Below are 57,671 nucleotides of genomic sequence, written 5' to 3'. Positions count from 1 at the left end.
GCCTTCGACCAGCGCAATTCCGGCCAGCGGGCGCGCGGGATCGGCGCTTGCGGCGTCCAGCAGGCGCACATAATCGCGGGCCATCCGCTCTGCCGTTTCGGGCTGGAACAGCGCCGTCGCATATTCCAGAACGCCGGTGATCTGCTCGCCCCGGAACAGGTCCAGCGACAGATCGAAGCGGGCATTCCCGCCCGGCAGCGGCAGGGGAGAGGCCACCAGCCCGTCGAAGGCAATCCGGTCGGGCTGTTTCTCATGCAGGTTGAACATCGACTGGAACAGCGGCGCATGGGCCATGCTTCGCCCGGTCGCGGCAAGGTCCACCACCTGCTCGAACGGTAGCTCCTGATGCACCATCGCGCCGGTCACCGCCCCGCGCAACCGGGTCAGCAGGCTGTCGAACGTATCATCCGGTTGAACCGGACAGCGCAGGGCCAGCGTGTTCACGAAATAGCCGACCAGCCCCTGCAACTCGGCCCGGTCCCGGTTCGAGACCGTGGTGCCGATGCAGATATCCGCGCTGCCGGTATAGCGCGCGTGCAGCAGGTGAAACCCGGCCAGCAGCACCATGAACGGAGTGACCCCACGGTCGCGGGCCAGTGCCTCGATCCGCGCCGTTACGGTGTCGGGCAGGGTGAAGCGATGGCGCGCGCCCTGATGGCTTTGACGTGCGGGGCGGGGATGATCGGTCGGCAGGTCCAGCAGCGGCGGCAACCCGGACAGCGTTTCGCGCCAGTAATCCGCCTGCCGCTCAAGCTCGGGCGCGCGACGGCGTTGGGCCAGTGCGTGATCGGAATATTGCAGCGACAGAGGCGGGATCGTGGCGGCGCGGCCATCATAGAAGGCCGCCAGTTCCGCGATCATGATCTGTAACGAGCGGTAATCGGCGATGATGTGATGGGCGGCGAAGGCCAGAACATGCCGCTCCGCGCCAAGGCGGATCAGCGCGCAGCGGACCAAGGGGCCGGTGGCAAGATCGAAGGGCTCGGCGGTGAAAGCGGCCAGCACCTCGTCTAGCGTCCCCGGTGCGGCAGTCAGATCGTGATGCGTCAGCGGCAGGGGCGTCGCCGGATCGATCTTCTGGACCGGCTGGCCATCCTGATCGGTGAAGCGTGTGCGCAGGCTGCCATGCCGCGCCCTGATCCGGTCCAGCGCGTCGGTCAGACGTGCCTGATCCAGCACGCCCTCCAGCGTCAGGGCGGCGGTGATCGTATAGACCGACTGGCCCGGCTGCATCTGGTCGATGAACCACAGCCGCTGCTGCGCCGCGCTCAGCGGTGCATGGATCACCTCGCCCGCCTGCGCCGCCGATTTCAGCCGCTGCGCCAGAAGCGCCCGTTTCTGCGCCGGATCAAGGGATTTAAGATCGATCTGGTTCACCGGACGGGTTCCTCATTGCTCATCTGGGCCAGCAGGGCCTCGACTTCCTCATCCGACAGTCCTGCGGTCAGGTCGTCGGAGTCATCGGGCGCGGGCGCGGCGCCCGCCACCAGTTCCGCCTGCAGTCGCGGGGTCAGCGCGTTGAACAGCGCGCCAAGCGGCAGATCGACGCCGAACGCGTCCTTCAGCCGGATCACCAGCTTCATCGCCAGCAGCGAATGACCGCCACGGGCGAAGAAATCATCCTCGGCCCCGATGCCATCTTGCCCCAGCAGATCCTGCCACAGCGCGATGATCCGGGCCTCGGTCTCGTTAGCGGGGGGGACCGGTCCGGTGGTGCTGCCGGTCACGTCCATGGCCGACAGCGCGCGACGGTCGATCTTGCCGTTGGGCATCCGCGGCAGCACATCGGTGATGTTCCAAAGCTGCGGCACCATATGCGCGGGCAGAAGCGCCGCCAGATGCGTGCGCAAGGCCGGTGCAGTGACATGGCGACCCGGAGGCGGTGCCAGATGGGCGACAAGCTGGCGGTCGGTCTGGCCCGGCTCGCCGGTTGCCATCACCACAGCCTCGGCCACGTCTGGATGGGCTTCCAGAACCGCCTCGATCTCGCCGATCTCGATCCGCTGGCCGCGCAGTTTCACCTGTCCGTCGATGCGGCCAAGGATGTCGATGCGGCCATCGGCCCGCCACCGCGCCCGGTCGCCGCTGCGATAGAGACGGCCCGGCCCGAACGGATCGGCGATGAATTTCTGCGCCGTCAGTTCCGGGCGGTTCAGATAGCCGCGCGCAAGCCCGGCCCCGCCAAGGCAGATTTCACCCGCCGCGCCGCGCGGCAACAGATTGCCGTGACGGTCGAGGATATGCAGCCGGGTGCCGGGGAAGGGGCGACCGATGGGCATCGGGCGTTCAGGCTCGTCCTGCACCGGATTGCCGGCGTCGTAGATCGAATCCTCGGTCGGACCGTAGAGGTTGTTGATCTTGCCCAGCAGCGGAAATTCCAGCAGCCGGTCCAGCAGCGCGGGCGGGAAGAATTCGCCCGCAAGGTTCACCGCGCGGATGCTGGCAGGCAAGTCGTGATGCTTGACCAGTTCGCGCAGCAGGCTGGGGACGGTGTTCAGCATGGTCACGCCCGCCTCGGGTGGCAGGTCGGGCAGGTCCAGCAGAGTTTGCGTCAGCACGATGCGCCCGCCATTGGCCAGCGTGGCGAAAATCTCGAACAGCGACAGATCGAAGGAGACAGAGGTGGCGAACATCACCCCGGCCAGTTCCTCGGCGCTGAAGGCGTCCCGCGCCCAGGCGACACGCGACAGGATATTGCGATGCTCCAGCACCACGCCCTTTGGCTGGCCGGTCGAGCCGGAGGTGTAGATGATCACCGCAAGCCCCTCGGCCCGTCCACGCGGTTCCGGACGTGGAGCCGGGGGCAGGGCGGTCACGTCGATCAGTTCGGCGGCGGCGAAGGGCGGCATCCGGCCATCGGTCAGCACCAGACCGGCACCTGCATCCTCGGCAACAAAGGCCAGCCGTGCCTGGGGATAGGCCGGGTCCAGCGGCACATAGGCGCAACCGGCCTTCAGCACGCCCAGCACTGCCGCGACCAACGCGGGTGAGCGGCCCATAGAGATTCCAACCCGCGTCTCGGGCGGCAATTCGCGGGCGATCAGCGCCGCCGCGACCGCATTGGCGGCCGCGTCCAGTTCGGCATAGCTGAGCGTCTGCTGGTTTTGCCACAGCGCCGGGGCGTGCGGGGTCAGGTCCACCTGCGCCTCGAATGCCGCGTGCAGCGTCGGCGCGTGGGATGGCAGGTCAGGGCCTTGGGCCAGCGCCAGCAAATCGCGCGTCTCGGCCTCGGTCAGCATCGGCAGATCGGCGAAGGGCGTCTCGGGCGCGTCCAGCATCGCGGCAAGCAGGCGCTGAAAATGCGCGGCCATGCGGGCGATGGTGTCGGGCTCGTAAAGATCGGCGCGGTATTCGACGCGCCCCGCCAGCCGGTCAGCGAAATCTTCCAGATTGAACCGAAGTTCGTATTTCGCGGCGCGTTCCTCATATGGGAAACGCTCGATCCGCAGGCCATGGATGGCGTCCGGCAGGGTTTCGGCCTGTTGCAAATCCAGCTTGGCGCGAAACAGCGGCACCATTTCATCCGCGCGCCGTTCCGGGTTCAGCGCCTCGACCACCTGATCCAGTGGCACATCCTGATGGGCAAAGGCATCGCGCAGGACCGTTTCGGTCCGGGCCAGCGCTTCGGCGAAAGAGGGATTGCCGGACAGATCGGTGCGCAGCACCAGCGTGTTGACCAGCGGGCCGATCATCCCCTGCGTCTCGGGCCGCGCCCGGTTCGAGACATCGCTGCCCAGCACCACATCATCCGTATCGCCATAGCGCGACATCAGCGCCGCAAAGGCGGCCAGCATCAGCGTGTAAAGGCTGACGCCGCGCCGGCTTGCCATCGCGCGCGCCTTTGCGGTCAGTTGGGCGTCCAGCGCGAAGGGCAAAAAGCCACCCGGCGCGACCTTGCCCGGCTGTGGGCGGTGATCGCGGGGCAAATCCAGCGCGGGGGCATCGCAAAGCCGCTCGCGCCAGTAGTCCAGTTGCCGCTGCATCTCATCGGACTGACCCTGCTGCCAGAGGGCGAAATCGGCCATTTGCAGCGGGACCGGGGGCAGTGGGTCCGACTGACCCCGGCTGCAGGCATCGTAAAGGATCGCCAATTCGCGAACCATGATCTGCAATGCCCAGCGGTCGGCGGCGATATGGTGCAGGCCGATGGCAAGGACGTGATCCTCGGCGGCAAGGCGGATGAGGCCCGCGCGAACCGGAACGCCGCTCAGATCATGGGGGCGGGCGGTGATGTCGGCGATGCGGGCATAGGCTGCGGTTTCGGGATCGGTTTCCGTGGTCAGGTCGATCAGCGGCAGGGACGGGGCCTTGGCCAGTTCCTGCAGCGGCGCACCGTCCGTGCCGATCCGGTAGCGGCTGCGCAGGGCGTGATGACGGTCGGTCAGCGTCTCGAACGCCCGCTGCATGGCGGTAACGTTCAGCGGACCGCGCAGGCGCAGCACGTTCATCATGTTATAGGCGGCGCTGTCGGGGTTCAGTTGCTGGACGAACCACAGCCGCCGTTGCGCAAAGGACAGCGGCGCGGGGCCGTCATCCGGGCGACGCGGAATCCCGGTTTCGGCCTTGCGAGAGGCCATCCGCCGCAGCAACAGGGCGCGCTGTTCCGGCGACAGGCGGGCAAGCTGATCGGTGACGGCGGTCATGGCGATACCTCCTCGGCCAATGCGGCGCGCAGTTCGTCCTCGCTCAGCCCCTCGACCTCGGCCATCAGGGCGGCAAGATCGCCGTCGCCTGCCAGCTTCGTCTCGATCAGCCGGGTGATGCTGGCGGTCGAGGGATTGTCGAGCAGCAATTCCCGCATCTCGATCTGCACCGGGAACGCTTCGCGCAGCCGGGCAATGGCGCGGATCGCCAGCAGCGAATGGCCGCCAAGCTCGAAGAAGCCATCATTCGCGCCGATCCGGTCGAGGCCCAGAAGATCCTGCAATATCCGCGCCACCTCGGTCTGGATCGGGCCATCGGGGGTCACGAAGGGGGTGTCGAGCGCCGGACGTTTGCGGCCCGTTGCCGCTTCTTCCTGCTCTTTCGGCGTGGGGTTCAGCCATTCGGCGCGGCGCTGATCCAGATCGCCGCGGCTGACGATGCTGTGGCCGGTTGCCTTGGCGGCAAGGATGCGGCGGGTGGCGTCCCAGACCTGATCGGGGGTCAGCGCGAAGGCTTCCAAAACGCTGTTGCCGCGCTGCGTCGGGCCGCTGGTCAGCGCGTCCCAGCCGACCGCATACCAGTCGGGCTGTGTGCCGCGATCCTGCGCCACTGCCATCAGATCGGCATGGTGATGCGCGCCCGCATAGGCCGCAAGGCCAAGCCCGCCGATGACCGATGACAGCGACGACTGCACCATGACAAAGCCGGTTTTGCGCGTGGCGACAGCCGCAGCCAGCGCCTTCAGCGGCTGGATGCAGGTGCGATCGACTGCCGTTTCCTGCGCTTCACCCAAAAGGGCCAGCGGAGCGGTCATCTCGGCATCGCTGAACGGGGTCGAGAGGAAAATCCCGTCGATCCGGCCCCATTTCGCCGCGACCTGATCCAGAGCGCGACCGAGCTCGGCAGGATCGGTGCAATCGGCGGTCAGCCGCAGCGCGTTGTCGCCAGCCAGATGAACCGGCTCGGCCTGCCGGTCCTCGATCAGCGCCAGCCGCACCGCGTCCGCCCCGCCAAGGCGTTCCGCCCAGACCTGCCCGATCCCGCGCGCGACATGGCCCGCGACCACATAGACGCCATTGCGGCGCAGGGCGGTGTCGCCTGCGGGCACCTCTTGCGCCTCATGCGACAGCCGCCAGTGACGGCCGCTGCGATTGGCGGCAAAGGGCGCGTTTTCGGCCAGCAATGCCTGCCGCAGCCATGCCGCCTCATCCGCCGTGCCAGCGGGGTCGGCGTCGAGGATACGGCAGCCAAGCCACGGATATTCCTGCCCCGCGACCTCGATCAGCCCCATCAGATCACCGCTGTCCGGAGTCAGTGTTTCCGCGCCGGTGACATCCGCCGCCCCGCGCGTGATCAGCGTCAGCCGCAAGGGACGAGGTGCCTGCGCCAGCGCCGCGATCAGCGCCTTCAGCGCCGCCCGCGACGGCCAGAGGAAGGCGATGTCAGTGGGCATCATCCCGCGTCCGGTCAGCGTGGCGATCAGATCGGCCACGCCCGCACCGTCATCCGGCAGCGAGAAGCTGCGATAGCCCGGTTCGGCGAAATCCGTGCCGCGCTCGATCCGCCAGACATCATCGCCACCACGCTCCAGCGCCTGCGCCAAGCCGCGCCCGGCCTTGCCATCGTCGAAGATCAGCCAGTTCCGACGCGACTTCGCTGTCGGGACGGGCAGGGCGGCGCGCTTCCATGTCCGCAGCCAGACGCGGGCGTCACCGGCGCGCGCCGACTGTTGCGGGACTGCGTCCGGCTCGATCCAGTAGCGCTGTCGCTGGAAGGCATAGCCCGGCAGCGAGACGGTCCGACCGCCCGATGGCAGCAGCTTTTGCCAGTCGGGCGAAAGCCCCGCCGACCATGCAGCGCCGGTCGCCGCAAGCAGCGCCTGCATCCCGTCCGCGCCCGCCTCGACCCCCGGCACGGCATGGGTTGCGCCCTGTTCCATGACCAGCCGGGTCAGCGCCGCGCCCGGTCCAAGTTCCAGAAACACCGGCGCATCAAGTTTCAGCGCCTCGGCGGCATTCTCGGCAAAGCGGACGCTGCGGCGAAGGTGATCGGCCCAATAGGCGGGGTCGGTCGCCTCGGCATCGGTCAGCCATGTGCCGGTGAGGTTCGACAGCAGCGGAATTTGCGGCGGGTTCAGGCGGATGGCCGCGACGGCTTTCGCAAATTCAGCGGCGGCGTCATCCATCGACGCGGAATGGAAGGCGTGCGAGGTTTTCAGCCGACGATGGGCGATGCCTTCCTGCGACAGCCGCGCCTCCAGTGCCTCGATGTTGGCGAAATCGCACGAGACGGCGCTGAGGCCCGGCCCGTTCAGGGCGGCGATTTCCGCCCCCTCGGGCAGAAGGGGGGCGAGGTCTTGCCCCGGATGGATCACCGACAGCATCGCGCCGGGACGTGCCTGCTGCATCAGCCGCCCGCGCGCCGTGACCAGCGCCAACCCGTCCGCGAAGTTGAAAACGCCCGAAATGCAGGCGGCGGTCAGTTCGCCCAGCGAATGCCCCAGCATGGCCCGAGGGGTGATGCCCATCTGCTGCCAAAGCTGCGCCAGCGCGTATTCCATGACGAACAGCGCCGGTTGCGCATTCTGCGTCTGGTGAATGTCGTCGCCCGCTTCGAGGACGCGCAGCGCCTCGGGGCCCGCATTATTCAGGATCGCGGCGAAGGCGGGAACCGTGTCGTAAAGCGCGCGGGCCATGCCGGGATATTGGCTGCCCTGACCGGGGAACAGGAAAACCGGCTGCGCGCCGTTTGCCTCGACGGGTTCGGGCAGGGCGCGAAGATGTGCGCCGGCCTCGGCCAACGAAGCGGCGGCGATGGCGTGGCGAAAACGGAACGGCTCACGGCCATTCGCAAGGGTAAAGGCGGTATCGGCAAGCGTCACCTGACCGCTGTCGAGACGCTCGGCCAAGGCAGCGGCGGCCTGAGCCAACGCCTCGGGCGTCTTGGCCGAGAGGGTCAGCAGTTGCGGGGCATCGTTGCGGGTGACGGGCGCAATAGGGGCCTCTTCCAGCACGACATGGGCATTGGTGCCGCCGATCCCGAACGAGGACACGCCAGCCCGGCGTGGACCGTCACCGGGCCAGTCGCGAAGGGTGGTGTTGACCGCGAAGGGGCTGGACGCGAAATCGATCCGGGGGTTCGGGGCGGTGAAATGCAGGCTGGGCGCAAGTTTCCGATGGCGCAGCATCAGCGTGGCCTTGATCAGGCCCGCCACGCCCGCCGCCGTATCGAGATGGCCGATATTGGTCTTGACCGAGCCGATGGCGCAATAGCCCACCCGGTCGGTTCCCTGCCGGAAGGCGCGGGTCAGCGCGGTCAGTTCGACCGGGTCGCCAAGATGGGTGCCGGTGCCGTGCGCCTCGATATAGCTGATCTGGTCCGGTCCGACCTGCGCCGCAGCCTGCGCCGCCGCGATCACCTGCGCCTGTGCGTCCACATCGGGCGCGGTGAAGCTGGCCTTGCCGCCGCCGTCATTATTGATCGCGCTGCCCCGGATCACCGCGTCGATGCGGTCGCCATCGGCCAGAGCATCCTCCAGCCGTTTCAGCACCACGATGCCGACGCCATTGGCGGCAATGGTTCCGTCCGCCTGCGCGTCGAAGGCCCGGCAATGGCCGGTCGGCGACAGGATGCTGCCCGCCATCGCGCGGTATCCGTCCTGCCGCGACAGCGCCACGCCCCCGGCCAGCGCCATATCGCATTCCCCGGCGATCAGCGCCTGCGCCGCCATATGGACCGCGACCAGCGAGGATGAGCAGGCGGTCTGCACGGTCACTGCCGGGCCATGAAGGTTCAGCTTGTAAGCTGTTCTTGTGGCAAGGAAATCCTTGTCGTTGGCGGTGAAGATTTCATAGGGTGTAACGCTGCCCCGAAGCCGCTGATTGGCGTAGAGGTTCAGCAGATAGCCGTTCATCCCCGCCGAGGCATAGACCCCGATCGCGGCCTTGCCGCCTGACCGCGCATGGCCCGCATCTTCCAACGCGTGCCACGCACATTCAAGGAAGATCCGCTGTTGCGGGTCAAGCAGTTCGGCCTCGCCCGGAGAATAGCCGAAGAAGCCTGCATCGAATGTGTCAGAGCCGTCCAGCGGCGCACCGACCGCCACAAAATCGGGCGCATCCAGCAGCGCGTCGGGCACGCCCTTGGCGTGCAGGGCGTCGCGGTCAAGCGGCGTGATGCTTTCGACGCCGCCGCTGATGTTCTGCCAGAAATGCGCAATATCCGGCGCGCCGGGAAAGCGGCCCGCCATGCCGATGATGGCGATTTCGAGGCCGGTGGTTTCGGCGCCGGTGGAAACGGATGTTTCTGCCATTCTGTCCTCAGGCATGTTCTTTGGGTCCGGTCATATGGGTCAGCGCACGGCGCTGACGCAGGCGGGCCGCGCCGGTCTGGCGGGCATCGCTGCGAGTTTCGGTCTCTGGCACATGGCCGGTGGTCAGCCGCACCAGATGGGCGCTTTGCGCGCCCAGCGTGGCGTGGCGGAAAAGGTCAGCGATCTCGACATTCAGGGCCAGATCGCGGCGAATGCGGTCCTGTAGCTGGATGACCAGCAGCGAATGACCGCCAAGATCGAAGAAGTTGTCGTTTGCCGTCGGTGGATGGCTTTCCAGCAATTCCTGCCAAATCCGGGCCAGCGCCGGCAGCGCTTCGCCCGTAACAGGGATCGCCGTCGGGGCGGTGGTTGCGATGGCGCGCGAATGGATGGTCAGGTCCGCAAGCCGCGTTTCGGGATTGGTGGCAAAGGTGGTCAGCACGCCTGCCACGTCTTGCAGCACCAGACGGGCCGCATCCTCGGTTACCGTCGCCGCATCATAAAGAAGGCGCAGGTCCAGCCCGTTCCGCTGCATCGCGTAAAGTGTCAGCGGCAGGCCGGTCTGTTCCAGCACCTCGATCGCTTCGATGGTCAGGCCCGGTAACTGGCCCAGAAGGGCGGGTTCGGTCGGGTAGTTCTCGAACACCACGGCGCTTTGCATCAGGGCCGCGCCGCGCTGGCCGGATGCGGCAAGAACCTCGGCCAGCGGCAGATGTTCATTCGCGGCCTGTGCGGTCTGGCGGTCCTGCATATCGCGCAGCCAGTCAGCGAGTGGACGCTGGCTTTCCATCCGCGCGCGGACGGGGAGCGTGGTGAGGAACATGCCCACCCGCGTCTCTGACCCCGGAAGCGAGGCGGGGCGACCGGCGCGGGCGAGGCCGAAGACCACATCGTCGGTGCCCATACTGCGGGACAGAAGGGCGGCCCATGCGCCTTGGACGACGGTCGCCAAGGTGACGCGGTTCTGGCGCGCGGTCTCGGTCAGGGCGCGCGTTTCGGCTTCCGGCAGGGTGCGCGACAGGTCGCTACGACGGGTCGTCGGCGCAGCGGTCGGCGCTGGCAAGGCCAGATCGCGCGGCGCGGGAAGTCCGGCCAGTTCATCGCGCCAGAAAGTCCGGGCCGCGTCGCGGTCCTGTGCGCCGACCCATGCGATCAGGTCGCGGAAGGGGGCCGCTGCGGGCAGCGTCTGACCTGCCAGAAGCGCGACCCATTCACGCAACAGCACCGGGATCGACCAGCCATCCAGCGCGATATGGTGGAAGGTGATGACCAGATGGTGCCGCAAATTGCCCAGCCGGAAGCGGTTCACCCGCAACAGGGGGGCGCGGGAAAGGTCGAAACCTGCGGCACGGTCCTTGGCAAGCCAGCCGGTCAGGTGCTCCTGCTGCGCTTCGGGCGGCAGCTCCGAAAGATCGGTGAGCGTGACGGCAAGCGCTGCCTTATGGCCGACCACCTGCAGCGGTTGTTTTTGCCCTTTCCAGACAAAGGCCGTCCGCAGCGCGTCATGGCGTGCGACCAGAGCCTGCCAGACCGATTGCTCCTGCGTCTCGTCCAACTGGCCGGTCAGGTCGATGCGGATCTGGATCACGTCATCGCCGGGCCTGCCGCCGCCAAGCGCGTGAAACAATAGCCCGCCCTGACCGGGGGCCAGCGGATAGATGTCCTGTATCCGCGCGTTCATGTCGGCTCGCCCAGTTTCGGGACCACGCCGTTCGGGTCGATGGTCGCCAGCCGGTTTTCGCCAAAGCGGCGCAGCGAGATCAGCGCCTCGCGGTTGTCATAACGCAGGCTTGGCGCGCCATCGCCGACGAAGCGCGAGCAGACATGGACATGCCCCTCGGCCATGTCGCGATAGGCGCGGGCGAAGCCCTCATGCGCCTCGGCCAGAGCCTCGGGCAGATCAGCGAAACGCGGGCGCAGGTTGCGCCAGACGTTCACCAGCACCCCGTGTTCCCATGACATCAGCCCGCTGAACCCGTCCGAGCGGACATTCGGCGGCGTCATCGAGACGCGGACATCGGTTTCGTATTCCTCGCGCGTGAAGCTGCCCGCCAGTTGCATCGCCGTGGCCGAGGCGCGCATGAGTTCCGCCGCCGTCTCAAGCTCGCCACGCGCTGCGTCAATGCGGTTCGCGTCCAAGAGGAAGGCGAAACGCTTCAGGCAGAGGATCAAACCCTGGGTGTAAAGGAAGAAGGCCCAGTGAAATTCCTGCCAGATCTCGCGGGGGGCGGGCGGGGTCGGGGTCATTGCTGCACGGCCCCGGTCCGTGGATCGAGATTGCAGAGCCGTTCCAGAAGTCTGGCATAGCTTGCGAAACCCTGCACCTGACGGGCGACCTTGGCCGGGGGCAGGCTGCCGCGTTCGGCAAGGCTGAGGACGGCAGTTGCGGTCTGCAAAAGCCCGCGCAGAAGCGTCAGCGCCGGGCTGTCGGTCGCGACGCGGCGGACGTTGAAATAGCGGTCGAAATCTTCGACCTCGGCGGTCTTTGCCGGGATGTCGGTTTGCCCGACACCGGCAACGCCGCCGCTGCCCGCATGGCCCAGCGAGGCCAGCAGCGCCTGACACCGCGCGCCGCGCCGTTCGGGCAGATCCAGCGCATCAAGGAACCCGTCGAGGGTGCGGGCGATCAGCGCGGCCTCGGCCGGATTGGTGACCAGATCGGCGGGAAGCTCGGCTGGCAGCATCAGATCCAGCATCGCCGGGCGGATCGAGGCGGTGCTGCGGCGATCCTCGTCACGCTCATCCGGGCGCGGCAGCGATAATCCGTCGGGATAGGTCATGCCGGTGCCCCTGTGGCTGTTTGGGTGGGGCGCATCTCGGTCCAGATGACGGCGATATGGGCAAGGCAGGCCTCGCGGCTGCCGCGATAGCCCTCGGCACGCCAGCCCCATGGCAGCGGGCGAAAGCCCGGCCAGATGGCGTGGCGGCCATCCTCGCTGATCGTCACGATATAGTCGCTGATGTCGTCGCTCATACGCATCCCTCGTCAGACCCGCCGGATCAGGCCAGCCGCGCCCAGACGGTCAAGCGCGGTGCTGAAGGCGGTGAAGATGAAATCAAGCTCTTCCTTGCCATGGGCGGTGGACAGGAACCCGCCGCGGTCGCCCGGTCGCAGATGCAGCCCGCCCGCCAGCAGGATCAGCGACAGCAACGGTCCCGCCACCGGGTCCATGCGGCTGGCGCTGCCGTCGATGGCGAAGAAAGAGCCGAAAGAGGTGAAGCGAACCGCCAGACCCTGACCCGCCAGCGCAAGGTTCAGGCGTTCGACCAGCGTGCCGGTGCTGGCGTTCAGGCGTTGCTGCAATTCCGGCCCGGCCTCTTGCAGCATCTTTGCTGCGGCCAAAGCTGCCGTCAGCGACAGCGGATGCCGGGCATGGGTGCCCGCAAACATCGTCGTCGGCACATCCGGCCCCGAGCCATCGCCGAACTGCCATTGCCCGCCATCGACCCGGTCCATGAACCGCGCCGAGCCCGCGATGAGCGACAGCGGCAGACCGCCGCCCGCGATCTTGCCATAGGTCGCCAGATCGGCGCGGACGCCGAAATGCTCTTGCGCGCCGCCCTGCGCCACGCGGAAGCCCGAGATCATCTCGTCGAAGATCAGCGCGGTGCCGGTCGCCTCGGTCACGCGGCGCAATTCGTGCAGGAAGTCGCGCGGTTGCAGTTCCGGGTTGCGGCTCTGGACCGGCTCGACCAGCACGGCGGCAAGGCTGCGGCCCTTACGGCGCAGGATGTCCAGCGCGCGGGGATTGGCATAGTCCAGAACCATGATATCGCCGCCGATCCCAGCCGGAATACCGGCAAAGCCCGGCTGCGCGCCGGTGATCATCAGCCGTTCCAGCAGCGGTCGCAGCGCTTTCAGCGGGCCTTGCCCGGCCCGCGCCAATGCGCCCCGCCGGATATATTCCAGCCGCTTCGCCTTGAAGAGCGCGGTATCGGCATGGCCGTGATAAGAGTTCGTGAACACCGCAATCCGCCGCCGCCCGGTCGTCGCGCGAGCCAGCCGGATCGCCGTCATCACCGCCTCGGTTCCGGTGGTCGAGAAGGTCACCCGTTCATGCCCGGTCAGGGCGGCGAAACGTTGTGCCGTCTCGGCGGCGATTTCCGATTGCGGGCCGATCTGGATGCCCTGCGCCAGCCGCGCCTCCAGCGCCTGACGGATCGGGGCGGGGTTGTGGCCGAAAAGATTGCAGCCCAGCCCCATCAGGATATCGACATAGCGATTGCCGTCGATATCGGTCAGATACGCCCCTTCCGAGCGGTCGGCGACGATCGGATAATAGGCTTCCTTCAGCGCCGGGCTGAACGGCATCGACAGCGGCGTCTTGTCGGCCAGCACAGGTCGTGCCTGTTCCGCCAGCGCCTTCGATCCAGCGGTGCGGGCGGCGAAGGCCGCGACGGTTTCGGAGACGATATCGGGCAGGTCGGTCGGGGTCAGCGCGTTCATTCCGCAGCCTCCATTGCACTTGCCGCAGGGCGTTTGCGGGCGATGAAACAGGCGGCATTGTCGGCATCGACCGCGCCCTTGCCGCTGAATGTCTCCATCCGGACGTCGAAGCCCGCCGCCTCCAGACGTTCGCGGACACCGGCAAGGTCATGGCCGTGGATCGGATAATCCTCGCCGCGATGATCCCAGTCGGGATGACGGCGGGCGAAATCGGCCAGCAGCGCCATCCTCCGCCAGCGCATCAGCGGGCGTGACAGCAGCTTCCGCCACAGTGCCGGGCCGGTCGAGGAAGCGCCGTCGGGTCGGCGATACATATCCACCCGGAACGCGCCGGTCGCGCTTGCCGGATCATAGCGGGGGGTGATCATCCATGCGTAATCGGCGGCGATCTCTCCGGCGGCGGGTTGGCCCAGCCAGTGCCGGGTCATCTGCGCCGGATGGTTGATGTCGAAGACGAAGATGCCGCCATCCTCAAGCGCCGCATGGACCGAGCGGAAAACCCGCTCCAGATCGTCGAGGCCGGGGATGTGGTTCAGCGAGGCGCTGGCACAGACCGCGCCTGCGACCGGCCGGTCCAGCGTGAAATCGCGGGCATCGCCTTGCTTCAGCACCGCCTGCGGCACGTTCAGCGCGGCATGGCGCAGCATGTCGGCGGACAGGTCAATACCGGTGACGGCAAAGCCATGCGCGGCCATCGGCGCGATCATCTGCCCGGTGCCGCAGCAAAGGTCCAGCACATGCGCGCTGGGCGGCAGTTCCGACAGCAAAGCGCGTTCCAGAAACGCCATCTTGCGGTCGCGATAGGCGGGACCAAGGGTGCGGTCATAGAGCCATGCCCATGCATCATAGGCAGCCTCGGTATCGGGTCGGGAATCGGTCATGGCCGGGTCTCCTTCGGGGGCAGGGCTGCGGCCAATGCGCGGACGTAAAGGCGCAACAGCGCCTCGGTCAGCGGCGGCTCGGGCAGGTTTTCAAGGGCGGTGCGGGTGGCTGTGCAGGAATAGGGCCAGCGGTTGCCGGTAAAGCCCTGCGCGCCACCGAGGGCCGCCAGCGGGTAAAGCGGATGATCGGGCGCGCCCTGCGCGATGCGCACCATCAGCGCCTGCCAGTCTTGGGCGGGCAGGCGGCGGGGGGCGTGGCCTTCGGCCTCCATCGCGGCGAAGAGGGCGTCGGACGTGACCGGGGTGGAATGGGTCAGATGGAAGATCCGCCCCTCATGCGCGGGATCGGCGGCAAGCTGGCAGATCGCGCGGGCGACGTAATCGACGGGGATCATGTTGATCAGCGCCGTGCCTTCGGGCGCCGCGCCTTCGGTCAGGTAGCCCTGCACCTGACGGCTGAGAATGTCGGCCTCGTTGAAGGCGCCCGTCCGGCTGTCGCCCGAGACAGAGCCCAGCCGATGGATCGTCACCGGCAAGCCGCGTGCCGCCGCCTGCACCACAAGTTGCTCGGCCACCCATTTGGTCTGGTTGTAGCCGCCTGCCGGGGCGGGAACGTCACGGGCCGTCACATCCTCGGCGATTACCGCGTCACCGGGCATCAGCGCGCTGAGGGTCGAGATGTGGTGGAAGGGGCAACGCGCCTCGGCTGCAAGTGCCAGCAGTTCGACTGTGCCTGCGACATTGGTGGCGGCAAGGCCACGATAGGGGGTGGCATGATGGACCCGCGCGCCGCAATGCAGGATCGAGGTCGTCTGTGCCACGATCCGCTGCCGGTTCGAGGGGGTCAGGCCAAGGCCCGGCGCGGCCAGATCGGATTTGATCGGGGTGACGCGGGCAAGGTTGTCGGTGGGCAGGCCGTAGCGTTCGAATACCTGCCGGATCGGCAGCACGCCGTCCTGCCGGACCAGCAGCATCACCTTTTGCGCGGGATCGGACAGCAATTCGGCCAGAAGATGTGCGCCGACAAAGCCGGTCGCGCCGGACAACAGCACCTGATCGCCCAGACCCTTGCGGAACGGCCCTGCCGGTCGGATCGCCGGGTCAAGCGTCAGATCGGCACGCCAATCGTCGTTTGCGTGGGCCGGGCCACCCTCGATCAGTTGCGCCATGGCGGCGATGGTCGAGGCGTCGAAGAGGTCCAGCACCTTCAGCGTCGCGCCCAGCCGGTCGGCAATTGCCGCGACCAGCCGGGTCGCCATCAGCGAATTGCCACCGAGATCGAAGAAATCATCTTCTGCCGACGGATCGGCGATGCCCAGAAGATCGGCGAAGATCGCGGCCAGCGCGGTCTCGGTCGGGCCTTCGGGCGCGCGGCCCTTGCCGTGGCCGGGCGTCGGGTCGGGTAAGGCGCGCAGATCCAGCTTGCCGTTGACGGTCAGCGGCAGCGCGTTAAGCCAGACCAGATCGTCGGGGATCATATGGCGCGGCAACGTGGTCAGCAGATGTGCCCGCAGGTCCGCATCGCTGACCGGCGCGCGGGCGACCAGCCATGCCACCAGCCGCTGCCCCATCCCGGCAATGCTGCGGGGGGCGACCACGGCGGCCTCGATCGACGGGTGACGGCGGCAGGTGCGGGCGATCTCTTCCGGCTCGATACGGAAGCCGCGGATCTTCACCTGATCGTCCATCCGGCCCAGCAGGCGGATGCGGCCATCGGCCAGCCTGACCGCCCGGTCGCCGGTGCGGTAAAGCCGCGCGCCGGGCGGGCCATAGGGATCGGGCAGGAAGGCCGCAGCCGTCAGATCGGGCCGGGCGCGATAGCCGCGCGCAAGCCCAAGGCCGCCGATATAAAGCTCTCCCGCGCAGCCGGGGGGAAGCAATTCCATCGCCTCGTCAAGCACATGCAGGCGCTTGTTCGCTGGCGGCATCAGCGTCGGCTCTACCGGGTGACCATTGCCGCAAGGCACCATCGAGGCATTCACCGTGCATTCGGTCGGCCCATAGGCGTTGATGAACAGCCGTCCCGTGGACCAGCGGCCGACCAGTTCCGGCGCGGGAGCCTCGCCCCCGACCAGCACCATGCGCAGGTCGGGGAAATCGGCATCGGGCAGGCAGGCCAAAGCCGAGGGGGTGATGGTCAGATGCGTCACCCGCCGGTCGCGCATGATCCGCGCCAGCGACGGGCCGGGCAGGACATCGGCGGCGGGTGCGGTGACCAGCCGCCCGCCCGAGCCAAGCGCCATCACCAGATCGGGGATCGAAGCGTCGAAGGAGAAGCTGAAGAACCCCATGACCCTGCCCCCCGGACGCGGGCCACAGGTCTGCAGCTTGTCCAGCGTCAGATTGACCAGCCCGGCATGGGGGATCTCGACTCCTTTTGGCCGCCCGGTCGAACCGGAGGTGTAAATGAGATAGGCAAGATCGTCAGGGTCGGCGCCGGGGATCGGGTTGGTCTCGGGACCGTCCGGCCAGCTTTCGTCAAGATTCCAGCGGGCGATGCCTTCGGGCAGGCCGATATGGCTGTGCGACAGCACCAGTTCCGCGCCGGAATCGGCAAGCATATAGGCCAGCCGGTCGGCGGGATAAGCGGGGTCCAGCGGCAGATAGGCCGCGCCGGATTTCAGCACGGCAAGCCATGCCGCCACCATGTCGATACCGCGATCCAGCGCGATCCCGATGATCCGATCCGGCCCCGCACCCGCTGCCCGCAGCGCATGGGCAAGACGGTTCGCGCGGGCATTCAGCGCGGCATAAGTTTCTTCGGTGATCCGCTCACCATCAATGAACTCGACCGCGATGGCGTCCGGGGTCGCCTTGGCATGCGCCTCGAACAGCGCCGGGAAGCGTTGGGCGGGGTCGATTTCCCGCGCGCTGTCGTTCCAGTCGTTGAGCAGGCGCTGACGTTCATCGGCTCCGAGCATCGGCAACAGCGCGACCGGCTGATCGGGGTCCGCGGCGATGGCGACAAGCAGGTTCAGATAGTGGCCAGCCAGCGCCGCCACCGTTTCGGGACGGAACAACGCGGTCGCAAATTCCAGATGGCCCGAAACACCGCCCGGACCCTCGACCAGATCAAGGCTCAGATCGTGGCGGGCGGTGCCGCCCTGACGCGGCAGGCGGCGCAGGCTGACGCCGGGCAGGTCCAGCACCTCGCGCGGGGCGCGGTCGAGCTGGAATTTCAACTGGAACAACGGGCTGGCCGAAGGATCGCGGCGGGTCTGGAACGCCGCGACCAGTTCTTCGAACGGCACATCCTGATGGTCCAGCGCCGCGACGACATTCCCCCGGACCTCGTCCAGCAGCGCGCCAAACCCGGCGGCGGGATCGATGCGGCTGCGGATCGGCAGCGGGTTGACGAAAAGGCCGACCAGCGGCTCGGTCTCGGCACGGTTGCGATTGGCCGAGGGGATGCCGATCAGCACATCCCGCTGGCCGGTATGGCGATGGACCAGCAGATTGAATGCCGCCAGCAGCACCGCGAACAGCGAGGCGCCATGAGACGCGCCAAGCTGCCGCAACCGGGTCGTCAGATCGGCAGGGATCGTCAGCGGGTGCAGCGCGCCGCGATGGTCCTGAACTGGCGGCCGCGGGAAATCGCCGGAGAGGCGAGTGACCGGCAGATCCTCGCCCAGCTGCTCGCGCCAGAACCGCATCTGCGCAAGGTGCCGGGCCGAGCCTTCCTCGCCGTTCAGCCAATCGGCATAGTCTCCATACTGGATCGGCAGGTCGGGCAGGGTGCTGCGCAGGCCGGTCACCGCCTCGCGATAGAAGGCTGCAAATTCGGCCATCAGGATCTCGACCGAACTGCCATCGGCGGCGATGTGATGCAGCGTGAACAGCAACAGTCGGCGGTCATCGCCGCAGTCAAGGACCGAAACCCGCAGCGGCGGCTGATCGGCCAGATCGAAGGGTCGCGCGGCTTCATCGGCGATAAGGGCCGCGATGTCTGTATCGGCCAGACCCCGCGCATCGATATGGTGAACAGGCGGCGCGGACGGCGCGGCAGTCTGTTGCCAGACCGTGCCCTCTCGCTGGACAATCCGCAGGCGCAGGACCACGTGCCGGTCCATGATTCGGGTCAGCGCGGTGGTCATCGCGGCGACATCCAGCGCGCCGGTGGCCTCGATGGCGAAGGGAATGTGATGGCCGGCGGCAGGATCGATGGTCTCGACCAGCCACAGGCGGGCCTGCGCGGGCGACAGCGCCGCAAGCGTCAGCCCACGCGCCGGGATCGCGTCCGAGACGGAGGCAAGATGCGCGATGATCGCCGGTTTCAGATCGCGAATCTGCTGGCCCAGCGGGCCTTGCAATAACGCTACCGGGCCGGTGCATCTGAGCTTGTCGCCGATCAGCGAGACCCGGATGTCCTTGCTTGCAATATCCCGAAGAAACAAGGCGATGTCAGAGGTTTCTTCGACCTTCGTGACAAGATCTAAAACGCCCGTTTCGCCCGCATCGGGCGTTGCTTGGATGCTACCCATACCCTTGCTCCGACACTCGCTGCGAAAGAACGAATCCGTGGCCTGTGACTGGGTAGACAAGCTGCCTGGGGGCCGGTGTGAATAGTTGACTAAAATAGATTGGTTATATATGCAACAGCCGTTTTCAGGGCTCCAGCACCCCGCCAGAACCTCGGCAAGACGTCTTTGAAATCCGTCGCGCAGCGCGCGAAACGGCATCCCGGACGAGGTATGGTTAATGGAGTTTCTGACATCCCCGCTCGTTGCCGAGCGCCATTCTGCGCCGGTTTCCGCACGTCCGCAGGGCTTTCAGAGCATCGTCGATGATCTGGCCCGTCTGGCGGTGGATATGGCCGGGGTCGAGGCCTTCCGATTCTATCCTGATGCGGCGCTGAAGCAGGCCTATTCCCGCCCGTATGTCTGGACATGGGGCGAATTGCATCGTCGTGCGGCGGGGGTCGCAAAGGAACTCGCGGCATCCGGTGCGGTCCGTCGTGGTGACAGGGTGCTGTTGACCTATCCGACCGGGCTGGACTTCATCGCCGCGCTGATGGGCTGTCTTTGGCTTGGTCTGGTGCCGGTCCCCGTCTCGCCTCCACGCCCGCGCGAGAAATTCAGCCGTTGGGGTCATGTCGCCCAAGATGCAGGTGTTTCCGCGATTCTTGCGGCAGAGACCCATCGTGACGCGCTGACCGGGCTGGCGGATGAGCTTGGGCTTGGGCAATGCCTGACCCCTGCCGCTGCCGATCCCTGCTGCGATTGCCCTGACGGCGCCGATCTGCCGCCGCCGGTGCTTCCGGGGCCAGAGGATTTGGCCTTCCTGCAATATACCTCTGGTTCGACCAGCGCGCCGAAGGGGGTGATGATCACCCATGGCATGCTGTCGGCCAATCTGAAGCAGATCCGAGAGGCGTTCGATCTACGCATCTCGGACAGGATCGCGGGATGGCTGCCGCATTATCACGATATGGGTCTGATCGGCGGTATCCTGACCCCGATCCATCTGGGCATGTCGAATACGATGATCAGCCCCGGCGCCTTCCTGCGCGACCCGATGCGTTATCTGGAACTGGCCGCCGAGGTTAACGCGACCATCATCGGCGGGCCGAATTTTTCGTTCGATCATTGCGTCCGCTATGCTTCGCCCGAGGCACTGGCGCGGATCGATCTGTCGCGCCTGCGGCTGGCCTTCACCGGGGCCGAGACGATCCGCGCCCGCAGCCTGCGCGAATTCCACCGGGTTTTCGCGCCCTGCGGGTTTAAGTGGAACCACTGGGTCGGCTGCTATGGCATGGCCGAGGCGACGCTGTGCGTCAGCGTGGCCAAGCCGGGAGAAGGCACTCAGATCCTTGGAGTCGATCCGGCGTTAATGGCGCAAGGCATTCTTGCCGAGGGTGAGGGCGCCGAACTGGCCGAAAGCGGTGCGCCGGTTGACGGGATTGAGATCGCGATTGTTGATGCAGAGACCGGACAGCGGCTTGCCTCGGATCGTATCGGCGAGATCTGGATGCGCGGTCCGGCCATCGCGCAGGGCTATTGGCGTCAACCCGAGGCCAGTGCCGAGATCTTCGGTCAGGTGCTGGACGACACCGGCGGCTGGATGCGCAGCGGCGATCTGGGCGTCCTGCGCGACGGGCGGCTGTTCGTTACCGGGCGGCTGAAGGAACTGATCATCATCCGCGGTCAGAACCACTATCCGCAGGCGCTGGAAGCGACGGTCGCTGCGGCCCATCCCGACATTATGCCCGGCAAGGTGGCGGCCTTCCCGCTGGCGGGTGGGGACGACGGTTTCGGCATCGCCTGTGAACTGACCCGTCAGGCCAGCCGCGCGCCTGACGCAGAGGCGATCTTCGCCGCAATTTCAGACGCATTGTCGCGCGACCACGGCCTTGCGCCGGACAGCATCGCCCTGTTGCGACCCGTCGTTCTGCCGGTGACGCCCAGCGGCAAGATCCAGCGCTTTGCCTGCCGTGAGGGGCTGCCGGTTCTGGCGCAATATACGTCAGGATCGCAGTCGGATGTCGTGACCGCGCCAGCCACGCCGCCGGGCGAACTGGCGCGCAGTCTTCTTGCCGCACCGCCGCCGCTGCGGCGGGCGAAACTGTTGGAACATCTGCGGGCATCGCTTGTGAAAGTCTCGAAAAATTCATCGCAAATCTCAGACGATAAAGGATTTTTCGACATGGGACTTGATTCCATCGGAGGCGTCTCTCTGATCGCGGAGATGGAGCATGCGCTTGGGCTGACCCTCGACCCCACACTGATCTACGAGCACACCACCCCGGCGGCTTTGGCCGACTATTTGCTGGACCGCATCACTGACCGGAGCATTGCATGAGCCGTTTCCAACCATCCGATGCGGATCGCCGCATTGCCATCGTCGGTCTGGCCGCGCGCCTTCCAGGCGCTGCGGATGCCGAGGCGTTCTGGCAGCTTCTGGATGCGGGCGAATCCGGTCTGCGTCGTGTCGATGCAGAGGAACTGCGCGCCGCCGGTGTCAGCGAGGCTTTGGCCGGGGATGCGCGCTACGTGCCCTTCTGGGGCGGCCCGCCCGAAGCTGACGGGTTCGACGCGGGTTTCTTTGGCTATTCGCCGCGCGATGCGGAATTGCTGGACCCGCAGCAGCGGATGTTTCTGGAATGCGCCTGGAACGCGCTGGAAGATGCCGGATATGACAGCGCCCGGACCAGCGCGCGGATCGGTGTCTATGCCGGGGCGTCCTTGTCCAGCCACCTGCTGAAGGCCGCGCATCGGGCAGACGGGTTTCAGGTGGGTCTTGCGAATATCGGCGGGATGGTTGCCGCGCGGACCTCGTTCCATCTGGATCTGAAGGGGCCCAGCATCGGCGTGCAGACCACCTGTTCCAGTTCTCTGGTGGCGCTGCATCAGGCGATGGCGGGGCTGCGGCAGGGTGATTGCGACATGGCGATTGCCGGGGCGGTCGCGGTGAACCTCGCGCGGGCAGAGGGATATTTGCATGAAGAAGAAAGCATAGCCTCGCCCGATGGCACCTGTCGGCCCTTCGATGCTGGCGCGGCGGGCACGGTGTTTGCCAATGGTGCGGGCGTGGTTGTGTTGAAGCGGCTGGCGGATGCGGTTGCTGATGGGGACACGATCCATGGCGTGCTGTTGGGATCGGCGGTGAACAATGATGGCGCGGACAAGGTCAGCCTGAACGCGCCTTCGGTGGCGGGGCAGGCGGCGGTGTTGTCGGCGGCTTTGGCCTCTGCCGGGATCGCGGCGGCGGATGTCGATCTGGTCGAGGCGCATGGCACCGGCACCGCCCTTGGTGATCCGATCGAGCTTGCGGCGCTGAACCGGGCCTATGGTCCGGGCCTTGCCGGGCGGCGGGTGGCGATTGGCGCGGTCAAGGGCAATGTCGGGCATATGGATGCGGCGGCGGGCATGGCCGGGCTGATCGGTCTGCTGATGGCTCTACGACACGGACGGATGCCGCGGATCGCACATTTCAGCACACCCAATCCGAAATGCAGTTTCGGTGCGTTCGATCCTTTGGCCGAGCCTCGGGATTGGCCGCGCGATCCTGCGCGTCCGCGTCGGGCGGGGCTGAGTTCCTTCGGGATCGGCGGAACCAACGCCCATCTGATTGTGGAAGAGCCGCCTTTGCCGGTCACTGTGGATGCCGACACGGGGTCGCAATTGCTGGTGCTTTCGGCAAAGACACCTTCGGCGCTTTCAGCCTTGCGCGTGAATCTGGCCGGGGCGTTGGAGCGTTCTGATACGCCCTCGCTCGCCGATGCGGCCTTTACCTTGCAGCTTGGGCGTCGTGCGTTAGGGCATCGGCAGGTCTTTGTGGCGGGCAATCGGGACGGGGCGATTGCCGCCCTTCGCGCCGATGGTCCGGTCTTGCAGCCGATGCAGGGGCGCCCCGATTCAGTTTTCGTTTTCTCGGGTCAGGGCAGCCAGCGGGCCGGGATGGCGCGCGATCTGCATCGAACCGATCCGGTATTCCGGGCGGCGCTGGAAGAATGCCTTGCCCTGATCCCCGCGGATCTGGATCTGCGGGCTTTGCTGCTGGATGCCGATGTGACCGAACCGGCGCGGATCGATCAGACGCGGGTGACGCAACCTGCGCTGTTCGCGTTTGAATATGCGCTGGCGCGGATGTGGATGGCGCGGGGCGTGCAGCCAGTTGCCATGCTGGGTCACAGCATCGGCGAATATGTGGCGGCTTGTCTGGCCGGGGTTTTCGATCTGCCCGATGCGATCCGGGCCGTCGTCGCGCGGGGCGCGGCGATGCAGGCCTGTCCCGAGGGGGCCATGCTGGCCGTGATGATCTCGGAAGCCGAGGCGGCGGGCAGCTTGCCCGAGGGGGTAGAGATTGCGGCGGTCAACGGTCCGCGCTCCGTTGTGCTGGCCGGGCCGGTCGCGGCGATCGAGGCGCTTGCGGATCGCTTTGACCGCAGCGGTATCGGGGCGCGGTTGCTGCGCACCTCGCATGCGTTTCACAGCGCGATGATGGAGCAGGCTTTGCCGCAATTCCGGCAGGTGCTGGAAGCGCTGACGCTGCGCGAGCCGCAACTGGCGATGCTGTCGAACGTCACCGGCGGCTGGCTCGGGGCCGAGGCGGCGACGCCGGATTACTGGCTGAAGCAGTTGCGGCAGCCGGTGCGCTATGGCGATGCGGTCGGGCAACTGATGGAACTGGGCAACCCGCTGCTGATCGAGGTCGGGCCGGGTGCGGGGCTGATCCGGCTGGCACGGCAGGCGATGCGGGACAAGGGCCGGGGCGTGGCCTCGCTGCCCGAATCCGGGGCCATGGACGGTGCGGCAGAGGTATTGCGCGCGACGGGCGAGCTTTGGGCGGCGGGTGTGACGCTTGACTGGGCGGCGCTGCATCAGGGTCCGCGTCGGCGGGTTTCGCTGCCCGGTTACCCGTTCGAGCGGCAGAGCTTCTGGCTGCCGCCGGTCGCGCCGGGTGAGGCCGCCGAGGAGGAATCGTGGTTCCATCAGCCGGTCTGGCAGCGATTGCCGCTGGCTGCACCACAACCCGCGAAACGGCTGTTGGTGCTTGGGGCGGAACTGGTTGAGCGGTTGAGTGGGGGCTTGCCTGCAAGCGCAATTAAGGTTCAGAGATCAAATGATTTTCAATTTAATACAAATCACTATGGAATAAATCCAGAATCCCTCGAACATTATTCGGCGCTTTTCTCCGCCCTTCGTCAAAATGGGATCGAGGTGACTGACATCCTCTGCGCATGGGGGCTGGAGGGTGACGCGACCCGCGCCATTACCGCCTTGGCGCAGGCTTTGGCCGAGGCCGGTCTGTCCCCGCGCTTGACCCTTCTGGGGGCCGGGATGCGTGAGGTGACCGGGCGCGAAGTGCTTGATCCGCAGGCGGCTGCCATGCTGGGACTGGTGCCGGTCCTGCCGCAAGAGGTGCCGGGGCTGCGTTGCCGCTCGATTGAGCTCGACCGGGCAGAGCTTGACGGACAGGTTGCGGGGCTGATGGCGGCAATCGATGCGCCTTGGGATGGTGGCGCGCTGGCTCTGCGCGGGGGCTGGCTCTGGCGTGGCGATCATGTGGCTGTGCCGGTCGGCGGCGCTGCGCCCGCGATTTCCGGCCCCAGTCTGGTCATCGGCGATCTGGCCGAGGGTCTGGGCGCGGCCTATGCGCGCGGCGTGCGTCAGCTTGGGCAACCGCTGATCCTTGCCGGGCGCGGTTTGCCCGATCCGGGCGAATGGGACGGCTGGCTGGCCGCGCATCCCGCGACCGATCCGACCGTGCAGCTGATCCGCGAATTGCGCGCGCTTGGCGGGATCGGAGATGAGATCGTCGTTTTGGCGGGGGATGAGACCGATGCCGACTGGCTCGATACCGCGCTTGGCAGTGCCGAGGCGCGGTTGGGCCCGATCAGCGGCGTGTTCCACACCGCCGCGATGGGCGATGCCTTCTACAACCCGCTGCAAGAACCGCCGTCTGCCGAAATCGAAGCCCGGTTGCAGACGCGACGGGATGGTCTGATCGCGCTGCGGCAGGTGCTGGCGACCCGGAATGCCGGTTTCTGTCTGGTGCAATCCTCGCTTTCGACGCTGGCCGGGGGGCGCGGTCTTGCCGCCTATGCCGCTGCCAATGCCTGGGTCGAGGCGTTCACTGCGATGGCCCGGCGCGACAATGCGAGCGTCTGGCAGGCGGTGCAGTGGGATGCGGCAGAGACCGGATCACTGGCCGAGAACCTGACCGGCGCGCGGCTGCTGACCGGCGATGAGATCTGGCAGGCGAGCCTTGCCGTCATCGCCCATCCGCAACTGGCGGAGGTTGCGGTGACGCCCGGCAGTCTTAAACGCCGCCTGCAAATGACCGCCACCCCCGCCGCGACGACGACGCCAGACACCGTCCCGACCCGGCGCTTGTCGGCCCCGCTGATCGCCCCGCGCGACAGCTATGAGGCCGCCGTAGCACAGGCCATGGCCGAAATGCTGGGCCTGCCCGAAGTCGGCGTCGAGGACAATTTCTTCGAACTGGGCGGCCATTCGTTGCTGGCCATTCAGATCATCAACCGCCTGAAGCGCGAATTCAGCGTCGAACTGCCGGTGAGGGCGCTGCTTTACGAGGCGCCGACCGCCGCGGGCATCGCCGCCACCATCCGCAAGGCCCGCGAGGATGCCGAACGCGAGGCCGACACGCTTGGCGCGCTTCTGGACGAAATCGAGGCCGAACGCGAAGCCACCCCCGGCTGAGCCAGCCATTGAAAGGATACCCCATGAAATTCAGCCTCTTCTATTTCGACGGCGACGGCTCGGCCCGCAATACCGATGCGTATAAGCTGTTGCTGGACAGCGCCCGCTTTGCCGATCAGAACGGCCTTCTGGCCCTGTGGCTGCCCGAGCGGCATTTCCACGCCTTTGGCGGGCTTTATCCCAATCCGGCGCTGATTCATTCGGCGCTGTCCATGGTGACCGAGAATGTCCAGCTTCGCTCGGGCAGCGTGGTTCTGCCGCTGCATCACCCGGTGCGGGTGGCCGAGGATTGGTCGGTGCTGGACAACCTGTCAGGCGGGCGGGCAGGGATTGCCATCGCTTCGGGCTGGACCATGCAGGAATTCATCCTGTCCCGTGAGCCTCATGGTTTCCGCCGCAGCCTGATGTGGCAGAGCTACGAGCAACTGACCCGCCTGCTGGCCGGGGAAGCGGTGGAATTCGAGGATGCGGACGGCAATCTGGTCGAAGCAAAGACCCTGCCGCGCCCGCTGCAGCCGCGCATTCCCTTCTGGGTCGCCTGTCAGTCGCAGGAAACCTTTGTCGAGGCCGGGCGGCGCGGGATCAACGTCCTCTGCTCGCTTCTGGGCGAACGGATCGAGGATATCGCGCCGAAGATCCGGGCCTATCGCGAGGCGTTGGATCAGAATGGCCATGACCCGGATGCGGGCAAGGTCAGCATCATGGTCCACACCTATCTGGCCGAGGATCCCGAGACCGCAAAGGCCAATGTCATCGGCCCGTTCAGCGACTATCTGCGGACCCATTATCACCTGCTGGAAAGCCTTGCGCGCAGCATGAAGCTGGATGTGAACCTGTCAGAATTCAGCGAGGATGACGTGGACAGCCTGCTGAAATTCGGGGTCGAGGGCTTTATGAACGGTCGTTCGCTGATCGGCAGCGCCGCCAGCGTAGAGCCGGTGGTCGAGGCTTTGGCCGAGGCCGGGGTGGACGAGATCGCCTGCCTGATCGACTTCGTGCAGGATTACGATCTGGTCATGGGTGGCCTGCCGCAGATCGCGGCTTTGGCGAAGGCTACGGCGCGGACGCGCAGGCTGGAACTGGCCTGACACGATGGAAGACCGGATCGCGGCGCTTCGGGCGCGGGTGGCGGGGCTTAGCCCGGCCGAGCAGCAGGCATTCCGCCTGAAGATCGAGGCGGCGGGGATCGACTGGGCGCGGGTTGCTCCGGCAGCCGTGGCGCTGCGGCCTGCGCGCCTGCCGCTTTCGCCCGGTCAGATGCATTTCTGGCTGGGCCAGCAGGTGCAGCCCGACAGCGCCGCGTTCGCGATTGCTTTTGCTTGGGGGATAGACGGGCCGCTGGACCCGGAGGCGTTGTCGCGTGCGCTGGCGCATCTGGTTGCCCGGCACGAGCCGTTGCGCACCGCCTTTCCGTCCGAGGATGGTCAGCCATGGCAGGACATCCGCGAGGTCGCTATCACCCTGACACGGCTTGATGTCGCCAGCGATACCGACGCCGCCAAGGCCGAACGCAGCTTCGCCGCCCGGCCTTTCGATCTGGCCGAAGCACCGCTGTTTCGCGCCACTCTGCTGCGGTTCGCACCCGACCGGCACCGGCTGTTGCTGTCCTTCCATCATATCATCGCCGACGGCTGGTCGCGCGGTGTGTTCCTGCGTGAGCTGGCCGAAATCTACCGGGCCTTTGTCGCGGGTGTGCGGCCCGATCTGCCGAACTTGCCGCGTCAGTTTGGCGATCTCGTGCTGGAACAGCAGCACTGGCTGACCTCGTCCGAGGCCGTCCGGCAGGAGGATTTCTGGCGCGGCGAACTGGCGGGGATTGAGCCGCTGGAACTGCCCGGCTCGGCCCGGGCGGGCGAGGGGGCCGGGACGGTTCTGACCGATCTTGACCCGGTCTTGTCGCAGCGCGTCGTGGCCGAGGCCGCGCGGCTGGGCGTGACGCCCTTCGTGCTGTTGCTGGCGGTGTTTCAGCTTCTTCAGCATCGTCTGACCGGGGCCGATGATGTGGCCGTGGGCACGCCGGTCGCGGGGCGCGCGACACCGGAATCCGGCGCGCTGATCGGGCTGTTTCTGAACACGCTGGTCCTGCGTGGCCGACCCGTTGCCGGGACCAGTTTCCGCGACTTGCTGGAGCAGACCCGGCAGGGCTTTGTCCGCGCTTTCGACCATCAGGATCTGCCCTTCGCCCGCGTGGTCGAGGCGGTCGGGGCCGAGCGGCAGGTGGGTCGCAACCCGCTGTTTCAGGTGCTGTTTCAGGTGCAGTCCGGCTATGGCGCGCAGAATGCCGACCGGCTTGATCTGGGCGATCCGCGCCTGACCGTCCGGCAAGAGGTGATCCCGCTGCCTGATGCCAAGTTCGATCTGAGCTGGCACATGATGCAGCGCGATACCGGCCTGTCGATCATCGCCGAATATCGCCGCGAGCTTTTCGAAGAGGCGCGTATCCGCGATATGATCGGCCAGTTTGGCCGGCTGCTGACATTGGCGCTGGACCGTCCCGATGCGCCCATCGAGACGCTTGATTATGTGGCCGATCCTGTGGTGCTACAGGGTCCGTCGGCGCCGATCCCTGACTTGCTGGCGATGATCGATGCCGCCGCAGAGCGTTCCTCACTGATCATCGCGGCGACGGGTGAGGCCATATCGGGGGCGGAACTTCTGAACCGCGCCAGCGCCCTTGCCCGCCGCCTGTGCGCGCGGCCTGAACTGGCGGGTGGTGCGCCGCTGGCGATCTGTTTGCCGCGCGGGGCAGAGATGGTCGTGGCGCTGCTTGCGGCGCTGAAGGCGGGCATCGCCTATGTCCCGCTGGACCCCGCCCATCCGGCGCAGCGTCGGGATGCGATCCTGTCCGATGCCGGGGCGGGGCTGATGCTGGCGCGCGAGATGCAGGCCAATTGCCCGGTCCTCGACCCCGCCGATCTGGACGGCGCGCCCGAGGCCGATCTGCCCGCCGCCGATCCCGACCGTATCGCCTATGTCATCTTCACCAGCGGCAGCACCGGGCGACCGAAGGGCGTGCCGGTCAGCCATGCCGCCCTGTCGAACCTGATCGCTTCGATGGCCGATCTGCCGGGCATGGGGCAGGGTGATCGTCTGCTGGCGCTGACCACCATCGCCTTTGACATTGCCGCGCTGGAGATCTTTCTGCCGCTTGCGGTCGGTGGCACCCTGATCCTTGCCGACGACCAGACCGCCGCCGCGCCCGAGGCCCTCGCCGATGCGCTGAACCGCCACGCCGTCACGCATCTGCAGGCCACCCCGGCGACGTGGCGGCTGCTGATCGACAGCGGCTGGCAGGGGAACCCGACGCTGACCGCCCTGACCGGGGGCGAGGCGCTTCCCTCTGATCTTGGCCGCGCCTTGCTGAACCGGACCGGCGCGCTGTGGAATATGTATGGCCCGACGGAAACGACGATCTGGTCCGCCGCCCGCCGTCTGTCACAGGACGACCTCAGCGGCCCGCAGGCGCTGATCGGTGGGCCGGTCAGGAATACCGCCCTGTTGGTCGTGGACCGCTATGGCGCACCGCTTCCCGCCGGGCTTCCGGGCGAGCTTGCCATCAGCGGCGCGGGCCTGTCGCCCGGCTATTGGCAGCGTCCCGATCTGACGGCGGATCGGTTCGTCACCCGCGACGGCCAGCGGCTTTATCTGACCGGCGACCGTGTGCGGATTGAGGCTGATGGCGCGCTGAGTTTCCTTGGCCGTCTGGACCACCAGATCAAGCTGAACGGCTACCGGATCGAACCGGGCGAAATCGAAGCCGCCCTGCGCGCCGATCCCGCCATTGCCGAGGCGCTGATCATCGCCGATGCCGGTCGCCTGATCGCCTATTGCCGCGCCGAGGCTGCCGCGCCCACGCCCGAACAACTGCGCGCCACGCTGGCCTCGACTGTTCCGGCCTATATGATCCCCGCCGTTTTCGTGATGCTGGACGCTTTCCCGCTGAACGCCAATGGCAAGATCGACCGCGCCCGCCTGCCGCGCCCGGATGCGCCGGTTCTGACCTCGCGCGCGCCCGAGACAGATGCCGAACGCGAACTGCTGGCGATCTGGTCCGAGGTGCTGGGCCGCGACGATATCGGCGTCGAGGACAATTTCTTCGCCATCGGCGGAGCCTCGGTCAGCGCCATGCAGATCGCATCGCGGGCGCGTGGCAAGGGCCTGACGCTGACCCCGGCGCAGATGTTCGAGCATCAGACCATCGCGACACAAGCCGCCGTCGCCGGCCAGAGAGCGGCGGCGCGAGTCTTGCCGCTCAGCCCGTGGCAGTGGGCAACGCAGGACAGCGCGCAGGAATGGCGCAGCCTGACGCTGCCGCTTCAAGCAGCGGACGGCGATTTGCCAAATATCATTGCGCAGCTTGAACGCATGCACCCCGTTCTCCGCTACAACCTGACGCCGGACGGATGGCAAAGCGACGGCGAAACACGGCTATGGCAGGCGCGGATCGACGCGGGCGAATTGACGCTGACCGCACATCCGCTGCTGCTGGACAGGCCGTCTCTGGCACGGCTTGCCGAATTGATCGCCGGATCAGCGCCTGACAGTCCAATCCAACCCAAAGCCAGCTATGCTGACTGGCTCGACCAGAAAACCACCTTCCCGCAGCCGGAATTTCTGCCGCTCACAGTCGACGTCCCCGATGCGCCGACCGAGATCGCGCTGCATCTTGGCCCCGCCGATCTTCGCCGCCTTCGCGCGAATGCGCAGGCCGCCAACGCCGCGCCTTCGCGTCTTGCAGCGGCGGCTTTGGCACGGGCGCTGTCGCCTTGGGCTACCAGCGGGTTCACCCTCGCCTTGATCGAGGATGCGCCCGCCGATGCGCTCGGCCATTTCACCCGCGCCCTGCCGCTGCATCTCGGCCAGCCTGCCCAAGATGCCGCCGCCTCGCTGCGCCAGATCGCCGAGGCCGAGGCCGCTTGCGATCCGCGCGGCTGTGATCCGCTCTTGCTGCCCGATGGCGTGGCTCTGCTGTCGTGGGACCAGCCGCCGCCAGACCTGCCCACCCGCCCGGCGCTGAGTGTCGAAATTCAGCCAGAGGGCGACGGCCTGCGTCTTACCTTCCGCTCGGATGCGCAGAGCTTCCGCGCCGCCACGGTCCAGCGACTTGCCGGGCGGATGATCAGCGAACTGACCGCACCGATTGCCGCAGCGGCGTCGGGCAAACTTGACCGATTGCGCGCGAAACTGACCGAAGCCAGAGGATGAACGGGGCATCAGCATGAATACGGCAAACGATATCCTCGAGCTGTTCGAGATGACGCCCTCGCAGGCCGGGATGCTGTTCCAGTCGCTCTATGCACCCGAAAACGGGGCGTATTTTCAGCAATACTGGGGCAGGCTGGACGGTGCGCTGGACGCCGATGCCTTCCGCGCGGCATGGCAGGCGGTCATCGCGCGCCATGATATCCTGCGCGCCCGCTGCCATTGGGACGATCTGGACCGCCCGGCCTTCGCCATCCATCGCGATGCCCGCCCCGAATGGCAGGCCGAGGATTGGGCGGCACTGGCGGCCAACGAACAGGATGCGCGCCTTGCCGAATGGCTGCAAGGCGACCGTGCGCGCGGTTTCGATATGGACGCCCTTCCGCTGATGCGTTTCGCGCTGATCCGGCTGGCCGAGGATCGCCATGTCTTCGTCTGGAGCTTCCATCACCTGCTGCTCGACGGCTGGTGCGGCGCGCTGTTGGTGGCCGAGGTGATGCGGCTTTACGGCGGCGGTGCCCAACAGCCGCCCGCGCCGTCCTTTGGCGATTATGTGACATGGCTGGACCGTCAGGACAAAACGGCGGCAGGCGATTACTGGACCCGCACCCTTACCGGGATCGAAGGTCCGACGCCCCTTGGAATCGACCGGGCCGAGACGGGCGAGACCGACCTGACCGAACACCGCGTGACCCTTGGCGGCGATCTTAGCACCGCGCTTCAGGCCTTGGCGCGGCGAGAGCGGCTGACGCTGGCGACGCTGATGCAGGGGGCATGGGCGCTGGTGATGTCGCGCTATGCGGGGACGGGGGATGTGACATTCGGCACGGTTCTGGCGGGTCGCCCCGCCGATCTGCCGGGCGTCGAAGAGATGGCCGGGCTGTTCCTGCAAACCGTGCCGCTGCGCGTAACGGTCACCGATCAGGACGCGCCGCTTGACTGGCTGCGAACGATCCAGAGCGGCCACCCCGAGCGCGAGGCGCATGGCCATATCGGCCTGTCCGCGATCCGCGCGGCCAGCGGTCTGCCTGCCTCGACCCCGCTTTTCGACAGCCTGCTGATTGTCGAGACCTATCCCGAAAGCATCGAAACGGCGGTCAGCCGTGGCGGCTCGGCCCTGCGGCTACACGGAACCGGCGTGCATGAGCGGACCGATTTCCCGCTGGTTGCCAAGGTGCTGCCCGGCGAGGACATCATCCTGAGCCTGGCCGGCGATTGCACCCGTATCCCGGCTGAGGCGTTGCCGCGTCTCGCGGGGCATCTGATGCAGGTGCTGCAGGGCTTCATCCTGACACCGGAGACGCTGGCCGGGATCGAGCTGCTGACCGCGCCGGAACTGGACCATCTGGCGCGGATCGGTCAGGGCGTGGACCTGCCGGTGCAACCGACCACGCTGGCGCAGCTTCTGGCGATGGCAAAGGCGCAGCCGGACCGGGTCGCGCTGGAAACGGCTGCTGACCAGCTGACCTATGCCGAACTGATGGCGCGGGCCGGTCAGATCGCCGCCAGCCTGACCGAGCTTGGCATCGGTCACGGCGATATCGTCGCCGTCTGTCAGGACCGCACCCCCGATCTTCTGGCCAGCCTGATCGCCATCTGGCGCTGCGGCGCGGCCTATCTGCCGCTTGACCCCGCCTATCCGGCCGAGCGTGTCGCCTTCATCCTCGAAGACGCGCAGGCGGTGCTGGCGCTGGCCGATCCGGTTGGCGCGGCGGCGCTTGGATCGGCCGAGGATATGGGCGTGCTGATGGTTGCCGATTGCCGGGGACAAGGGGCGTTGCGTGACGCCGCCGATGCCGAGGATCTGGCCTATATCCTCTATACAAGCGGCAGCACCGGCAAACCCAAGGGCGTGCCGATCAGCCACGGCGCGCTGGCGAATTTTCTTGGCTCGATGCGGGATCAGCCGGGTATCGGCGCGGATGACCGGCTGCTGGCCCTGACCACCATTGCCTTCGACATCGCCGGGCTGGAGCTGTTCGGCCCGTTGATCACCGGCGGCACCGTGGTTCTGGCCGAGGCGGGTGCGGCGCTGGATGGTGCCGCGCTGGCGAGGATGATCGAGCATCACCGGATCAGTGTCATGCAGGCCACCCCCGCCGGCTGGCGGGTGCTGCGCGACAGCGGCTGGCAGGGCAGGCCGGGGTTGAAGATGATCTCGGGCGGCGAGGCGCTGGATTCAGCGCTGGCCACCGATCTGATGCGGCTGGGCGGCACGCTATGGAACCTCTACGGGCCGACCGAGACGACGATTTGGTCGGCGGCGTTGCTTGTCGGGCCGCAGCATCTGCGGGGCGCGAAGGTTCCCGTCGGCGGTCCGATTGCCTGCACCACGCTTAGCCTGCGCGATGCGACGGGGCGGCTGCAGCCGCTTGGCGTGTCGGGTGAATTGTGGATCGGCGGCGCGGGTCTGTCGCCCGGCTATCTGGGCCGCGACGACCTGACCGCCGACCGCTTCGTCACCCGCGACGGCGCGCGCCATTACCGCACCGGCGACCGCATGCGGCTGAATGCCGATGGCACGCTGGATTTCCTTGGCCGCTTCGACGATCAGGTGAAGCTGCGCGGCTACCGGATCGAACTGGGCGAGATCGAGCGCCAGATCGAGACCCATCCTGCCATCGGTCAGGCGGTGGCGATGGTCCGGGGCGAGGGTGGCGCCGCGAAGCTGATCGGCTATCTGCGCCCGGTGGCCGAGGCTCCGACCCCGGCTGAGATGCGGGCGCATCTGGCGCAGGTTCTGCCCGCCTATATGATCCCTTCGGCATGGGTGACGCTGCCCGCCTTTCCGCTGACCCCGAACGGCAAGATCGACCGCAAGGCGCTGCCTTTACCGGATGCCGGACCCCGTGTCGCCGCGCCCGCAGGCTCGCAGCGGGACGAGGTGGTGGCAGCTATCTGGGCCGAGGTGCTGGATGTCCCGCATGTCGGGCCTCAGGATGATTTCTTCGCGCTTGGCGGACAGTCGCTTCTGGCGATGCGAGTGATCGGCGAAGTGCGCCGCCATCTGGGTGTGGACCTGTCCTTGCGCGATCTGTTCGAGGCGCCGGTCCTTGCCCGTTTTTGCGCCCGTATCGCCGAGCGGGCTGGCAGCCCGGTCCTGCCCGGTATCATTACAGGTGCCGCCCCGACACTGTCGGCGGCGCAGCACCGGCAATGGCTGCTGTCGCGCCTTGCGCCCGATTCCGCCGATTATCACCTGCCGCTGGCATTGCGCCTGACCGGACGGCTTGACCCCGACGCGCTGCGTCGCGCGCTGAGCGATCTGGCCCGCCGCCATTCGGTCCTGCGCTGGCGCTTCCCCTCGGATCAGGGGATCGCGCGGGTGGACGTGCTGCCCGATACAGCGGTCGATTTGCCCGAAACCGATCTCTCGGCGCTGCCGGTGGCGGAACGTGAGCCTGCATTGGCGGCTTTGCGTGAAACCGAAGCGACCGCCCGGTTTGCACTGGAAGAGGCCGCGCCGTGGCGTGCCCGGCTGGTGCGGGTAGGGGCTGAGGAACATGTTCTGCTGCTGACCTTCCACCATATCCTTGCCGACGAGTGGTCCTTCGGCGTCATGCTGCAAGATCTGCGTGCGGCCTATCTGGGCGAGGCCTTGGCAGAGCCGGTCGCACAATATGGCGACTTCGCGGCATGGCAGCGCGTCCTGCCGCTTCAGTCGCAACGCGAGTTCTGGAAAGGCGTGCTGGAGAATGCCCCCGCGGTGACGGACCTGCCCTCCGATCTGCCGCGTCCGGCGCAGCGCGACGGCAAAGCGCGGCGCGTCGATCTGAGCCTTGATGCTGGAACCACGCAGGCGCTGGACCGCCTTGCCCGGCAGAACGGCGCGAGCCTGTTCATCTGCCTTCTGGCCGCGTGGGCGGTGTTTCTGTCCCGCCATTCCGGGCGCGACGATTTGCTGGTCGGCACCCCGGTCAGCAACCGCCGCCTGCCCGAGTTTCAGAACCTCGTCGGCCTTTTCGTCAATACGCTGGCGATCCGCGCCGATCTGGCCGATGCCGCGGATTTCACCACCATCATCGCCCGCTTGCGCGAGGCGGTTCTGGCCGCCCATGCCCATCAGGATCTGCCCTTCGAGCAGGTGATCGAGGCGATGTCCCCGCCGCGCAGCGAGGCGCATGCGCCGCTGGTCCAGACCATGTTTTCGATGCCCGAGCTGGCGCGTTCGGGCGATCTTGGTCCCGATCTCGACTGGCAGGCGATGCCCGCGCAAACCGGGCGCGCGCGGTTCGATCTGTCGCTGGAACTGGCGCGGAATGGTGAGGGTCTGGCAGGTCATCTGGACCTCGCCGCCGATCTTTTCAGCGAGGACATGGCGGCACGGCTGTCCGCGCGGCTGGTGCATTTCCTGAGCCATCTTGCCGATACCGCCGAGGCGCGGCCAAGCGATCTGCCGCTTTTGCGGGAAAGTGAGCGGTCGCTCATTTTGCCAGCTCTGGCCAGTGGCGATGCGCCATCGGGTGAACCCGGCGTGATTGGTAGTGATGCTGCGGTGCAGGGAGTGCCGGAACTGCCGGTTGCGCTGGTGTCCGGCCCGGATGGATTGCGTCCCGCCCCCGGCGTGCGAGCGCTGGTTCTGGGGCGAGAGGGAGAGTTGATGCCGCCCGGTGCGACCGGCTGGCTGGCGCTTGGCGGCGCGGGGCTGTCGCGCGGTTATCCGGGCGATCCCGCCCGGACGGCGGTGGCCTTCCTGCCCAATCCGCATGTCGATCCGCGCCGCTTCGAGGTTTCGGAAAGCTGCCTGTTCCATACCGGCCTGCCGTTCCGGCTGACTACCACCGGCGCTTTTGAGGCAGCGACGCCTATGCCCGAGCCGATCCGGTTGCAGGCCGCGCCGGTCAACACCGGCCAGCGCCCGCCGCATGAGCCCGCGCGTGGCGAGACCGAGCAGGCGCTGGCGCTGATCTGGGCCGGGGTTCTGGGAACCGAGCCGAGCAGGGCGGACAGCTTCTTCGATCTTGGCGGCGATTCCGTGATGGCGGTGCAGGTGGCGGCGCGGGCGGCCGAAGCGGGGCTGGCGATCCAGCCGCGCGATCTGTTCCGGCATCAGACGATTGCGGAACTGGCCACCGTTGCGCAGCCGTTACAGGCGACCGGAACGACGGTGCTGCCGGAACTCGATATCGATCTGGATGCCATCGCCGATCTGGTCAGCTTCGGCGACGAATGACCGCGCTTCCCGGCAAGTCTCTATTTCAACTCAGCTATCCGCTGTTCCTGCAATCGCTGGTGATGTTCGGGGTGATGATCATCGACATGATGATCTGGAGCGCCCATTCCCCGCAAACCGCCGCCGCGCTGAGCGTCGCCGGGCAGGTGCTGCGGATCGCGGTCGAGCTTTCGACGGTGATCGGCATCGGTGCCGTCGTGACCATCGCCCGCCAGCTTGGCCGGGGCGAGGTCGATGCCGCGCGACAGACCGCCAGCATCGCCTGCACCGCCAATGCGCTGATCGGGGTGGCGCTTGGTGTGATGCTGGCCGTGGCCGGGCCGCTGGTGCTGAGCCTGATGGATTTGACCGAGGGGCTGCGCGCCGATGCAGTCGCCTATCTGCATCTCGCGGGGGCGGCGATGGCGTTTCTGTGCTTCGGGAACGCCGCTGTTGCCTGTCTGCGCGGCTTTGGTCACAGCCGCACGGTGATGGTGTTGGGCGTGGCGGGCGCGGTCTTTTACCTTGCGCTGGAATGGCTGCTGGTGCTTGGGCCGGGGCTGCTGCCCGCGCTTGGGGCGACCGGGGCGGGGCTGGCCAATCTGGCGTTGCGGATCGGTGTGGCCGGAGTGCTGGCGCTGGTGGTGATGCGGTTGCTGGGCGCGAGCCTCGATCCGCGGCGACTGGCCGGGCAGGGGCGTGAGGTAATCCGGCTGGCCGGGATCGCCCTGCCCAGCGTTTCGGATTTCATCGCCTATGGCTTTTATCAGATGATCCTTTTGGGCGTGATCGCCACGCAGGGCGAGGTGCCGGTTCTGGCGCGGGCCTATGTGATGATCGCCATGGCCTTTCTGACGCTGGTGATCATGGCCATCGTGCAGGGCAGCGAGGTGCTGATCGGTTACCGGATGGGCCGGGGCGAGACGCGGGATGCATGGCATCAGGCATGGCGCGCGGCGGCAATCGCCTCGGTTCTGTCGGCTGGCTGTGCGGCGGTGATCTGGCTGGCCTCGGGGCCGTTCATCGGGCTGTTCTCGGCCGATCCGGCGGTGCATGATCTGTCGCGGCGATTGCTATGGCTGACGATCTTCCTGCAACCCTGTTTCGCGGTGAACATGGTCCTGTTTCACGCCCTGCGCGCGGTCGAGGATGTGCGCCGGCCGGTTATGGTCAGTCAGGCACTGACCTGGGGGCTGGGCCTGCCGCTGGCATGGCTGCTCTGCATCAAGGCAGGGCTTGGCATCGAGGGCGTCTGGTATGCCTTCATCGCCGAGGAACTGGCGAAATCGGTGGCGATGGCGTGGCGATGGAACGGACGCGGACGGCAGGTCGCGATGGGCGAGGCCTCGGGATGACGGGCGATGCCGCATCATGGATCGGCCCGGTCGAGGATCGGCGGCTGATTGATCTGCCGGGGCTTGTCTGGCGATCCGTTGCGTTTCAGCCGGGCGATGCGCAAATGCTGGACTATTGCGGGGGGCGGATCGATCTGCCCGAGGATCTGCGCGGTGCAGTCCCGAAACGGCGCAGCGAGTTTTTGGCGGGCAGGCTATGCGCCTTGCTGGCGCTTCAAGAGCTTGGCGTGCACGGTCCGATTGAACGGACTGGGCGCGCGCCGGTTTGGCCTTCGGGGGCCGTGGGCTCGATCAGCCATCATGCGGGGCGAGCGGTGGCGGTGGTGTCGCGACAAATGCCCGCGCTTGGGCTGGATTGCGAGCCGCTGATGTCGGCCGAGACGCTGGCCGAGATCGGTCATCTGGTCATGGATGACGCGGAACGGGCGCTGCGACCCGAAGGATGGGATGCGCAACGGTTCGGCACGGTGGTCTTTTCGGCGAAAGAAGCGGCTTACAAGGCGATCTCCGCACGTCTCGCCGATATTCCCGATTTCCGCGAGGCGCATGTCCTTGATATCACCGGGACCGACCTGCGGATAACCCTGCGGGACAGCGAAATTTATGTCCGGCATATTCTGGATGCGGGCGATTGCATTACTCTTGCAATTCCAGATTGAAATCGTGGGTCAATAAATCACGGTGCGGGCAATTATGTTCTGTTTAGCTGGCAAAATGTGTCCCGGATTGCCCTGAAAACCGGGTGAACGGTGAGGTTCGGCAACAATCAAAGAAAAATTGTCGGATTTACCGAAAACAGGCTTTCAGTTCTGCGCAGGATTCGTAAGAAGCGGCAGGAGGCAGCCAGATTCCCGCCAATGCGGTGCAGCCAGACCTCGCCATAAATCCTTTTCGGGAAGGCGGGACAGATGAAAACAATTCTAGCGAAACGTCGCGCGGTGATCGCGGCTTTGATGACCGGATCGGCGATTTGCAGCGGGTTGGTCCTGCCGCAGATCGCTCAGGCCCAGCAGGTAATCGATATAGAACCCGGCAACGCCCAACTTGGCATGGTTGCACCGGCGGAAGATACTGTCGTTCTGCAGACGATCACGCTTTACGGTGACCGGACCACGACGAACATCGACGACAGCACAGCGAGTGTTGCGGTGGTCGATCAAAAGGCCCTCGAAAGCCCGACGATCCTGACTTATGACGACGCCTATCGGCAGATGGCCAATGTCAGCAAGGGCGACTGGACCGAAAGCGGTTTCATTATTCGCGGCGTCAATTCGGAAGGCCTGACACCGGGTCTTGGGGCGCCGCTGGCCACTTTCTATATCGATGGCGTGCAGCAGACTGTCGAGGGCACGCGCCGCGGTCAGCGCGGCGCCTTCGATCTGGAACAGCTCGAGGTCTATCGTGGCCCGCAATCGACGTTGACCGGGCGCGCGGCGCTGGCCGGTGCAGTCTATCTGCGCACAAAGGATCCCGAGTTCAGCCCGTCCGGTGCGGCGCAGGTCACCTATGGTTCCGACAACCATAAACAGATTGGTCTGGCCTATGGCGATGCGCTGGGCGATCGGTTGGCCTATCGCGTCAGCGGTGAATATTCCCGCAAAGACAGCGATCTCAACTATCCGTCCTATAAGGGTTACGACCGCTACGACGACTATGTGAAGGACGATTACTGGTCGCTCCGTGCCAAGCTGCTGTGGCTTCCGGGCGAGGATGACAATACCCGCGTCCTGTTCAGCTATGCGCGCAGCTTCGACGCCCCGACGCAGAACGACATATATGGACCGAACTGGTCCTCGTCCTCCTCGGGATACGATGCGCGCCGTGGTGATGGTTGGGGCGACATCTTGCCGGATTTCTATTTGGCGGGCTTCCCCTATGTGCCCCTTGTAAATCCGGGTGCGCCGGGTCTGCACGATTTCGCGGCGTTTCAGGATGTGCGCGAAACGCGGGTGGACAATTTCGGGGTCGAGGTCGAGCATGAGATCAATGCGAACCTGACCCTTACTGCGCAGACCGGATGGACCCATTCAGTGACGTCGCGGAACTCGATCAACCACGGCACGCCGGGTGAATTCTACACCGTGGACGGCGAATTCGATCAGCGGCTGTTGTCGCAGGAATTCCGGCTGAACTACGAATTCGACAACTTGCGTTGGGTTGGAGGTCTCTACTTCAGCAAGGAAGAGCATCGCAGTTACCGTAACGCGATGCTGCCAAACCTTGACCTGTCCAGCCCGACGGGGCTGGTCATCGAGGATCTCCGAACCAAAAACACCGCCGATATTCGCAATACCGCTCTTTTCGCCGAGGTCGAATACGAATTCGCCCCAAGCTGGAGCATTATCGGTGGCGGTCGCCTTGACCGCTTCAGCCAGGATCAGCATGCGACCGTGGACATCACGACGCCGTTTCGTCCCGATGTCCCGTCCAGCTCCACCAGTTCGTCGAATGAATACAGCGATACTGTTTTCATCCCGAAACTGGGCATCAGCTACGATCTGTCCGAGGATCAGAGCCTGTCGTTGATCTATCAGGAAGGCTATCGTCCCGGCGGTGCCAGTATTCGGGCAAAAAACGGTTCGCCCTACAGCTATGACGCGGAATGGACCAAAAACCTTGAATTGTCCTGGCGCGGAAGGTTCATGGATGATCGCCTCAGCGTTGCGGCGAATGTGTTCTATCAGAAATGGGACGGTCAACAGGTTGAGGTCTGGGAAACGCCCGGTGATTCAACGACCAGCTATATTGCCAATGCTGGCGAGTCCAAATCCTACGGGGCAGAGCTTGATCTGGCCTATGAGGTCACGGACCGGCTGGACGTAACCGCCTCGGTCGGGTTGCTGCATACCGAATTTACCGACTTCGTGCTGGGCAATAACGACTATACCGGCCTTGCCTTCGGCAACGCTCCCAAACGGAACCTCAGCCTTGGTGTTGCCTGGGGCGACGATCTGGGATGGTTCGCCAACGGCAATCTGCGCGTCCAAAGCAGCATGTTGTCGCGGCTGGAAAGCAACAACCCGCTGGAACTGGGCGGCTTCGGCACCGTCGATGCTGCTGTCGGCTATGGTTGGGAGAATGCGAAGCTGACCGCCTATGCGACCAACCTGTTCGATCGGGAATACTTTACCTATGAATACGGCCCCGGCGCGATGGCCACGCTTGGCGACCGGCGCGAGATCGGGCTGCGGCTGGACTACAGCTTCTAAGTCCGCTTGACATCACCACACGCTCCGGCTTCCTGCCGGGGCGTGATTTTCTTTTCTGACTATCGGAGCCCGTGATGCGCCTTTTCGCCGGACTGGTCCTTGGCCCCATCCTGACCGTCGCCGCCTTCCCCGCATTTGCCGAAAGCTGCGACGGGCGCGTGTTTGATGATCCGATGCTGGTCGCCGCGCCGCTTTGTCTGCCCGACAATCCGCAGCGGATCGTGGTCACCGATCCCACCTATTCGCTGGGCATGGCGCTGGAGCTTGGCCTGCCGGTCGTTGCGGCACCGCTGACCGGCATGTCCGATCTTGACCTGAAGGCGCGGGCCGAGGCGGCGGGCGTTGCCGATATCGGCTCGCTCATGGAGCCCAGCATCGAAGCTGTCGTGGCCGCGCAGCCCGATCTGATCCTTGGAAGCAACATGGCCGAAAGCCTTTACCCGATGCTGAGCCAGATCGCCCCGACGGCGCTGATCAGCCAGCCCGAATGGCGCGGTTATCAACGGATCATCGCCCAGATCGGCGGGCGCGAGGCGGAATATGAGGAACAGATCGCCGCGTTGGATGCACGGATCGAAGAGATGAAGCCGCGTATTCCCGACACGACGGTCTCAATCATCCGCATCACCCCATGGGATTTTCAGGTCTATCTGGACGGCCCCAATGCCTATGCCCCCTTCGCGCTGCTACGCGATCTTGGGGTGAAGCGCAGCGAGTATGAACGCTTCACCGGCGGGGAAGAGATGAAGCGCCCAGACTGGGAGGATCTGGCGGGACTGGATGGCGATACGCTGCTTTATATCGTTGGCGGTATGAACGACTCGGCGGAAAGCGGGCGTCTTGACGAGGTTGTCGGCAATCCGCTGTGGCAGATGCTGCCTGCGGCGCAGGCCGATCGCGTTTACCCGCTGGACCCCGGCATCTGGATGGAGTTCAGCGGCATCGCCTCGGCCCATCGCATCCTTGACGATGTAGAGCGGCTTGTGATCGGCGAATGACAAGGCTGCCGGCGCTTCTGGCCCTGACGCTGGGCGTCGGGCTGCTGGCGCTCTGGGCGCTGACCGTTGGCTCGGCCGATCTGCCGGTGTCGCGGGTGATCGAGGCGCTGTGGCAGGGCGGCGAGGCGCGCGAGGATCTGCTGGTGCTGACCGTCAGGCTGCCACGGGTGTTGGCGGCGATTGCGGTCGGTGCGGCGCTGGCGGCGGCGGGGACGATGCTGCAGGCGGTGACGCGCAACCCGCTGGCCGATCCGGGCATCCTTGGGGTCAATGCGGGCGCGGCCTTTGCCGTCGTGCTGCTGCTGGCGCTGGATTTGGCGGGCGGGCGTGGCAGCTATGTCTGGGCGGCCTTCATCGGCGCGGGCGCTGCGGTCGTCCTGGTCCACACGCTTGGCATGGCCGGGCAACGGGGCGGCACGCCGCTGAGGATCACGCTGGCCGGGGTGATCGTCGGCAGTTTCCTGATGTCGGTGACTTCGGCGCTGTTGATCTTCGATGCGGGCACGCTGGATGCGGTGCGGATCTGGACGGTTGGTTCGCTGGCCGGGATACGGATGCAGGATGTGGTTGCGGTCATGCCCTGGATCGGGCTGGCGCTGGTTGCGGCAATGCTAAGCCGTGGCGCGGTAGAGGTCTTGGCGATGGGCGAGGATATTGCCAGCGGGCTGGGCCTGAACCTGACGCTGTGGTGGCGGCTGACGGTGGTGATGGTCGCACTTCTGGCCGGGGGGGCGGTGGCGCTGGCCGGGCCGGTGGGCTTCGTCGGGCTGATCGTGCCGCATGCGATCCGGCTGGTCTGGGGCGCGGGCTATGGCGCGCGACTGCCCTTTGCGATGGTGACGGGGGCGGCGGTGCTACTGATCGCCGACACACTGCCGCGCGCCGTCTGGGACCGGGATGTGCCGGTGGGCGTCGCCTTGGCCGTTCTTGGCGCGCCGGTCTTCATCTGGCTGGCGCAGGGCAAGCGGGCGGGGCGGCTGGCATGAGGGTCACGCTGATCGCCGCACTGGCCATGCCGCTTCTGCTTCTGGCCGCGCTTGGGTTCGGCGACCGGCCGATCCCGCTTGGCCATATCCTGTCGGCGCTGACGGGTTTTGGCGAGGCGCCGCCCGACGCGGTCTTCATCCTCAATCAATTGCGCCTGCCGAGGGCGCTTTTGGCGATGACCATCGGTGCCGCGCTGGCCTTGGCCGGGGCGATCTGTCAGGCGGCGATGCGCAACCCGCTGGCCGAGCCGGGGCTGATCGGCATCAATGGCGGCGCGGCTTTGGCGGCGCTGGTGCTGATCATCGGCATGCCGGGGGTTTCGCTGGCATGGCTGCCCTGGGCGGCATTCGGCGGGGCGATGGTGATGGTCGCGCTGATTCAGGGGCTGGCGATCCGTGTCGGCATGCGGTCGCAACGGATCATCCTGATCGGTATCGGCTGCGGCGCGCTGACCGGAGGTATTGCGGGCTTCCTGTCCTCGATGGGCGATATCATTCTGGTCCAACGCTCGATGATATGGATGGCGGGCAGCTTGCAGGACAGCCGGTGGGAAAAGCTGTGGATTCTGCTGATGTGGATGACGCCTGCGATGATCCTGCTGATGCTGCTGGCGCCGGTTCTGGATTTGCTGGGGTTCGAGGACCCGGTGGTGCGGGGCTTGGGCGTTTCGGCGCCGTGGTCGCGGGCGGGGATGCTGGCGCTTTGCGCGCTGATCGCGGCGGCGGCGGTGGCTGCGACCGGGCCTATCGGCTTCGTCGGTCTGATCGCGCCCCATATCGCCCGGCATCTGGTCGGCGCGGGCCATCGCCGCCTGCTGCCTTTGTCGGCGCTGATGGGCGCGGGTCTGCTGCTTCTGGCCGATACGGTCGGGCGCAGCATCATCGCGCCCGCGCAGATCCCTGCGGGCATTCTGACGGCGCTTCTGGGCGCACCTTTCTTTGGCTGGCTGATGTGGAGGCACCGCAATGACTGACGGTCTCGTCACCCGCGATCTGACCCTTGGCTATGGCGCGAAGCCGATCGTCACCGGCATGGATCTGACGATCCCGCCGGGGCGGTTCACCGTGCTGGCAGGCCCGAATGGCAGCGGCAAATCCACGCTGCTGCGTGCGCTTGCCGGGACCATGCGTCCACGCGGCGGGCAGGTGCTGCTTGACGGAGCCTCGGTCCCGGCGATGGCCGCGCGCGATCTGGCCCGCCGTGTCGGCATCCTGCCGCAATCGCCGCAAGCGCCCGAGGGGATGATCGTTGCCGATCTGGTCCGCATGGGCCGCTTTCCGCATCGCGGCCTGCTGTCGCGCTGGTCGGACAAGGACGAGGCTGCCGTGACCGAGGCATTCCGGCTGACCCGAACCGCCGATCTGCGTGACCAGCCGCTTGACCAGTTGTCGGGCGGGCAGCGGCAGCGGGCATGGATCGCGATGGTCCTTGCCCAGCGAAGCCGGATCGTGTTGCTGGACGAGCCGACGACCTTTCTGGATCTCGCCCATCAGATTGAGGTGCTGCATCTGATCGAGGATCTGGTCCATGCGGGCCGGACGGTGGTGGCGGTGCTGCACGATCTCAATCAGGCGGCGCGGCATGCGGATCATCTGATCCTGCTGGATGCGGGCCGGATTGCCGCCGAGGGTGCGCCTGCCGATGTGCTGACCCCGCAGAACGTGGCGCAGGTCTTCGGAGTGAATGTCAGCATTCTGCAAGACCCCGAAACGGGGCGCGCAATGTGTATCCCGAAGGCGCGCTAGGCTCGCGGCGTCAGCGGCGCGCCTGTTTCTGCGACAGCGGCGGGGTCCAGCCTTCCGTCCAATAGGCGGCGCAGTGATATTCGCCCGCCGTCATGCCCAGCGATTTCGCATGTTCACGCGCCACTGCCGCGTCCTGCCGCTCGCCTGCGAAGAACATGAAGCGGTCGGTTTCGGGCGGGGTGGGCAGCGCGCGGAAGAGATCCAGCAGCGACCGCCCCTCGCTGCGCAAGACCCATTCCAGCCGCAGGCCGGGTGGCGCTGTCACCGGCTGAATATCGGCGCTCTCGGCGATCAGGATCGAGGCATGGCCCTGCGTTTCGGGATCAGCCGCCTCAATGGCGCGCAGGATCACCGGCAGGGCAGTTTCGTCCCCGGCAAGGCCCAGCCAGCGCGCGGGACGAATGCCCTTGCCGCCAGGCCCGGTCAGGGCAACGGGATCGCCGGGGCGCAGATCCTCGGTCCATTCGGTGACGCGGCCACCTGCATGCAGGAAGATGTCAAAGTCCATCCAGTCGGCCTCTGCCGACATGGCGCGGATCGTATAGGGCGGGCGGTGCCATGCGTCGATACCGCCCGGCCAGACCAGATCGCCATCCGCGCCCGGTTCGGGCAGGAGCGCGCCATCCGGGGCGATCAGCAGGCGGAAATGCAACCCGCCATCGCGGAATGCGCTGAAATCCCCTGCCAGACGAACCCGGCAGAATGACGGCGAGATACGGGTGCAGGACAGCGCCCGAGCCATGGTCAGGCGCGATTTGCGCGGCTTGGCGCCCTTCCAGTCGATGTCGGTGATGCCGTGGGCGGTCACGAACGCCTCGATCAGCCCGCGGATTTTCAGCAGATCCTCATCGGTATCGGCGATCAGTTCAAGCGACAGGTTATCGCCACGCGCCCCGGCCCGGACCCGGCTGGCCGCGCCCTGAACCTCGATCTGGTCGCCGTCGCGCCGGACCTCTGCGCCCATCGCGGCGGCGCGCTGGCCCAAAGCCTCGATCGCGGGCAGGGGCGACAGGACAAGCGTGGTCGAGATGGTGGGCATGGCGGCGATCCTCTCAGGCAGGCGGGGTGGATTTGGCTGATTCCTGAGGGCAGGGATGGGCTGCCTTCGTGGCTAGTGGATGCTGCCGGATTTATCCAGTCCCCGCAGGGGCAGGGCGCATCGCCGGTTGCGGGCGTTTGCGCATCCGTCGCCGGTCTTCCCACAGAAACCACAGCTCCAGCAACGCGGCATAAGAGAGATAGAACGCCCATGCCTGAAAGCGGTCGAAGGGCCCGGTCATATCCGGTGTGGTCCACAGCCCGCCGGTCAGCCGGTCCCAGATGACATAGTGCATTCGGTAGAGCCACGAGGCGATGACCAGCACGGTAAAGCGCCATCCCCAACGACGATGCACCATCCATTTCCGCGCCCGGCCAAGGCGGTAAGTCTGCACCGCCGCCAGAAGCATCAGCAGGCCATAGACGGTTGAGGACAGGTCCATGAACGCACCGCCCGTAGTGCCGTGGCGCGTGGCATAAAGGATGCCGCCGAAACCGGTGAAGATGCCAAGCCCGACCATGATCCGCCCGGACCAGCGATGAAAGCGCGGCCAGTTGCGGCGGATCGGGTTGATGACCTGTAGCGGCGCGATCACCGTCAGCAGCGCGCCGGTGATCATGTGCAGGAACATGATCGCCGTCGTCAGCGGCATCGAGGCGGCGTAAAACGGGCTGCGGCCCTGCAGATCGTTGGTCAGTCCGCCAAGGCCCAGCCAGACCGAATGCGCGATAAATCCGCCCATTGCCGCGAAAAGAAGCGTCAGCGCGGCGGGCCAGAAACCCATCCCGAAGCCCGGCATCCGCAGCCCGCCTAAATCGCGTTTCATGACGCTCTCCACCTAAAATCTGACAATTTTAATAAGTATTAAACAATTAGCTGTCAAAGCCGTTATTCGATCATTCGTGGCGATGGAGCTGCGTGTCGTTAATTCAATTATAAGATGTGTTTGACGGGCGCATTCATCCAAAAATTGTTTTTATCCTCAATGGGATAGTTTCCCTATCAATCTCAGGATTCACCGAATTGTGATTGACCCTGCCGGGCGATTTGGTTAATTTCTCGGCGGCACCCATCCGGCACCAACTCCCCAAAAAATTGATGTGAAATTCACGAGGAGGACGTATGTCCAAGATGTTCCTCGCGGCAGCATTTGCATTTGCTGTCGCGTCCTTTGCGCATGAGTCAGAGGCGAAAACCATCGTCGTCGGCGGTGATGTGCAGGTCGAAGTCACCTATCCGCTGTTGTCGCTGTCGCTGTGGGGCACTGCCGCACCGGGTTCGCCCGCGGCAGAGCTGACCGAGGCCGGCAATCCCGTGCTGACCTTCCCGATTCAGGCCAGCCGGGGCAGCGAATTCACCGGCGGCAGCCAGGTGGTGGATGGCGGCTATGACCTGCGCATGAATGGCGGGCTGTATCTGTTCCCGCTGAACGCCGAAGGCACCGAACTTGAACTGTTCGATGACGAAGGCAACCGTCTGTGCTGCCGCAACGCGCTGACCAATCTGGCGCTGGACACCACCACCGGCAAATTGACCGGCCGGATCAATGGTGTTCGCAACCGCGAGAACGATCACCTGTTCACGTTGGGCGAAACCACCGATGAGGGGACCGAGCTTCTGGTTTCGGACTATCTCGCCGGGATGCTGACCTATGCCTACAGCGCCAACAATGCCCAGTATTTCCCGCTGTTCGACCAATGGCCGAACAAGGATGCTGGGATCCCGAACCTTGCCGGTCAGTCGATCGGCTGGGTCAACTATGACGTTGTGACCGACGTTCTGCCGGCGCCGGTTCCGGTGCCTGCCGCGCTTCCGCTGCTGATCGGCGGCATCGGCGCGCTTGGTTATGTCGGCAAGCGCCGCCGCCGCAAGGCCGCCTGATCTACGGATCACCTGAGAACCGGACAAGCCGCGCGACATCTCGCGCGGCTTGTCTATATCCGGACGCCTGCAAGCCGACACTTCCGCCGGTTGCGCCCGCCGATCCGATCCCCTAAGAGACCCGCCACCGGTCGCAGCCTACCCGGTCATCAAAACAAGGGTCTCATCATGAATACGACTGTCGTCTGCTCTGGCGGACTTGATTCCGTTTCGCTTGCCCATCTCATCTCGGCAGAGGGTCGGCTTGGCCGGATTTTGTCCTTCGATTACGGCCAAAGGCACCGGAAAGAGACGGGCTTTGCCCGCGCCGCCGCCGTTCGTCTGGGCGTGCCGTTCCATCTTGTCGATCTGCGCCCGATCGGTGCGGCGCTGACAGGCTCGGCGCTGACCGATGATATCGACGTGCCCGACGGGCATTACGCGGAAGAAACCATGCGGATTACCGTGGTGCCGAACCGCAATGCGATCATGCTGAGCGTCGCTTTCGGCATCGCGGCGGCCAAGGGCGACAGCGCGGTGGCGGCGGCGGTCCATGGCGGCGACCACTTCATCTATCCAGACTGCCGCCCGGCCTTCACCGATGCTTTCGCCACGATGCAGGCAGCGGCGCTGGACGGTTATGCCGAGGTCGCGCTGCTGGTGCCCTTCGTCAATCGCAGCAAGGTCGACATCGTCACTGAAGGCGCAAGGGTCGGCACACCCTTTGCCGAGACATGGTCCTGCTACAAGGGCGGCGATCTGCATTGCGGTCGCTGCGGCACCTGCGTCGAACGTCGCGAGGCGTTCGATCTGGCGGGGGTCGCCGACCCGACCGTTTACGTTGATCCTGAATATTGGCGCGAGGCCGTGGCCGCGCGGGAGCGTGGCTGATGTATCGCATCTCGAAGGAATTCCATTTCTCGGCCTCGCACCAATTGGGCCATTTGCCGCAGGATCACCAATGCGCGCGCCTGCATGGCCACAATTACATCGTCGTGGTCGAACTGGCCGCGCCTGCACTGAACGCGGACGGCTTCGTGCGCGACTATCACGAGCTTGCGGCGCTGAAGCATTACATCGACACATGCTTCGATCACCGGCATCTGAATGATGTACTTGATGGTCCCTCGACCGCCGAAAACCTTGCCCGGCATTTCTTCGACTGGTGCCGCGAACGCTGGTCCGAGGTCGCAGCCGTCAGGGTGTCCGAGACGCCGAAGACATGGGCCGAGTATCGGCCATGACGGTTCGTATCGCCGAAATCTTCGGGCCGACCATTCAGGGAGAGGGCGCGCTGATCGGTCAGCCGACCGTCTTCATCCGCGCGGGTGGGTGCGATTACCGCTGTTCGTGGTGCGACAGCCTGCATGCGGTCGATAGCCGCTTTCGGCATGAATGGCTGCCGATGCAGCCGGATCAGGTCATGGCGAAGGTGGCGGAACTGTCGGGCGGGCAGCCGCTGATGGTGTCGATCTCGGGCGGCAATCCGGCGATACAGGATTTTGGGCCGGTGATCGCGCTTGGCCGCGCCAAAGGCTATTCCTTCGCCTGCGAGACGCAGGGCTCGGTCGCGCGGGACTGGTTCGCGGATCTGGCGCTGCTGGTCCTGTCGCCGAAACCGCCGTCAAGCGGACAGGTGACCGATTGGGATGCCTTCGATGCCTGCATCGCGGCGGCGGGCGCGGCGCGGGTGGTGATGAAGATCGTGATCTTCGATCAACGCGATCTGGATTGGGCGCGGGATGCACAAAGCCGCTATCCGGGTCTGCCGCTTTACCTGCAGCCCGGCAATCCAGAGGTCGATCCGACGCTGCCAGTCAGCCCGCAGGCGTTGGCCGACCGGATGCTGTGGTTGGTAAATGAAACCGTGGGCAAAGGCTGGCTGACCCCGCATATCCTGCCGCAGCTTCACGTCCTGATCTGGGGCAATCGACGCGGCGTCTGAGACGGGCTGCCCAAAGTCCGGGCAGGGTCTCAGCAATTTGTCGCGAATGCGATGCAGATTTCCGCCGCTCTGATGACGCGGTGGCTGTAATGCGGCCTGCCACCGCATATCTGTGCCTGCGACATGAAGCTGTGAGGCCCCGATTTTGAGCGTTGCCCCTAGCACCCGCCACGCCGGTCCCATCCTGCATTTTCGCGGTTGCGATCCAGACGGGTTACGCCTTGCGGCGGTGCATATCCTTCCCGAAACAGAGCCGGCCCCGGCGGCGATCCGAACAGCAACCACAGAGGTGACGCCCCGGTTGCTGACCACCCTGGACGGTCTGAACCTGTGGCGGCATGATTTCACCCTGACGGCGGATGAGGGCGGTTATGATCTGGGCGGGCGGTTTCATCCGGTCGTGACACGTCTTGAGGGCGATATGCGTATCGCCTTCGTCTCCTGCAATGGCGAGGAAAACGGCGATCTCGACCGCGACTCGGCCGAACGGAATCTGATGTGGGCGCGGCTGGCCGAGGAACACACGGCGCGGCCCTTTGCGGTGCTGTTGCAGGGCGGCGATCAGATCTATGCCGATGAGGCAACCTATGACCACCCGTTGACCGCCGACTGGCCCGACAAACTGCCGGACAATGCCTCGCCCGCCGATCTGGAGGATCTGGCCGACCATCTGACCGCGCGCTTCGTGGAACGCTATATGCAGGTGCTGGCGGCAGAGGCGTCGGCGGGGTTGCTTGCCTCGGTCCCGACGCTGTCGATCTGGGACGATCACGATATCTGCGATGGCTGGGGTTCGCTGCGGGAAAAGGTGACGCGCTCAGCGGTGGGGCAGGTGCTGTTCACGGTGGCGCGGCGGATGTATCTGCTGTTTCAGCATGGCGCGGTCGAAGAGGATATTCCCGATCTCTTCATGGACGCGACCGGCAAGTCGCTCAGCTGGCGGCGGAATCTTCCGGGGCTGACGATCTTCGCCCCCGATCTTCGCTCGGAACGCAATCGCAAGCGGATCATGGGCCCGGCAGGATGGCTTGCGGTCGAGGATTTACAGCCCTCGGGCGGGCATACGTTCATGGTCTCCAGCGTTCCCCTGCTGGGGCCGCGGCTGTCGCTGCTGGAGACGCTGATGATGGCGATCCCGCGCATGCAGCATTACGAGGATGATCTGCGCGACCAGTGGCAAAGCCATGCCCATCGCGAGGAATGGCGGCGGATGCTGCGCGAGGTTCTGCGGATGCGCCGCGATGCCCCGTTCACGGTGCTGTCGGGCGAAATCCATCTGGCGACGCGGGCCGAGATGGTCCCCGAAGAGACGCTGATCAACCAGCTTGTCGCATCGGGCATTTCGCATCGCGCGCCGCCCAAGGCCTATGCGCGCTGTCTGGGCCTTTTCGCCGGGTTGGGCGAGGCGCCGTTGACCGGGCATCCGATCCGCATCAGGCCGCTGCCGGGACAGAAGCACCGCTATGTGGCGCAGCGCAATTTTTTGACTCTTGACCGGCAGGACAGGCACTGGTCCGCGGTGTGGAATCTTGAGGAAGACGGGCCGACGCCGCCGCTGGCGCTGGACTGACGCGGGAACGGGCAGAAGCGCGGTTGCCGGGCGCAGAATCCGCGTTCCCAACCGATTTAACATAAGTCGTCTGAACCCTTGCCCCTCTGCCCGCGTTGGCCCGGCAGTCAGCATATAAAGGAGACGACCATGTTCACGCGCAGCGGATCGGCAAAATGGCAGGGCGGTCTGAAGGATGGCACGGCGACGGTTTCGACCCAGTCGGGCGCGCTTCAGGATCAACCTTATGGCTTCGGCAGACGCTTCGGCGATGAGCCCGGCACCAATCCAGAGGAACTGGTCGGCGCGGCGCATGCCTCGTGTTTTTCCATGGCTCTGGCAAAGATGCTTGAGGATGCCGGAATCGGCGGGGTGACTATCGAGACCACCTCCAAGGTCACCTTGGCGCAGGATGGCGATGGTTTCACCATCACCAAGGCGCATCTGGTCACCACGATCTCGGGCGATGGCGACAAGGCCCAGATCGAGGATATCGCGCAGAAGGCCAAGGCAGGTTGCCCGGTCTCGAAGCTGATGAATGCCGAAGTGACGATGGACGCCACGGTGGCATGATGCTGCTGCGGGTCGGTCACCGGATCACCATTCGGACCCAGCAGGATACTCCGCTGATTTGCATGGTAACGCCGCATGTATCGCGGCATGACGATTACACAGCGCCGGAGAAGATGCAGACCGACCCGCAAGTGCCGGTTCACAGCTATTTCGACGCCTATGGCAATATCTGCCGCCGTCTGGTCGCGCCTGCCGGGCTGTTCACGCTGTCAAGCGACATCACCCTGCGGGATGACGGCGCGCGCGATCCGGTGGATTACGCCGCCGAGGAATGGCAGGTCGAGGCTTTGCCCGATGAGGCGCTGAAGTTTCTGGTAAGCTCTCGCTACGTCGAAAGCGACCTGATCTCGCAGGAGGCATGGGATCGCTTTGGCGCGGTGCCAGCAGGCTGGCAGCGGGTGCAGGCGGTGGTGGATCATGTCCATTCCCATCTGCGCTTCGATTATCAGAATGCCAGCGCCACCCGCACCGCGATGAATGCCAATTACGAAGGCGTCGGCGTCTGTCGCGATTTCGCCCATCTGGCGCTGGCCTATCTCAGGGCGCTGAACATCCCCGCCCGTTATGTGAACGGATATCTGGGCGATATCGGGATTCCGCCGGTCGATGACCCGATGGATTTCTGCGCCTGGATCGAGGTGTTTCTGGGTGGCCGTTGGTGGACCTTCGACCCCCGCAACAACCAGCGCCGGATTGGCCGGGTGGTGATCGCGCGCGGGCATGACGCGGCGGATGTGCCGCTGATGAACAGCTTCGGGCAGCATTATCTGGAAGATTTCACCGTCTGGTGCCACCCCGTCGATCAGCAGGGGAATGAGCTGGACGGGATGCTGTTCGCCTAGATCAGTGGTGCTGCGCCTGTCCGGGCGCGTCGCCATCCTCCCACAGCCCGGCAAATTCCTGCATCAGCGGGGCATAATCCTCGGTCGGCGGGAAGCCATCGAACTGGTGGCGCGCCGGGGTGGCGGCCCATGGCAGCTTTTCAGAGACGAACGTGTCGATGAAGGGTTCGAACCATGAGGCATCGGCAAGCATGGTCGGGCGCAGGTTGACGAAGGCGTCGACGCCAGTGATCCGCGTGAACATCCAGGTCATGCATTCGGGGCAGAACATGTGATCAAGCCCGGGGCTGCGCAGTCCTCCGACGACCGGCTCTCCACGCGTCACGGTGAACGCCGTGCCGGGGATCATCGCGGTCAGGGAAAAGGCGCTGCCCGACATGGACTGGCAGCCGGTGCAATGGCAGGCGGCGGTCATGATCGGCAGGGCATCGATGCGGATATGGATGCGCCCACAGCGGCATGCACCCTCCATCGGCAGTTCCGGTCGTTTCATTCTGTCCCCCCCTTCGCGTCCTCCGAAGCGGACTATGCCTCCTGATCGGGCGGGGGCGCAAGCGGACCGGGCGTGGTAGGAAACAGCCGCTGGTGTTCCGCAATCGCATAGCGGTCGGTCATTCCCGCCACATAATCCAGCACGATCCGCGCCCGGTGAACCTCATCCGGCGCGATCTTTGCGGCGTCGCGCCATTGCGGTGGCAACTGGTCGGGCTGTTGCAGGAACAGCGGGAACATCTCGTTCAGGATGCGGGTGACGGTGACCCGTTCCTCGACCACCGAGGGGGCGCGATACATGCGGGTGAACAGGAAGGACTTGATCGCCTTGATGTTCTGATAAAGCGGCTTCGAAAAGCGGATGATCGGGCCGTCCATGTGGCGGATGTCCTCGACCGATTGCGGTTGCAGCGCGATCAGCCGGTTCCTTGCGACATGGATCACGTCCTCGACCATGACACCGAACACACGGCGCAACGCCTCGTGTCGGCGGCGCATGCGGTCAAGGCCGGGATGCAGGAAATCGACCCGGGCGAAAGCCTCGCCCACGACGGGTAATTCGGCCAGTTCCTCTTCGGTGAAAAGCTCTGCCCGCAAGCCGTCATGAAGATCGTGGTGGTTATAGGCCACGTCGTCGGCGACTGCCGCCACCTGCGCCTCGGCGCTGGCATTGGTGTGAAGCTCCAGATCCCATTCTGCGTTCACCTCGGCCAGCGCATAGGGCAGATCGCCGGTGACAGGACCATTATGCTTGGCGATGCCCTCCAGCGCCTCCCATGTCAGGTTGAGACCGTCGAAATCGGCGTAATGCCGTTCAAGACGGGTGACGATCCGCAGCGCCTGCGCATTGTGATCGAAGCCGCCATAAGGGGCCATCAACTCGGCCAGCGCATCCTCGCCCGTATGGCCGAAGGGGGGGTGGCCAAGGTCATGGGCCAAAGCCACCGTCTCGGCCAGATCGGTGTTCAGGTTCAGCGCCCCGGCAATGGTGCGGGCGACCTGTGCCACCTCGATCGTGTGGGTCAGGCGGGTGCGGAAATAATCGCCGCGATAGGCGTCGCCGTCATGTTCGACGAAGACCTGCGTCTTGTGTTTCAGGCGGCGGAAGGCAGAGGAATGGATGATCCGGTCGCGGTCGCGTTGCCAGGGCGAGCGGAAAGTGGACATACGTTCCTGCCACAGACGACCACGGCTGGCATCGGGTTGGCAGGCAAAGGGCGCGAGGGATGTCACTTGATACGGGGCCTTCCTTGCGGGACATGCGCGGCGAGCCTATATTCTGTATCCGACGACGAAAACGGGAACGCCCCATGAACCTGCCTCCGAAAGTCACCGAACGCGCCTTTGCCCGTCTGGCCGAGATCAATGACGGCGGCGATATCCGCGCCTTGCGGGTTGCCGTCTCTGGTGGCGGCTGTTCGGGTTTCCAATATGACATCCGTTTCGACGATGCCGAATCCGATGATCTGGTGCTGGAAGGCGGCGGCCAGAAGGTTCTGGTCGATCCGGTCTCGCTGCCCTATCTGGCGGGCGCGACCATCGATTTCGAGGACGAACTGATCGGTGCGCGGTTCATCATCGACAACCCGAACGCTTCTTCAAGCTGCGGCTGCGGAACGTCCTTCTCGATCTGAGTCGAGAAAGCCCTGACCCCGGAAAGCCTGACCCTAGAATGCGCGGCGCGTTCCGCTCATTCTTTCAGCCCTGTTCTTCCTCTGGATAGGCGGCCTTGCAGGCCTGCACCACCTGTGCCGCGCGGCCTGACAAGGCTTCCTTGCGCTGTGACAGGTTGGCACGCTTGCGCTCTTCCACGGCAGGATCGATCGGCACCCGGTAACGCTCGGTCTCGATACGATCGCGCCAGCACGGCTCATAGCCGACATGGGCATTGCCGTCCTTGTCACGATAGACCCTGCGGCATTGGGTCAGGTGGTCGCGGACGACCTGCCGCTCTTCCCAGGCATAGCCGCGCGCCAGATTACCCTCGACCTCGGCCAGCAATCGGCTGATCGTGCGATATTCGTCGGTATTGCGGCTGATGCAGCGTTCCTGCGGCGTGCCGCAGGCGGTCAGAAGCAGCGGCAGAACGGCAACTGCGACAAAGGTGATGTTGCGGGGCATGGCGGGTCTCATTACAGCTTTTCGCGAAAGTTACGCCGGGCGGGATCGCTTGGCAATGAAAGCACGGAGCGTCGTATGGACGAACAACGCCAAATGGCTGCCCTCTGGTTCCGCGAACTGCGCGACAGAATCACCTCTGCCTTCGAGGCGGTCGAGGATCGCGGCCCCGGTGACGCGCCGGTCGGACGGTTCGTGATCACCCCGACCGAGCGGGGCGAGAATGGCGGCGGCGGGCTGATGTCGGTCCTGCGCGACGGCCGCGTGTTCGAGAAGGTCGGCGTCAACTGGTCCGAGGTGCATGGTGAATTGTCGCCGCGAGCGCAGGCTGCAATGGCTGCACGCGGTGTGCCGGGCATGGACAGCGATCCGCGCTTCTGGGCTTCCGGGATCAGTCTGGTCGCGCATATGCAGAACCCGCATGCGCCCGCCGTCCATATGAATACCCGCATGTTCTGGACGCCGCATGCATGGTGGTTCGGCGGCGGATCTGACCTGAACCCCTGCATCGAGTACCCCGAGGATACCGCGCATTTCCACGCTGCGCTGAAATCCGCCTGTGACGCTCATGCGGTCGATTATTATGACCGCTTCAAGGCGTGGGCGGACGAATATTTCTTCATCCCGCATCGCGGTCGCGCGCGCGGTGTCGGCGGTATCTTTTATGACGATCTGAACAGCGGCGACTGGTCCGCCGATTTCGCCTTCACCCGCGCCGTGGGCGAGGCGTTCCTGCCCGCCTTCCTGCCCTTGGCCGAGGCGCATATGGCGCAGCCCTTCACCGAGGCCGACAAGGAGACCCAGTTGATCCATCGCGGGCTCTATGCCGAATACAATCTGGTCTATGACCGGGGCACGAAATTCGGGTTGGAGACCGGGCATAACCCGGATGCGGTGCTGATGAGCCTGCCGCCAACGGCGAAATGGCCGTGATGTATCCTTACAGTGTCGGCGGCGCCCTTCCATCGGTCGGGCACCGCCTTTGCAATCCTTGATTACTGATTGCTGCTGATCGTCATGTCGCCATTGGCGTCATAGGTCATCTGCTCGACAACGACCTGCTCGCCCGCGCGTTCGATCTCGATCGTGCCGCCCGCCGCCGCGATCCCGCCACGGCAGGTGGCGCTGAAGGAAACCAGCCCATCGGCCGGACCCTCGCCATAGGTCGCCAGTTCGCCGTCATTGCAAAGCGATTTCAACTGTTCGCGCACCTCTTCGGCGGTAAAGCCCTGCGGGTTATATTGTCCGGTCAGCTTGCCGTCGGTGATCCGGGCCGAGAAGAAATTCGGATTGCTGGACGCGGGCGATCCCCCGCAACCGGCCAGCACAAGGCCGGAAGCCAGCAGGATGCCGGTCAGCCCGGCGCGGCGAAGGGAAAGGCGTTTTTCGGAAATAGCCATGATGTCTCACTTTCGATAAAGAACACGGGTTCGTGACCTATCATGGCCCAAACCCGCGTCAATGGCGACTAGGCGCGTTCGTCCTTGGGGCTGCCCATCACCACATGCGTCGTGATCGTCGCGATCCACGCAAAGGCGCCCAGAACGTCGTTGTGAAACTGCTTATAGGCCGCCAGATCGGCCACCTCGACCCGCAGCAGATATTCGACCGTTCCAGTGATGTTATGGCATTCGCGAACGGCGGGCGCAGCAAGGCAGGCGCGTTCGAAGGATCGCTGCGCTTCGTTCGAATGACGCGACAAGCCGACCGCGACATAGGCGACGAAGCCGATATTGCGGGCTTGCGGACTGATGACGGCGCGATAGCCGCCGATGATACCGCGACGCTCCAGCTCTTGCACCCGACGAAGGCAGGCCGAAGGGGACAGCCCGACGCGGGCTGCCAATTCAGTATTGGGCAGGCGGCCATCACGGCGAAGTTCCTGCAATATTCGCTCGGTTATGCGGCTTTCATTCGTCATTGATTGCAATATTTGCACAGTAACGGCGATTTTTGCAATCATGGTGATGGGTGATCGACGTATTGTTGCGCTCTACGGAGTGAACACCATGAATGCTGATCTTTTGCTTGCCCTGACGGGCTTTGCCTTCGTCACCTCGGCCACGCCGGGACCGAACAATATGATGCTGATGGCCTCGGGGGCGAATTTCGGCATGCGCCGGACGGTGCCGCATATGCTGGGCGTGTCGCTTGGCTTTGGCGCCATGGTCGCGGTTCTGGGGCTGGGCGTTGATCAGATCATCGCCCGTTCGCCATTGCTGGCGGAAACGCTGAAATGGGTCAGTATGGGATATATGCTGTGGCTGGCATGGAAGATCGCGACGGCGGCTGCGCCGAAAGAGGGCGAGGGCAGCGGCAGGCCGATGACTTTCCTGCAGGCATCGGCGTTTCAATGGGTTAACCCGAAGGCATGGGCCATGGCGCTTGGCGCGCTGTCAGCCTATGCGGCGGGGGTGGGTGGCGCGCTGGTGGTGGCGCTGGTTTTCGCGGTGGTGAACCTGCCGACGGTGTCGGTCTGGGCGGCCATGGGTCTGGCCGTCCGCAGCCTTCTGGCGACGCCGCTTCGGCTGCGGCTGTTCAACGGGGTGATGGCGGTGTTGCTGGTCGTCTCGATGCTGCCGGTTCTGTTCGGCTGAGCCGGTCAGGCGACGGCGAGCAGCCAGCCGACCCCGACCACGATCAACGCCATCCCGGCAAGTTGCAGCGGGTTGGCCTTTTGCCGCAGCAAGCGACCCGACAGGATCTGCGCCATCACCACCTCGACCAGTGCCAGCGTGCGGACATTTGCAGCCGGCGTCAGCGCAAATCCAATGAACCAGAAGAGCGAGGCAAACGCCCCAAGCGCCCCCGCCGCCACCGACACGCGCCAGTCTTCGGCGATGCCGCGCAGCGCAGCCCGGTCGCGCCACACCATCCAGAGCAGCATGACCGCGGCCTGAAGCGCCAGCGTCAGGACCAGCACAGTCAGCGCCCGGATGAAGAAACCGCCTTCGGGCAGGGCAAGGATCGCACCGCGAAACCCGATTGACGACAGCCCGAACAATGCGCCCGAGGTCACTCCGGTCAGCACCGGCGACAGGCTGGCCCGCGACCAGTTCGCACCCGAGGCCATGACAACCCCAATGGTCGCCAGCAGGATCGCGCCCATCCGCGCCGGTCCAAGCGGCTCGGCCAGAATGATCGCGCCGATAATGGCCA

40 protein-coding genes (2 of these 40 only partly in view) are annotated in these 57,671 nt (G+C 65.7%); 22 read left to right on the top strand and 18 right to left on the bottom strand.

Translation table 11 applies throughout. The features are described 5' to 3' along the window. The 10 genes in view from JJJ17_RS08610 to JJJ17_RS08565 are tightly spaced (at most 12 nt apart) and all read right to left on the bottom strand, a layout consistent with a single transcriptional unit that may run on beyond the window. Positions 1 to 1,377, bottom strand: partial view of a non-ribosomal peptide synthetase gene (locus JJJ17_RS08610; protein WP_200685445.1) — the beginning only. It extends 6,216 nt beyond the left edge of the window; 1,377 of the gene's 7,593 nt are visible here — the first part of the coding sequence; its start codon is at positions 1,375 to 1,377; the stop codon falls past the left edge of the window. After that, positions 1,374 to 4,643: a non-ribosomal peptide synthetase gene (locus tag JJJ17_RS08605; protein WP_200685443.1), complete on the bottom strand. Its 3,270-nt coding sequence runs from the start codon at positions 4,641 to 4,643 to the stop codon at positions 1,374 to 1,376. Before JJJ17_RS08605 ends, JJJ17_RS08610 begins: the two co-directional genes overlap by 4 nt. Beyond that, positions 4,640 to 8,956: a type I polyketide synthase gene (locus JJJ17_RS08600; protein ID WP_200685441.1), complete on the bottom strand. Its 4,317-nt coding sequence runs from the start codon at positions 8,954 to 8,956 to the stop codon at positions 4,640 to 4,642. Before JJJ17_RS08600 ends, JJJ17_RS08605 begins: the two co-directional genes overlap by 4 nt. A gap of 7 nt (positions 8,957 to 8,963) precedes the next feature. Further along, the gene (locus tag JJJ17_RS08595; RefSeq protein WP_200685439.1) at positions 8,964 to 10,637 is read right to left on the bottom strand and encodes a condensation domain-containing protein; all 1,674 of its coding nucleotides are present in this window, start codon (positions 10,635 to 10,637) and stop codon (positions 8,964 to 8,966) included. Then, entirely contained in the window at positions 10,634 to 11,203 is a 570-nt protein-coding gene (locus JJJ17_RS08590) for a hypothetical protein (RefSeq protein ID WP_200685437.1), read from the bottom strand. The genes JJJ17_RS08595 and JJJ17_RS08590 overlap by 4 nt, the downstream gene beginning before the upstream one ends. After that, positions 11,200 to 11,736 (bottom strand): hypothetical protein, encoded by a 537-nt coding sequence (locus JJJ17_RS08585; RefSeq protein WP_200685435.1) that lies wholly within the window; start codon positions 11,734 to 11,736, stop codon positions 11,200 to 11,202. The genes JJJ17_RS08590 and JJJ17_RS08585 overlap by 4 nt, the downstream gene beginning before the upstream one ends. Further along, positions 11,733 to 11,930: an MbtH family NRPS accessory protein gene (locus JJJ17_RS08580; RefSeq protein WP_200685433.1), complete on the bottom strand. Its 198-nt coding sequence runs from the start codon at positions 11,928 to 11,930 to the stop codon at positions 11,733 to 11,735. The genes JJJ17_RS08585 and JJJ17_RS08580 overlap by 4 nt, the downstream gene beginning before the upstream one ends. A 12-nt stretch (positions 11,931 to 11,942) precedes the next feature. After that, complete coding sequence (locus tag JJJ17_RS08575; protein ID WP_200685431.1) at positions 11,943 to 13,403, bottom strand: aminotransferase class III-fold pyridoxal phosphate-dependent enzyme; 1,461 nt, start codon at positions 13,401 to 13,403, stop codon at positions 11,943 to 11,945. Beyond that, the gene (locus tag JJJ17_RS08570; protein WP_200685430.1) at positions 13,400 to 14,284 is read right to left on the bottom strand and encodes a class I SAM-dependent DNA methyltransferase; all 885 of its coding nucleotides are present in this window, start codon (positions 14,282 to 14,284) and stop codon (positions 13,400 to 13,402) included. The genes JJJ17_RS08575 and JJJ17_RS08570 overlap by 4 nt, the downstream gene beginning before the upstream one ends. After that, positions 14,281 to 18,765: a non-ribosomal peptide synthetase gene (locus tag JJJ17_RS08565; RefSeq protein ID WP_200685428.1), complete on the bottom strand. Its 4,485-nt coding sequence runs from the start codon at positions 18,763 to 18,765 to the stop codon at positions 14,281 to 14,283. Before JJJ17_RS08565 ends, JJJ17_RS08570 begins: the two co-directional genes overlap by 4 nt. Before the next feature lie 217 nt (positions 18,766 to 18,982). Here JJJ17_RS08565 and JJJ17_RS08560 point away from each other — a divergent pair, with 217 nt between their 5' ends. The 12 genes from JJJ17_RS08560 (at position 18,983) to JJJ17_RS08505 (ending at position 44,094) form a co-directional block, all read left to right on the top strand. Further along, entirely contained in the window at positions 18,983 to 21,082 is a 2,100-nt protein-coding gene (locus tag JJJ17_RS08560) for an AMP-binding protein (protein WP_200685425.1), read from the top strand. Further along, positions 21,079 to 25,446, top strand: a complete 4,368-nt coding sequence (locus tag JJJ17_RS08555; protein ID WP_200685423.1) for a type I polyketide synthase — start codon at positions 21,079 to 21,081, stop codon at positions 25,444 to 25,446. The genes JJJ17_RS08560 and JJJ17_RS08555 overlap by 4 nt, the downstream gene beginning before the upstream one ends. A gap of 23 nt (positions 25,447 to 25,469) precedes the next feature. Beyond that, positions 25,470 to 26,534: an LLM class flavin-dependent oxidoreductase gene (locus JJJ17_RS08550; protein WP_200685421.1), complete on the top strand. Its 1,065-nt coding sequence runs from the start codon at positions 25,470 to 25,472 to the stop codon at positions 26,532 to 26,534. Between the two features lie 4 nt (positions 26,535 to 26,538). Then, positions 26,539 to 30,651: a non-ribosomal peptide synthetase gene (locus JJJ17_RS08545; protein ID WP_200685419.1), complete on the top strand. Its 4,113-nt coding sequence runs from the start codon at positions 26,539 to 26,541 to the stop codon at positions 30,649 to 30,651. A gap of 13 nt (positions 30,652 to 30,664) precedes the next feature. Then, positions 30,665 to 35,821 (top strand): non-ribosomal peptide synthetase, encoded by a 5,157-nt coding sequence (locus tag JJJ17_RS08540; protein WP_200685417.1) that lies wholly within the window; start codon positions 30,665 to 30,667, stop codon positions 35,819 to 35,821. Next, complete coding sequence (locus JJJ17_RS08535; RefSeq protein ID WP_200685415.1) at positions 35,818 to 37,155, top strand: MATE family efflux transporter; 1,338 nt, start codon at positions 35,818 to 35,820, stop codon at positions 37,153 to 37,155. The genes JJJ17_RS08540 and JJJ17_RS08535 overlap by 4 nt, the downstream gene beginning before the upstream one ends. After that, positions 37,152 to 37,814 (top strand): 4'-phosphopantetheinyl transferase family protein, encoded by a 663-nt coding sequence (locus JJJ17_RS08530; protein WP_200685413.1) that lies wholly within the window; start codon positions 37,152 to 37,154, stop codon positions 37,812 to 37,814. The genes JJJ17_RS08535 and JJJ17_RS08530 overlap by 4 nt, the downstream gene beginning before the upstream one ends. Before the next feature lie 249 nt (positions 37,815 to 38,063). Next, the gene (locus JJJ17_RS08525; RefSeq protein ID WP_200685411.1) at positions 38,064 to 40,364 is read left to right on the top strand and encodes a TonB-dependent receptor; all 2,301 of its coding nucleotides are present in this window, start codon (positions 38,064 to 38,066) and stop codon (positions 40,362 to 40,364) included. 74 nt (positions 40,365 to 40,438) lie between these two features. After that, positions 40,439 to 41,362: an iron-siderophore ABC transporter substrate-binding protein gene (locus tag JJJ17_RS08520; protein WP_200685409.1), complete on the top strand. Its 924-nt coding sequence runs from the start codon at positions 40,439 to 40,441 to the stop codon at positions 41,360 to 41,362. Next, positions 41,359 to 42,348 (top strand): FecCD family ABC transporter permease, encoded by a 990-nt coding sequence (locus JJJ17_RS08515; protein WP_200685407.1) that lies wholly within the window; start codon positions 41,359 to 41,361, stop codon positions 42,346 to 42,348. Before JJJ17_RS08520 ends, JJJ17_RS08515 begins: the two co-directional genes overlap by 4 nt. Next, the gene (locus tag JJJ17_RS08510) at positions 42,345 to 43,322 is read left to right on the top strand and encodes a FecCD family ABC transporter permease (protein WP_200685405.1); all 978 of its coding nucleotides are present in this window, start codon (positions 42,345 to 42,347) and stop codon (positions 43,320 to 43,322) included. The genes JJJ17_RS08515 and JJJ17_RS08510 overlap by 4 nt, the downstream gene beginning before the upstream one ends. After that, the gene (locus JJJ17_RS08505) at positions 43,315 to 44,094 is read left to right on the top strand and encodes an ABC transporter ATP-binding protein (protein WP_200685403.1); all 780 of its coding nucleotides are present in this window, start codon (positions 43,315 to 43,317) and stop codon (positions 44,092 to 44,094) included. Before JJJ17_RS08510 ends, JJJ17_RS08505 begins: the two co-directional genes overlap by 8 nt. Positions 44,095 to 44,104: 10 nt before the next feature. Here JJJ17_RS08505 and JJJ17_RS08500 read toward each other — a convergent pair whose 3' ends face one another. Next, positions 44,105 to 45,133 carry a siderophore-interacting protein gene (locus JJJ17_RS08500; RefSeq protein ID WP_200685401.1) on the bottom strand — a complete coding sequence of 343 codons (1,029 nt, stop codon included), beginning with the start codon at positions 45,131 to 45,133 and terminating at the stop codon, positions 44,105 to 44,107. Between the two features lie 91 nt (positions 45,134 to 45,224). Next, positions 45,225 to 45,959, bottom strand: coding sequence for a DUF2306 domain-containing protein (locus tag JJJ17_RS08495; protein WP_200685399.1), 735 nt, complete (start codon positions 45,957 to 45,959; stop codon positions 45,225 to 45,227). Between the two features lie 296 nt (positions 45,960 to 46,255). Between JJJ17_RS08495 and JJJ17_RS20375 the strand changes: the two genes are divergently transcribed. The 7 genes from JJJ17_RS20375 (at position 46,256) to JJJ17_RS08460 (ending at position 51,902) form a co-directional block, all read left to right on the top strand. Then, positions 46,256 to 47,014: a VPLPA-CTERM sorting domain-containing protein gene (locus JJJ17_RS20375; RefSeq protein WP_234463985.1), complete on the top strand. Its 759-nt coding sequence runs from the start codon at positions 46,256 to 46,258 to the stop codon at positions 47,012 to 47,014. A 168-nt stretch (positions 47,015 to 47,182) separates the two neighbouring features. After that, positions 47,183 to 47,884: a 7-cyano-7-deazaguanine synthase QueC gene (gene queC, locus JJJ17_RS08485; protein WP_200685397.1), complete on the top strand. Its 702-nt coding sequence runs from the start codon at positions 47,183 to 47,185 to the stop codon at positions 47,882 to 47,884. Further along, positions 47,884 to 48,237, top strand: a complete 354-nt coding sequence (gene queD / locus JJJ17_RS08480) for a 6-carboxytetrahydropterin synthase QueD (protein WP_200685395.1) — start codon at positions 47,884 to 47,886, stop codon at positions 48,235 to 48,237. Before queC ends, queD begins: the two co-directional genes overlap by 1 nt. Further along, positions 48,234 to 48,938, top strand: coding sequence for a 7-carboxy-7-deazaguanine synthase QueE (queE, locus tag JJJ17_RS08475; protein ID WP_200685393.1), 705 nt, complete (start codon positions 48,234 to 48,236; stop codon positions 48,936 to 48,938). Before queD ends, queE begins: the two co-directional genes overlap by 4 nt. A gap of 145 nt (positions 48,939 to 49,083) precedes the next feature. Continuing rightward, on the top strand, positions 49,084 to 50,508 hold the full coding sequence (locus JJJ17_RS08470; RefSeq protein ID WP_200685391.1) for an alkaline phosphatase D family protein: 1,425 nt from the start codon (positions 49,084 to 49,086) through the stop codon (positions 50,506 to 50,508). A 129-nt stretch (positions 50,509 to 50,637) separates the two neighbouring features. Continuing rightward, complete coding sequence (locus tag JJJ17_RS08465) at positions 50,638 to 51,060, top strand: OsmC family protein (RefSeq protein WP_200685388.1); 423 nt, start codon at positions 50,638 to 50,640, stop codon at positions 51,058 to 51,060. Then, complete coding sequence (locus tag JJJ17_RS08460; RefSeq protein ID WP_200685386.1) at positions 51,060 to 51,902, top strand: transglutaminase-like domain-containing protein; 843 nt, start codon at positions 51,060 to 51,062, stop codon at positions 51,900 to 51,902. The genes JJJ17_RS08465 and JJJ17_RS08460 overlap by 1 nt, the downstream gene beginning before the upstream one ends. Position 51,903: 1 nt before the next feature. Here JJJ17_RS08460 and JJJ17_RS08455 read toward each other — a convergent pair whose 3' ends face one another. Together JJJ17_RS08455 and JJJ17_RS08450 are read right to left on the bottom strand one after the other, a co-directional pair. Further along, the gene (locus JJJ17_RS08455) at positions 51,904 to 52,395 is read right to left on the bottom strand and encodes a GFA family protein (RefSeq protein ID WP_200685384.1); all 492 of its coding nucleotides are present in this window, start codon (positions 52,393 to 52,395) and stop codon (positions 51,904 to 51,906) included. A gap of 32 nt (positions 52,396 to 52,427) precedes the next feature. Next, positions 52,428 to 53,627, bottom strand: coding sequence for a deoxyguanosinetriphosphate triphosphohydrolase (locus tag JJJ17_RS08450; RefSeq protein ID WP_200685382.1), 1,200 nt, complete (start codon positions 53,625 to 53,627; stop codon positions 52,428 to 52,430). A 77-nt stretch (positions 53,628 to 53,704) separates the two neighbouring features. Between JJJ17_RS08450 and JJJ17_RS08445 the strand changes: the two genes are divergently transcribed. After that, a complete protein-coding gene (locus JJJ17_RS08445; protein WP_200685381.1) occupies positions 53,705 to 54,028 on the top strand; it encodes a HesB/IscA family protein in 324 nt (107 codons plus the stop codon). A gap of 64 nt (positions 54,029 to 54,092) precedes the next feature. Here the strand turns inward: JJJ17_RS08445 and JJJ17_RS08440 are convergent, their stop codons facing one another. After that, positions 54,093 to 54,515, bottom strand: a complete 423-nt coding sequence (locus JJJ17_RS08440) for a hypothetical protein (RefSeq protein WP_200685380.1) — start codon at positions 54,513 to 54,515, stop codon at positions 54,093 to 54,095. Between the two features lie 75 nt (positions 54,516 to 54,590). Here JJJ17_RS08440 and hemF point away from each other — a divergent pair, with 75 nt between their 5' ends. Next, a complete protein-coding gene (gene hemF, locus JJJ17_RS08435; protein WP_200685379.1) occupies positions 54,591 to 55,445 on the top strand; it encodes an oxygen-dependent coproporphyrinogen oxidase in 855 nt (284 codons plus the stop codon). A gap of 62 nt (positions 55,446 to 55,507) precedes the next feature. On the opposite strand, the gene JJJ17_RS08430 is transcribed toward hemF, so the two are convergent. Both JJJ17_RS08430 and JJJ17_RS08425 read right to left on the bottom strand, forming a co-directional pair. Continuing rightward, positions 55,508 to 55,912: a hypothetical protein gene (locus JJJ17_RS08430; protein WP_200685378.1), complete on the bottom strand. Its 405-nt coding sequence runs from the start codon at positions 55,910 to 55,912 to the stop codon at positions 55,508 to 55,510. 68 nt (positions 55,913 to 55,980) lie between these two features. Further along, a complete protein-coding gene (locus JJJ17_RS08425) occupies positions 55,981 to 56,433 on the bottom strand; it encodes an Lrp/AsnC family transcriptional regulator (protein ID WP_200685377.1) in 453 nt (150 codons plus the stop codon). Positions 56,434 to 56,521: 88 nt separating this feature from the next. Here JJJ17_RS08425 and JJJ17_RS08420 point away from each other — a divergent pair, with 88 nt between their 5' ends. Further along, positions 56,522 to 57,109 carry a LysE family translocator gene (locus tag JJJ17_RS08420; protein WP_200685376.1) on the top strand — a complete coding sequence of 196 codons (588 nt, stop codon included), beginning with the start codon at positions 56,522 to 56,524 and terminating at the stop codon, positions 57,107 to 57,109. Between the two features lie 5 nt (positions 57,110 to 57,114). On the opposite strand, the gene JJJ17_RS08415 is transcribed toward JJJ17_RS08420, so the two are convergent. Continuing rightward, on the bottom strand, positions 57,115 to 57,671 hold the 3' portion of the coding sequence (locus tag JJJ17_RS08415; protein WP_200685374.1) for a DMT family transporter. The gene runs 316 nt beyond the window's last position; 557 of the gene's 873 nt are visible here — the last part of the coding sequence; its start codon lies off the right edge, out of view; the stop codon is at positions 57,115 to 57,117.

The organism is Paracoccus caeni, assembly GCF_016629665.1.
In the GTDB taxonomy this organism is placed as follows: Bacteria; Pseudomonadota; Alphaproteobacteria; order Rhodobacterales; family Rhodobacteraceae; genus Paracoccus; species Paracoccus caeni.
Note: the sequence above shows the minus strand (reverse complement) of the source record. Positions and strands in the feature narration are given on the sequence as shown.

Excerpts from the sequence above, each read along its gene's own strand:
- JJJ17_RS08430 (WP_200685378.1), bottom strand. The coding sequence starts at position 55,912 with ATGGCTATTTCCGAAAAACGCCTTTCCCTTCGCCGCGCCGGGCTGACC.
- JJJ17_RS08465 (WP_200685388.1), top strand. The coding sequence starts at position 50,638 with ATGTTCACGCGCAGCGGATCGGCAAAATGGCAGGGCGGTCTGAAGGAT.
- JJJ17_RS08515 (WP_200685407.1), top strand. The coding sequence starts at position 41,359 with ATGACAAGGCTGCCGGCGCTTCTGGCCCTGACGCTGGGCGTCGGGCTG.
- JJJ17_RS08495 (WP_200685399.1), bottom strand. The coding sequence starts at position 45,959 with ATGAAACGCGATTTAGGCGGGCTGCGGATGCCGGGCTTCGGGATGGGT.
- JJJ17_RS08460 (WP_200685386.1), top strand. The coding sequence starts at position 51,060 with ATGCTGCTGCGGGTCGGTCACCGGATCACCATTCGGACCCAGCAGGAT.
- queD (WP_200685395.1), top strand. The coding sequence starts at position 47,884 with ATGTATCGCATCTCGAAGGAATTCCATTTCTCGGCCTCGCACCAATTG.
- JJJ17_RS08420 (WP_200685376.1), top strand. The coding sequence starts at position 56,522 with ATGAATGCTGATCTTTTGCTTGCCCTGACGGGCTTTGCCTTCGTCACC.
- JJJ17_RS20375 (WP_234463985.1), top strand. The coding sequence starts at position 46,256 with ATGTCCAAGATGTTCCTCGCGGCAGCATTTGCATTTGCTGTCGCGTCC.
- JJJ17_RS08440 (WP_200685380.1), bottom strand. The coding sequence starts at position 54,515 with ATGCCCCGCAACATCACCTTTGTCGCAGTTGCCGTTCTGCCGCTGCTT.
- JJJ17_RS08540 (WP_200685417.1), top strand. The coding sequence starts at position 30,665 with ATGAATACGGCAAACGATATCCTCGAGCTGTTCGAGATGACGCCCTCG.
- JJJ17_RS08580 (WP_200685433.1), bottom strand. The coding sequence starts at position 11,930 with ATGAGCGACGACATCAGCGACTATATCGTGACGATCAGCGAGGATGGC.
- JJJ17_RS08550 (WP_200685421.1), top strand. The coding sequence starts at position 25,470 with ATGAAATTCAGCCTCTTCTATTTCGACGGCGACGGCTCGGCCCGCAAT.
- JJJ17_RS08575 (WP_200685431.1), bottom strand. The coding sequence starts at position 13,403 with ATGAACGCGCTGACCCCGACCGACCTGCCCGATATCGTCTCCGAAACC.
- JJJ17_RS08565 (WP_200685428.1), bottom strand. The coding sequence starts at position 18,765 with ATGGGTAGCATCCAAGCAACGCCCGATGCGGGCGAAACGGGCGTTTTA.
- JJJ17_RS08500 (WP_200685401.1), bottom strand. The coding sequence starts at position 45,133 with ATGCCCACCATCTCGACCACGCTTGTCCTGTCGCCCCTGCCCGCGATC.
- hemF (WP_200685379.1), top strand. The coding sequence starts at position 54,591 with ATGGACGAACAACGCCAAATGGCTGCCCTCTGGTTCCGCGAACTGCGC.
- JJJ17_RS08555 (WP_200685423.1), top strand. The coding sequence starts at position 21,079 with ATGAGCCGTTTCCAACCATCCGATGCGGATCGCCGCATTGCCATCGTC.
- JJJ17_RS08530 (WP_200685413.1), top strand. The coding sequence starts at position 37,152 with ATGACGGGCGATGCCGCATCATGGATCGGCCCGGTCGAGGATCGGCGG.
- JJJ17_RS08525 (WP_200685411.1), top strand. The coding sequence starts at position 38,064 with ATGAAAACAATTCTAGCGAAACGTCGCGCGGTGATCGCGGCTTTGATG.
- JJJ17_RS08570 (WP_200685430.1), bottom strand. The coding sequence starts at position 14,284 with ATGACCGATTCCCGACCCGATACCGAGGCTGCCTATGATGCATGGGCA.
- JJJ17_RS08520 (WP_200685409.1), top strand. The coding sequence starts at position 40,439 with ATGCGCCTTTTCGCCGGACTGGTCCTTGGCCCCATCCTGACCGTCGCC.
- JJJ17_RS08585 (WP_200685435.1), bottom strand. The coding sequence starts at position 11,736 with ATGACCTATCCCGACGGATTATCGCTGCCGCGCCCGGATGAGCGTGAC.
- queE (WP_200685393.1), top strand. The coding sequence starts at position 48,234 with ATGACGGTTCGTATCGCCGAAATCTTCGGGCCGACCATTCAGGGAGAG.
- JJJ17_RS08445 (WP_200685381.1), top strand. The coding sequence starts at position 53,705 with ATGAACCTGCCTCCGAAAGTCACCGAACGCGCCTTTGCCCGTCTGGCC.
- JJJ17_RS08600 (WP_200685441.1), bottom strand. The coding sequence starts at position 8,956 with ATGGCAGAAACATCCGTTTCCACCGGCGCCGAAACCACCGGCCTCGAA.
- JJJ17_RS08425 (WP_200685377.1), bottom strand. The coding sequence starts at position 56,433 with ATGACGAATGAAAGCCGCATAACCGAGCGAATATTGCAGGAACTTCGC.
- JJJ17_RS08560 (WP_200685425.1), top strand. The coding sequence starts at position 18,983 with ATGGAGTTTCTGACATCCCCGCTCGTTGCCGAGCGCCATTCTGCGCCG.
- JJJ17_RS08590 (WP_200685437.1), bottom strand. The coding sequence starts at position 11,203 with ATGACCCCGACCCCGCCCGCCCCCCGCGAGATCTGGCAGGAATTTCAC.
- JJJ17_RS08455 (WP_200685384.1), bottom strand. The coding sequence starts at position 52,395 with ATGAAACGACCGGAACTGCCGATGGAGGGTGCATGCCGCTGTGGGCGC.
- JJJ17_RS08605 (WP_200685443.1), bottom strand. The coding sequence starts at position 4,643 with ATGACCGCCGTCACCGATCAGCTTGCCCGCCTGTCGCCGGAACAGCGC.
- JJJ17_RS08535 (WP_200685415.1), top strand. The coding sequence starts at position 35,818 with ATGACCGCGCTTCCCGGCAAGTCTCTATTTCAACTCAGCTATCCGCTG.
- JJJ17_RS08545 (WP_200685419.1), top strand. The coding sequence starts at position 26,539 with ATGGAAGACCGGATCGCGGCGCTTCGGGCGCGGGTGGCGGGGCTTAGC.
- JJJ17_RS08595 (WP_200685439.1), bottom strand. The coding sequence starts at position 10,637 with ATGAACGCGCGGATACAGGACATCTATCCGCTGGCCCCCGGTCAGGGC.
- JJJ17_RS08510 (WP_200685405.1), top strand. The coding sequence starts at position 42,345 with ATGAGGGTCACGCTGATCGCCGCACTGGCCATGCCGCTTCTGCTTCTG.
- JJJ17_RS08505 (WP_200685403.1), top strand. The coding sequence starts at position 43,315 with ATGACTGACGGTCTCGTCACCCGCGATCTGACCCTTGGCTATGGCGCG.
- queC (WP_200685397.1), top strand. The coding sequence starts at position 47,183 with ATGAATACGACTGTCGTCTGCTCTGGCGGACTTGATTCCGTTTCGCTT.